Below are 56,115 nucleotides of genomic sequence, written 5' to 3'. Positions count from 1 at the left end.
CGGCGCCCCGTCGGCGGGCCGCAGCCGGAACGTGGCGACGTCGGCGGTCTCCTCGACGCGGTCCACGACCTCCCACTCGCGCCAGGTGTCGTCGCCCGCGGTGACGCCCTGTTCGGCGTAGAGCCGGGCCTCGATGGCGATGAGGGCGTTGGCCATGAGCCAGTAGACGTCGTCCCAGGCGGCGGCGACCTCGGGCGTGACCGCGTCGCCGAGCACCTCGGCGATGGCGGCGAAGAGGTGCCGATGCACCGTCCCGTACTGGTCGGGGGCCACGCCGAGCGAGGCGTGCTTGTGCGCGATGCGGTTCAGCATGACGTCGGGCCGCTCGTCGGGGTGCTCGACCAGGTGGACCGCGAAGGCGGCGATGGAGCCGGCCAGGGCCTGCCGCTGGGTGCCCGCGGCCTGGTTGCCGCGGTTGAAGAGGTCACGGAGCAGCTCCGGATGGGCTGCGAAGAGCCGTGTGTAGAACCGCTCGGTGATCTCACCGATGGCGGCTCCGACGACGGGAAGCGTGGCACGGACGGTCGCGGCCGACTGTTCTGACAGCAACGTGGGCTCCTCACGCCGATGGACGCCGACGGACACCGACGGACACCGATGGACGCCGGTGGGCGTCGATGAGCGCCGATGGGCAGGACGCGGTACGGGAGGATTGCGCCTCCCTTGTCTGTTTCGGGACTCAAATTAACATCTCAGATGCAACTTATAGTCGCCGGGGGCCTGCGCCTGCCGCCGTTACGGCCGCGCGGTGGAGCAGGCACTATGGGCACAGAGCGACAAGCGGCACGCAGCGGCGAAGCGGCCACCGGCGCGGTTCGGACACCGCGGCACGGGGTCCGCAACGCGCGCGAAACCAAGGAGTGGGATGCTCGTGTGCCCGGTGTGCCCCGGGGCGCGCATGCAGGTGGCCTGACCAGCAAGGATGGGTGGAAGCGGAAGATGAACAAGCAGCAGGAATTCGTGCTCCGTACGTTGGAGGAGCGCGACATCCGGTTCGTGCGCCTGTGGTTCACGGACGTCCTCGGCTTCCTGAAGTCGGTGGCAGTGGCCCCGGCCGAGCTGGAACAGGCTTTCGATGAGGGCATCGGCTTCGACGGTTCGGCCATCGAGGGCTTCGCCCGGGTGTACGAGTCGGACATGATCGCCAAGCCGGACCCCTCCACCTTCCAGGTGCTGCCCTGGCGCGCGGAGGCCCCGGGCACGGCCCGCATGTTCTGCGACATCCTGATGCCGGACGGCTCCCCGTCCTTCGCGGACCCCCGCTACGTACTGAAGAGGGCCCTCGCCAAGACCTCCGACCTGGGCTTCACCTTCTACACCCACCCGGAGATCGAGTTCTTCCTCCTGAAGGACAAGCCGCTGGACGGCTCGCGGCCCACCCCCGCCGACAACTCCGGCTACTTCGACCACACCCCGCAGAACGTGGGCATGGACTTCCGCCGCCAGGCCATCACCATGCTCGAATCCATGGGCATCTCGGTGGAGTTCAGCCACCACGAGGGCGCCCCCGGCCAGCAGGAGATCGACCTCCGCTACGCCGACGCGCTCTCCACGGCCGACAACATCATGACGTTCCGCCTGGTCATGAAGCAGGTCGCGCTCGAACAGGGCGTCCAGGCCACCTTTATGCCGAAACCGTTCTCCGAACACCCGGGCTCGGGCATGCACACGCACCTCTCCCTCTTCGAGGGCGACCGCAACGCGTTCTACGAGTCGGGTGCCGAGTACCAGCTCTCCAAGGTCGGCCGCTCCTTCATCGCGGGCCTGCTGCGGCACGCCGCGGAGATCTCGGCCGTCACCAACCAGTGGGTGAACTCCTACAAGCGCATCTGGGGCGGCTCCGAGCGCACCGCGGGCGCGGGCGGCGAGGCCCCCTCGTACATCTGCTGGGGCCACAACAACCGCTCGGCCCTGATCCGCGTCCCGATGTACAAGCCGGGCAAGACCGGCTCGGCCCGGGTCGAGGTCCGCTCGATCGACTCCGGCGCCAACCCCTACCTCACCTACGCGGTGCTGCTCGCCGCCGGCCTGAAGGGCATCGAGGAGGGCTACGAACTCCCGCCGGGCGCGGACGACGACGTATGGGCACTGCGCGACGCCGAACGCCGCGCCCTGGGCATCGAGCCGCTCCCGCAGAACCTCGGCGAGGCCATCGCGCTCATGGAGAAGTCCGAACTGGTCGCCGAGACGCTCGGCGAGCACGTCTACGACTTCTTCCTGCGCAACAAGAAGCAGGAGTGGGAGGAGTACCGCAGCGAGGTCACGGCCTTCGAGCTCCGCAAGAACCTGCCGGTGCTGTAGCCCCAGCCCACAGCACTCTTCGCTCACTCCACCGAGAGGGCCCACGCTCACCGGCCGTGGGCCCTCTCGGCTGTCTGCCTGGGGCCGGGCCATCCGGCGGACGCGATGGCCGAGGGGTACCTCAATCTGGCACACAGTAGCCCGCAGCCTTTGTCCTCCCGGGGCAACCCGGGAGATGAGATTGTCGGCTTTTACGGGAAGCCGGTCTGATCACCTTGTCCGGCGCGCATGCTCCCGAATCGACAGGATGGCCTTGGCGGACCTGGCAGTAGAGCTGGCGGTGAACCTCGTCGGCGACGACGGCGAGCGCTATACGCCCAGCCCTGAGCCTAGCGACTCGGAGCGCTGAGCTTGGGAATCTATGGCGCATGCCTGCCCCGCATGGCTTCTGACCTGCAGTTTCCTACCCCCTTTTGGCCTTTGGCGCGACTGCCTCTGGGTGCCGGTTCTGACCGCTGTTCGCCGCTCCAAAGGGCACGGCTGGAGCACGTGAAGCCGGTGGCCTCCTGAAGCGGGGCACGCATGGCGGCACGCCGTTGTCCGCGACCACGAGCTGGATGGATCTGTAGGGATGCCTGCACCGGCCCGAGCCGTGACGATCGACGAAGTGGCTGTCGGCCGACCTCACCGCCCAAGCCGCAGATCCGCGCTGCGAGGTTGCTGCCGTGAGCAGGCCCATGCGGGGCCGCCCGGTGCGGCTTGGTGTGCTGCGTGATGCGTCCAGATTCGCTTTTGAGGTCTTGGTGGCGGCGCTCTCAACGTGGACGTAGGTTCCAGCGCATGGGCGAGTATCGATCCGTTGTCAATGGTCTGAGCGGTCACGTCGAGGGTCCCGTCGTGCAGGCGCAGTCGGTCCGAGATGTGTTCATGTCGAATCCGTCGAGCACGGTAAACAACGTGATCAAGGAGGTGCGTTCGCTGAAGGTCGTGGCGACGCTGTATCGGACGCTGGCCTCTCTCGCGGCACTCGCGACCATCGTCGGAGCCCGTCGCTGGGGTACACCGCTCGACGGGATGGCCACCGTCTGCGATGCGCTGGCGGTCCCGTCAAGCTGGACGGAATCCCCCGCGAGCTGGATTGCCGAGCGTGCCGGGCTGGTCGGTGGTGTGGCACAGATCTTGCTGATGGTGGGATTGCTGGTACTGCCAAGGCCGGGGCAGCTCGGCTGGGACCTTGGGCAGACGATGGAGTGGCGTGGTCCGTCGACTGTAGTGCTGTCCTTCGCGCTCTCGGTGCAGAGCGACCAAGTGTGGTCGGCGCTGTTCTTGGTCGGACTCCTTGCTGCTCTCGGCCTCTGGGTGCTGAGCTGGACCCAGCACCGGTACAGCCGATCGGATCGTGTGACGGTGGCCGTGGGCAGCATCTTCCTTGCAGTGATTTACGCCCCGCTCCTCGTGTTCGCTTGGCTTTTCGCCCGGGACGCGGGCAGCAGGCCGTACGCACTCGTCGACTCGTGAGTCAGGCATGGTGAAGTCCGAGAAATACAGACACCGACGAACCCCCAGACGGGCGACCTGAGCCCTCTCGTCTGAGTGGGCGACGGGAATCGAGCCTGCGTTCTGGGCTTGGGAAGCTCCTCCAGCAGTCTAGGTCCTAGAAGTTGATGACTATGGAAGTCCCCCAACTTCTGTGGACGGACTCAATCAGACTGTTCGAGCGGCCGATACGCGTTGCGGATGTCCGTGGGGGCTCGCGGGTGGGACTGTGGTGGGGCAAGTCCGTCCAGCGGACTGCGGAGTCACCTGGTGGGCCCCACCAGACAAAGGCAGGCGCAGTCCAATGGTGATCTACTGAACTGATCGCGTATCTTCGGCGAATGGGTGAACGGCCATATGTGCGGAACGAGTTGAGCGGCCGCGTTGAAGGCCCTGTCGTGTAGGCGGGCGCTGTCCACGGGGACCTCAACTTGAACGTTGCGCCACCCGCCGGGGCGCACGACGCTGACCATGCTGCGTTCCTAGCGCGCCTTCGGGAGCGCACGCAGGACGAATGGGCGGCCGAGGACGCGCAGAGGCGGCGGCGCGAGGTTGCAACTGCTCGGCTCGTCCGTTCGCGGAGGAGGTTCCGGCGTCTTTGCTGGTCTGTTCTCCTCATCGCGATTCCGTCGGGAGTTTTGTGGGCCAGAACCGAAGGCGGGGTCTGGTCAGCCCTTATTCCGGCCTGTCTGGCGGGAATCGGGTTGCTGTCCACCTATGAGCGTTGACTCGTCCCCTGAGGTGGTCGCGTAAGTGATGCCGCCTCGGATCGCGTGCGGCTACCAGGCCGGCTCTCGCGATTCAGGTACGAGGCGCGGCGGGCGCAGGGAGGCGCCACCTGCGCGGGGAGGCGCCACGGTCGCCAGAGGCGCTCGTACATGTTGGGGGCGTGCGACGTACGGTAGCTGTCGGTCTTTGATCGTCGAGCGCCATGGGTGCGGTGGCCGACTCGACTGCTAGTAAGGGGGATGGATGGAAGCAGAGTTGATGGCACTCGCTGCCGCGGGTGCAACGGCATTCGTTCAGCAGATGGCGACTGACTCTTGGGCACAGGCTCGTGATCGGATCGCCTTGTTCTTTGCGCGTCGCGACGGTGGCGAAGGAGTCGTGATCGAAGGCGAGCTGGAGACCTCGCGCGGAGAGCTCACGGCGGCGTTGGAGGCCGGTGACGAGCAGATGGTCTTGGACGTCGAGGCGGAATGGCGCACACGGCTGCGACGTACCTTGATGGCCAATCCGGCTGCTGCTTCTGAACTTCAGTCAGTGCTCGATGAACTTGCTCCCAGGCGAGGCGATCAACAGGTTGCGGAGGTGCACAACACGATCAGTGGGAGTGTGCAGCATGGTCCCGTGGTCCAGGCCGGCAGTGTGGGTTCGCTCAGCTTCGGGGTGCCTCCTGAAAGAGGTTGGGGTAGTACTCAGGCGTGATTTCGTATGGGGCCTTAACATCCCGGCGTGGACTCACCTCGTAGAGAACAGCCGTCCGTTCAGCACGCGACGGTTGCCGTGGCCAACGGGCTCGATAGCTCGACCGTGCACGGACCGGTGGTGCAGGCGCGAGACATCCAGCAACTAAGGATCACAGCCAGCACCTCAGCGCTACTCTCGGAGCGGTACCAGGCTTACGAGGGCTTCTGCACCGTGTGGGAAGACCTCCAAGGGCAGATCCTGCGGGTGGCGACCTCGCTATGGACCGTGAGGAGCTTCGATGAGTACCGGGACATGGTCTATCGCTCGGAGTCCCTGTGTCGCGATCTTGAACTGCGGCATCGTCGGATCTCGCTTCTGGACGGTGGAGATGCCCCGTCGCTCCCAGTGCTGGAAGCCGCCAAGCAGGCTGTCCAGGCGGTCGGACCCCACATGTACGCCTGGGGCCGGGGCAACGACGAAGCGGTGTCCAATGCCGCGGCCCGCAACTTTGCGTCATTGATGAGCCTCAGTGATGCGGAGGCTGCGTTCGAGAGCTTCATGCAACGTGCGAGCGGCAGGCTCGGCGGTGGGAGTGGCAACGTATAGTTCGATGCGGCCGCTTTAGGGGAAGCTACCGGTCCGGCAACGACTGCCGAACGGGTCGACGCGCTCGCCCGTGAGCCGGGCGTGCGGGAAGGTCGTCCGTCCGCATCGCCGCGTACGGTCCTGGCCGAACCAAGGCCAAAGACTCCGCTTCCGTATGCGCCGGAGGAACACGACCCCTATCCGTCCAGGTGGAAGCGGTCGGACATGCGCCGCAACTTCTCTCGCGTGGCTGCCCGTTCGGCGTAGACGATGCTGCGGAGCGTGGAACGGGCGATGGGATGGTTCCGTACGAGCTGGGGCGCGATCCGCTCGGCGGTCTCCAGCTCGCTGAGGGCCTTGTCCCGGTTGCCGTCCCACAGCCACGCGCGCGCGATGTCCATGTGGTGGTGCCCTTGACGGGAGTTGGGCAGGGCACCGACCAGGGCGGGGCTGGTGCGGCGGTTGATCTCCAGGGCCTTGCCCTGCTCGCGCTCCTCCAGGGCGACGCTGATCGCGTGGATCTGAACGTTCCCGGCGGAGAACGTCAGCGAGTGCCGGTCGTACACCGGCGCCCCGGCGCCCGTACGGCCAGCGGCTCGCCGTGCTCGTACGCAAGCTGCACCGCCCCGATCGCCTTGTCCGAGAGCGTCAGCGCGTCCGCCCAGTCGGCCGTGGCTCACATGTCCCGCACCCGCATCCAGTCCGCGACCGCCGGCAGCACGGGATCCCCGGAAAGGCGTGCCGACCAGGCGGCCCGCTCGCAGGCCATCGCCACCAGCTCGGGGTGGCCGAGGGAGTGGGCGGCGGTATGGGCGAACTTGCAGCACACCGCGTAGATGGCGTACGCCTCCTCGCGCTCGTGCCCCTCCGACACCTCGGCCAGCGTCCGCGCCTCGCGGAACAGGTCGGGCAGGACCCGGAGGATGGCCACGTTGGAGGCGGTGTCCCGGAGTCGGTTTTCCCTTCGCAGCGGCCTGCGAGTGGGAGGAAAAGCACTGGCCGGATCACCCATGTGATGCGGGTGCTGGCGTCAGCGATCGATGTCGTGCATGGCTCGGAGTAGTGCTCGTCGCGTGTCGATCCGGCCCTCGTAGTTCCGCTCCCAAGCCTTCGCGGAACGCTCAGGTTGAGCTCCGTATTGATGTTTCGCAGGACGATCGAGAGCTAATCATCGGCCTGGGCTGCTGAGTATGCGCCGAAGGATGTCGTGAGTGTTGGTCGGCCCTTGGGTGACAAGTCTTCCACCCAGCATTCGCACCAGAAGCTGCGGATGCTTTCGTCGCTCAGCATGGCGGCTCTCCTGGTGGTGCCTCCACATCGAACTCGCGCTCTCAGTTTGGGAAGCTGAGGTGTTTTGGGCCTGCTGGGCGCCTGATCTGCTGTCCGCTGTGCGGAACTGCTTCAATATCAGCGGTTCTGTACCCGGAATTCCCCGTGACCAGTCTGCACGGTGAAAGGCCGCGACCCTGGGTGGGATAAGGGTCGGCTGCCTCACCGTTCAGAGCCGTGCCAGATCCGTACCAGGTGGATCGGGGATCTGCGTCGTATCAGAAGTCACTAGGAGAGTGTCAGGTCTGTCGCAATGGTTTCCCAGAGGGCGTCGAACCACTTCTGCGATTGGTCGACGAAAGCCGCGTCCCGCATGCCTGCCCGACGCTCGTAGGAGAAGAGGAGGGACGCAGCGCCGAAGGTGTCGTACATCTCCAGGGTCTGGCTATCCACCTCCTCCTCCCGCTTGGTGATCGTGTAATACGCCATCAAGGCCTCCGTCCCGTTGAGGAGGTACAGCTTCATGGACGGGGTGAAGGGCAGCGCGCGGAAAGTCACACGGACATCGATGCCGTGCGACGAGCGAAGCGCCAGCAGATTGTGACGCAGGACTTGCCCTTGGCCGTTGCGCTGCTCGAGCCAGCGCTGGTGGACCGGATCGCCGTCGAGGATCTTCACAGATGTGTCTCTGGGGCTCTTCACAGAGATCGGGAACGCCAGGTTGATCTGTCGGGAGGGCAGCAGGATCCGCACGTCGATCGACCGGGGGCGGATGTGACCCTGGTGGATCAGCCGCACCGGTTCACCCAGCGCCAGCATCAGCGTCTCCGCGGTCAGGCAGGCCGCGTCCAAGCGGACTTCAGGCGCCGAGAACGCCTGCGCGAGCCTCGGTGGCAGCCCGACCATCGTCGGCTGTGGCTCGTCCGCGAGGCGCAGGGGCGACGGTGTGGCGAACGAGGTACCCGGTGGCGGCGGCGCTTCCCGTCTGGCTGTGCCTGCGCTGTCATCTCCCGCTGGCAGTGTGGCGGGTGTGGGGAGATCGTTCGCGAGTTCAAAGGCGCTGCGGCGCTGATGCCTTCCGGACCGCAAGAATGCGTCGTCGGGCTCAATGCCCTCCACCAGAGGGGTGGCCGCAACCGAGTCCCGGTCGGCCGCGAGCACTCTTTCCGCGTCATCCCTCGAAGACGCACGGCGGGCAGCGGCTCTGGCGCGCTCCAGAGTGTGCCAACGGTCCCTCCAGACCTGGAGTTCGGGGTCACGCCGGTCGGGTGGTTTCACCTCTTCACCGTCGTCATAGGAGAACAGGGCGCGCACCAGCCACAGCAGCCGGTCCAGGGAGGCCGGGCCCCGCCGCCCGGCGAACACCTCGCTCACCGAACCCTTCGACATCGCATGCCGCTCGCCGCACACCTTCTTTCCGCGCACGAGGATGCGGTCGTAGGAGGGGGCTCCACGATCCCGCTTCAGCTCGGTGAACGCCGCAGCCAGCTCCTGCAGCGTCGCCGCGTAACTGCCTCCATTGTTCCCGCCATTGGCTGCCACGTCGCCCCCCCGGAGCGTGCTTGTGGGCAGCAGCGTAAACCCACCCGACCGGAACGGCACTGAACACAGCAAAACGACCCGGAACACGACGGTGATGTGTTCGGTAGCGGGCGGTCCTGATCGGGCTAGGACTCAGCTTGTTCGATTGGTGCAGGTCGGCGGCACGTTTGGGGTGATGCTGCTGGCATGACCCGGATGACACCGCCGCCGGCGCAGCCCGGCCGGAGCGGCTCTGAAACGGAGCCGCCGTTTCTGTCCCTGCACACCACCGTCGTTCTGCTCACCGCGCTCGTGCTCGGCCTGCTCGTCGGCGCCCTCGCCGCGCTGACGGATGTCCCCCTGGCAGGCGCTGTGCTTGCTGGGCTGACCGCGGCCGGCTCCACGGTGCCGGTGCTGCGCTCGCTAATTGGCCAGCCTCGTGAGCGCTCCGGCCCATGAGCCTGCGATGGCGAGGACCAGGGCGCCGACGTCGAGGGTGGCACTGAGACGAGTCACCGCTCCGAGGCCACCGCGTTCGAGCCCCTCAAGCACCTGTAGGTGCTGTAGACGCTGCACGGTGCGGGCTCCCGTTCCCCCTTGAGGGGCCCGCGTTCACCGGCGCATGACCAGAGCGAGGACGGTCACCAGGCTCGCGCCGACGACCAATGCCGCTCCCAGCTCCGCGTTGCGCAGAGCCGCGTAGGTGCCCAGTGCCCCCACCAGCAGCAGGACCAGGGCTCGCAAGCTCATTTCCTCGTGCACCGAGAACCTCCGTGTCGATCGCTTCGTCGTGATGACTTCAGCAGGAACGGGAGGGTTCATGGGGCTTCCTGAACGGCAGCTTCGAAGTTGCGGTGACTTCGCAAGAAACGCCTGTTCACGGGAGGGGTTCACCTTAGAGTGGTGAAGCTTTGAACTCTGAAGGGGAGTGCGGTGCAGGTAATGAAGCGGGGGCAGTTGCCCGACCCGGCCCAGGTGTCGTCGCCGGCCGGACTCGCCGCCGCGGCCAAGGCGCTCGTCGCGGCGCTCGGGCTGAAGCAGAATCAGGTGGCTCAGCGCAGCGAGTTGTCCGAGGGCACGATCTCGGGTCTGTTCAAGGGGCGGTCCTGCCCGCGCGAGGACACCTTCGAGAGGTTCATCACCGAGGGATGCCGTCAGCCGTGGAAGCCGTGGCATGAGGCGTGGGTCCGGGCGTCATCGGAGCGTAGGCGGCCGTCGTCCCATGATCTTGCCGCGGAGGTGGAGGAGCTGCGCGCGCGGGTCGAGGAGCTGGAATCGGTCGTCGACGACCTGAGCGCCACGGTGCGCGCCCACGCACGGACGCCGGCGCAGGCGGAGGGCCTGAACGACTGGGCTCGGCAGTCGCGCCGCCAGCAGGGAGCCCAGTTCCTGGCGACGGTCGGACCTGCCGACTTTCACGTCGTGTCCGGGCTGATCATGACGGTGGTGCGCGTCGCCGAGGTGGACGCGTTCCTCGGGAAGGTCAAGGAGCTGGCTCTGCAGGACATGGCGGAACTGTCCGTCTTCGTACTGACCCATGCGGGATCCTTCTCGCCCGTCCTCGCGGACGAGCACTGGGACACCGGGTACGAGGAGACGACCGTCGACGCATACGTGAGGCGCCTCAGGCACGAGGTCGTCCGTCACCTCGGAGGTCCCGCGTTGGTGGCAGAAGCGCCTTCGCAACGCGACCGCCCTGCGAGGGATCCCTGGGCGGAGGACCGGTCCGCCGCGACGCTGCCGGCCATGGAGAGCCGCAGCGGGTGGGGCAGCAACGACGAACCGCCGTTCTGAGGTACGGACGCGGCGGGATGGTCAGGCCGCCGGCAGGGACGGTCGGGTGCCGGTAGAGCCTCCCGACCCGACCGGCGCACCCGGCTGCGGTCAGGCCTTCGCGACGATCGCGTCCCGCAGCGACGTCGTCGCCCGGACCCGGTACTCCTGGATCGCCCAGCCGTTGCCGTCCGGGTCCTTGAAGTACATGAACGTGCCGCCGTCCTGCGGCGCGTGCTGCACCGGCTCGCTGACGTCCAGGCCGCGGGCCGTCAGCTCGGCGTGCGCGGCCTTCGCGTCGGCGACGCACAGCTGCAGGCCCTGGTAGGAGCCGGCGGCCGGCTTCGGGCCCGCCATCGTCTCCCACAGCGCGTCGCCGGCCAGGGCGATGGAACAGCCCGAGCCCGGCGGGGTCAGCTGGACGATGCGCATGCCCGGCATGACCTCCGCGTCGATGTCGACGTGGAAGCCGAGCTTGTCGCGGTAGAACTCCATGGACCGGTCGATGTCGGTCACCGGCAGCGGGATCACTTCGAGTGTGTATTCCATGGGCCGCAGTACATCAGGGAGTTGGTGCCGTGTCAGCGTTCCGCGAGGGGTGTCGGGCTCACGCGAAACGCCACCGCTCACGCGAAACGTCACCGCTCACGCGAAACGTCACCGCTCACGCGAAACGCCACCGCTCACGCGAAACGCCACCGCGTCTGGCTGAACGGCTCGCCCTTGCCGAAGCCGAAGGCCGTGCGGGGCGCCACCGCGAAGACGTGCGCGTGGCCGGCGCCGTGGTGGAAGCAGCCGTCCCGCACCTCGTAGTGCCAGAAGCTGCCGTACTTCTCCTCCCAGGCCGCCGCCAGGCGCCGCAGCCGGGCCTCGTCGGTGACCCGGACCGCCGTGCCCTCCACGACGAGGTCGTAGCCCTCGTCCCAGGCGTTGGAGCCGGTCGTCAGGACGGTCTCCGGGTTGGCCGCCAGGTTGCGGGCCTTGCGCTCGTCGGGGCCCGTCGCGAAGTGCAGCGCGCCGTCCAGCCACACCGCGGGCAGCGGGGTGACGTGGGGGCGCCCGTCGGGTCGTACCGTCGAGATCCAGAACAGCTCGGCCGCCTTCAGACGGGGCTCGGCCGACGGCCACGGCGTCGCCTCCGCGCCCGCGCTGCTGTATCTGCTGTCCAGTTCTGTACGGGGCTCCAGTTCTGTACGAGGCTCTCGTTCTGCACGGGGCTCTTCGCTCGGCATGGTCCTTACCTCCCGGCGCGCCGTCGACACTCCTTCGCAAGGGCAGACTCCGCTCGCGCGCCGAGTTCATCGGTCAGGCCGTAGGCTCGGGCCGAGGAGTGATCGAACGGAGGATCGGCATGACGCTGCCGCAAGGGCGACGAAGCAGTACGTTCACGCGGTTGCTGCGGCACGGCTTCACCGACCCGTCCGCCGCCGAGCGGCTGCTCGACGACCCCGCGCTGAGCGCCGTACGCTCCGACCCGCTGCTCCTGGACGCGCTCGGCGCCACCGCCGACCCCGACCTGGCGCTGCTGGGCCTCGTCCGGCTCGTGGAGGCGCAGGAGAGCGACCTCGGGCGGCGGGAGCTGCTCGACACCCTCGTCACCGCGAAGCCCCTGCGCGACCGCCTCCTCGGCGTGCTCGGCGCCTCCGAGGCCCTCGCCGACCACCTGGCCACCCACTCCAGCGACTGGCGTGCCCTCGTCACGTACGAGTCGGCGGACCTGCACCCCGGCGTGGCGGAGTTCGAGCGGGGGCTCGCCGTCGCCACCGACCCGGTGTCGCTGCGCGTCGCCTACCGCCGCTGCCTGCTCTCCATCGCGGCCCGCGACGTGTGCGGCACGACGGACGTCGCCGAGGCGGCGGCCGAGCTCGCGGACCTCGCGACGGCGACGCTGCGGGCGGCGCTCGCCATGGCCTGCGCGGCGGCGCCCGGCGACGCGGCGCTGTGCAGGCTCGCGGTCATCGCGATGGGCAAGTGCGGCGGCCACGAGCTGAACTACGTGTCCGACGTCGACGTCATCTTCGTGGCGGAACCCGCCCAGGGCACCGAGGGCACCGACGGCGCCGACGAGGGCAAGGCGCTGCGGGCCGCGACCCGGCTCGCCTCGCACATGATGCGGATCTGCTCCGAGACGAACATCGAGGGCACCATCTGGCCCGTCGACGCGAACCTCCGCCCCGAGGGCAGGAACGGCCCGCTGGTGCGTACGCTCTCCAGCCACCTCGCGTACTACCAGCGCTGGGCGAAGACCTGGGAGTTCCAGGCCCTCCTCAAGGCCCGCCCCGTCGCGGGCGACCTCGCGCTCGGCGAGGAGTACGTCGCCACGCTCGCGCCCCTCGTCTGGCACGCCGCCGAGCGCGAGAACTTCGTGCCCGACGTGCAGAAGATGCGCCGCAGGGTCGTCGCGAACATCCCGGCGGGGGAGGTCGACCGGGAGCTGAAGCTCGGCCCTGGCGGGCTCCGCGACGTCGAATTCGCCGTGCAGATGCTCCAGTTGGTGCACGGCCGCAGCGACCCCTCGATCCGCAGCGGGTCGACGCTGGTGGCGCTGCACGCGCTCGGTGAGGGCGGTTACGTGGGGCGGGTGGACGCCGTCCAGCTCGACGACGCGTACCGCTTCCTGCGCTCCCTCGAACACCGCATCCAGCTCTACAAGCTGCGCCGCACCCACCTCGTCCCGGAGGACGACGCGGACCTGCGGCGCATCGGCCGCTCCCTGGGGATGCGCACCGAGCCGATCACCGAACTGAACCGCGCGTGGAAGCGGCACACCTCCGTGGTGCGCCGCCTGCACGAGAAGCTGTTCTACCGCCCGCTGCTCGACGCCGTCGCCCAACTCGCGCCCGGCGAGGCACGGTTGAGCACGGAGGCGGCCCGCGAGCGCCTCGTCGCGCTCGGCTACGCGGACCCCAGCGCCGCGCTCAGGCACCTGGAGGCGCTGGCGTCCGGCGTGTCCCGCAAGGCGGCCATCCAGCGCACCCTGCTGCCGGTCCTGCTGGGCTGGTTCGCGGACTCCGCCGACCCGGACGCGGGCCTCCTCGGCTTCCGCAAGGTGTCCGACGCGCTGGGCAAGACCCCCTGGTACCTGCGGCTGCTGCGGGACGAGGGCACGGCGGCCGAGAACCTCGCCCGCGTCCTGTCCGCGGGCCGCCTCGCCCCCGACCTGCTCCTGCGCGCCCCCGAGGCCGTCGCCCTGCTCGGCGACCAGCGGGGCCTCGAACCGCGCGGCCGCGCCCACCTGGAGCAGGAGGTCCTGGCGGCGGTGCGCCGCGCCGACGGCGCCGAGCAGGCGGTCGCGGTGGCACGCGGCATGCGCCGCCGCGAGCTGTTCCGCACCGCCGCGGGCGACATCATCGGCTCGTACGGCACGGAGGACAGCCCGGCCGAGGCCGATCCCGGCAGGCTCGCTGACCGGGTGGGCGGCGCGGTCTCCGACCTGACGGCCGCCACGATCTCGGGCACGCTGCGCGCGGTCGTCCGCGAGGGCTGGGGCGATACGCTCCCGACCCGCTTCGCCGTCATCGGCATGGGCCGCTTCGGCGGCCACGAGCTGGCCTACGGATCGGACGCGGACGTCCTGTTCGTGCACGAGCCGCGCGAGGGCGCCGACGAGCAGGAGGCGGCGAAGGCGGCGGCCAAGGTCGTCGCCGAGATGCGCAGGCTCCTCCAACTCCCGTCCGCAGACCCGCCGTTGCTCATCGACGCGGATCTGCGCCCGGAGGGCAGGAGCGGCCCGCTGGTGCGCACCCTCGGATCGTACGAGGCGTACTACCGCCGCTGGTCCCTCGTCTGGGAGTCCCAGGCGCTGCTGCGGGCCGAACCGGTCGCGGGCGACGAGGAGTTGGGCCGCGCCTTCATCGACCTCATCGACCCCCTCCGCTACCCGGCGTACGGCCTCGGTGAGGACGCGGTCCGCGAGATCCGCCGCCTCAAGGCCCGCATGGAGGCGGAGCGGATGCCGCGCGGCACGGACCCGACCCTGCACGCGAAGCTGGGCCGCGGCGGCCTCTCCGACGTCGAATGGACCGTCCAGCTCCTTCAGCTGCAGCACGGCGGTACCGTGCCGGGCCTGCGCACGACCCGCACGCGCGCGGCCCTGGCCGCCGCACGGGAGGCGGAGCTGATCCCGGCCGAGGACGCGGCGACCCTCGACGAGGCGTGGGTCCTCGCGACCCGCGTACGCAACGCGGTGATGCTGGTCCGCGGCCGCGCGGGCGACACGTTCCCCTCCGACGGCCGTGAACTGGCCGCCGTGGCCCGCTACTTGGGCTACGACACCGGGCACGTGGGCGACATGCTGGACGACTACCGCCGCACCACGCGCAGGGCGCGGGCAGTGATGGAGGAACGGTTCTACGGCTCCTGAGACGCGCCGGCGCCGTCGGCCCCCGCGCCACCACCCGCCGGCACCCCTCTCGCGCTGCCCCAACAGACACCGAACGCTGCCCTTGCGCACCTGGCCCGGCGGTCACCCCATGACGTATCCAGGAAGGGTCCCAGTCCGTCTCCCTGGAGGCCCCATGCGCGCCCGCGAAACCGCCCGACCCGCCGACGGCGACAGAACCGGCCGCGCCCCGGCGCGTCCCGCCGCGTCGCCGTCGAGCGCGGGCGGCACCATGAGCGCGCAGGAGCTCACGGCGCTGCAGCGCACCGCGGGCAACGCGGCCGTCGTCCGGGCGGTGCAGCGGTCCGCCGTCCACGACGTGCTCCGCGCCGGCGGACGGCCCCTCGACACCGCCACCCGCACCGACATGGAGGCCCGTCTCGGTGCGGACTTCTCCGACGTCCGCATCCACGACGACAGCGCCGCGAAGGCCTCGGCGGCCGAGGTGGGCGCCCGCGCCTACACCTCGGGCAGCCACGTCGTCATCGGCGACGGCGGCGCGGACCGCCACACGCTCGCCCACGAGCTGACGCACGTCATCCAGCAGCGGCAGGGCCCGGTCGCGGGCACCGACCACGGCGACGGGCTCCGCGTGTCGGACCCGTCCGACCGGTTCGAACGCGAGGCGGAGGCGAACGCCCACAAGGTCCTCTCGGGCCCGGCGCCCGCGGCCCACACGGAGGCGGCACCGGTGCAGCGCGCGGCCGCGACCGCGACTGCGGTGCCGGACGTGTCCGCCGTCCAGCGCGCCCCCAGCACCCAGACGGCTCCCCGAGTCGACTGGAACCAGCTCCTGGACATCATCGTCGGTCAGGACCGTACGCTCGCCGGGTTCCAGTTCGGCCCCGAGTGCCGCAACAACGGCGGCAACAACCTCATCTCCCGGCCCGTTGTGGTCACCGTGAGCGACGGCGGTACGACGGCCCAGCTCGCCGTCCACCTCAACGTGATGCTCACCAGCGGCGGCGAGGTGCAGGACCGCAAGACGGGCGCGTCCACGGCGTCGATCAAGGGCTCGCTCTTCCACCTGACGGCCCGCCCGGTGGCCGGCCAGAACCTGATCCACCAGGCCGGCGCGTCCGCCCTCACGGCGTCCGAGTCGATCCACGTGGGCCGCAACAACGCCGCCGGCTGGAACAACCGGCCCGGGAACACCCAGCAGCTCGCCGCCGCCGTCGGCGTCTCGACCGAGGCGCTGATCGGCGCGCTGGAGTCCAGGTACCCCCTGGGCGACGTACAGGACCTGATCGACCGCTTCAAGAAGGACGTCGGCCGCGCGGTGGTCCACGGCCTCGCCCCCGAGGTCGTCCACGTGAAGTGGGACGGCGACGAGTCGTTCAAGTAGCCCGTACGGATTCGGCCAGAGCGGCCGGAGGGGGTCGCCCGGGACGGGTGGGACGCGGCACAATCGCCACACGCCGGACGCGGCGGGACGTGGCCGGGCGCGCGCTGCGCGCAAGGGGGAACGGGGTGACCGGGATGTCGAACGCGCCGCCGACGCCTGCTCCCGCGCCGCCCTCGCCACCGCCGCCGGGACCCGGGCGGCGGTTCGTGGAGGTGGCGGCCTGGATCTCCGCGATCACCGGCCTCATCGGCCTGGTCCTCGGCTTCTTCGGACTGCCGACGGTGGTCAGCTCGCCGACCGCGAGGACCGTGACGGAGACAGCGACGGCCACGGCGACGGTTACGGCGACCGCCACCGTGACCGCCCCCGCCGACTCGCCCAAGGAGTCGGGCCCGGCCAAGAACCCCCGCGCCTCAGGTGTCCTCAAGTCGCCGACCGTCGACATCGCCGCCGACTACGGCATCAGCCTCGCCGACGATCCCATGCGGCCCGTCCACAAGGACACGGCGGACAAGGAGCTCTACTGGGACTCGGGCAACCTCTACGTCGGAGCCGGCGCGCAGATGGTGATTCTCGGCCGCAAGGAGAGCGGCACGTACGAGACGTGCAGCACCGTGAGCCGTTTCAGGGACCTCGTGGTCATCCCGAACATGCGGGTCGGCGAGCGGCTGTGCCTCATCTCGCCGACGGGCCTCGTCGCTCTCGCCGAGTACACCGACGGTGACGTCGACGCCGAGTTCATCCGGCTCAAGTTCACGGTGTGGAAGGGCGATCACTGACCGCCGTACTCACGCGTCGTACGCCGCCAACATCTCCCGCGCATGGGCGAGGAAACCCTTGAGCGCCAGCTCGAAGGCCTGTTCCGCGCGGCCTCGTGGCACTGCGGCGAGGGCCTCGGCCAGACGCGGCGTCGCCGTCTCGTCGGTCAGGACCCACATCGTCTCCGGCGCCGCCAGGTCGAGGGCCGAGCCGAGGACGAGGTTCTCCAGGCCCGTGATCACCGGCATGACGTCGGGCAGGGCGAACCCCGCGGCCAGGAGCAGGGCCACCGCCCGCTCGTACTGGTCGAGGACGCGCGGGGCCCGCACCGGGGACGTCGTCAGGAGCGGGATCGCCTTGGGGTGGGCCGCGAAGGCCGCGCGGTAGGAGCGGGCCCAGGCGGTCAGGGCCGCGTCCCAGGGGCGGCCAGGGGCCAGCGTGCCGGAGTCGATCGACTCGGCCACCCGCTCGCGCAGCAGTTCGACGATGCCGTCCCTGCCGTCCACATGGTGGTACACCGAGCCCGTCTGGACGCCGAGCCGCCGTGCGATCTGCGGCACGCTGAAGTCGCCCTGCTCGTCCACGAGTTCCAGTGCGGTCGTGGTGATGCGCTGCCGGTCGAGGAGTGGTGTGCGCGGCCGTCCCATGGTCCCGATCTTTCTCTGAAGCCTTCCCGAACTGCCCAGGGCGAGGCTACATTGCCGAAACCGAAAGCCTTTAGGTTTACGCCTCGCTTCCTGTACCCGCTCTCTGCTCCCTCCGCCCGCCGCAGAAGGGCCGTCCCTCCATGGCCAGCACGCTCCGCACCGGCACACTCGGCACCGCCGACATCGCCTTCTTCGTGGTCTCCGCCGCGGCCCCGCTCACCGTCATGGCGGGCGTCGCCCCCATGGCCCTCACGCTCGGCGGCATCGGCGCCCCCGTCGGCTACCTCCTCGCCGGCGTCACCCTCACCGTCTTCGCCGTCGGCTTCACCACGATGAGCCGCCACGTGCGCAGCGGCGGCGCCTTCTACGCGTACATCACCCGCGGCCTCGGCCGCCCGGCCGGCATCGCCGCGGCGCTCCTCGCCATGCTCGGCTACAACGGCATGGAGATCGGCGTCTACGGTCTGCTCGGCACCGCCACCCAGGACACCGGGCTTGCTCTCTTCGGCGTCGAGATCCCCTGGCTGCCGGTGTCCCTCGCCGGGCTGCTGCTCATCTGGTACGGCGGATTCCGGTCCATCGACTTCGGCGCGAAGCTGCTCGGCGTGCTCCTCGTCGCCGAGACCGGCATCCTCGTCCTGCTCGCGGGCGGCGTCCTCGTCGAAGGCGGCGCCGACGGGCTCGGGCTGCGGAGCCTCGCACCGGACAACGTCCTCGTACCGGGCACCGCCGCTGTCCTCGCCTTCGCCTTCGCCGCCTTCACCGGGTTCGAATCCACCGTCATCTACCGCCGCGAGGCCCGAGACCCCGACCGCACCGTGCCCCGCGCCACCTACATCGCCGTCGCCTTCCTCGGCCTCTTCTACGCCTTCGTCGTCTGGACCGTCGTCCAGGCCTTCGGCGAGGAGGAGGTCGTGAAGGCCGCGGGAGCCGATCCCGCCGGGCTCTTCTTCTCCGCCATCACCACCTATGTGGGCGGCTGGGCCGCCGACCTCATGCACGTCCTCATCGTCACCAGCGTCCTCGCCTCCCTGCTCGCCTTCCACAACGCCATCAACCGCTACAGCCTCTCCCTCGCCGAGGAGGGCGTCCTGCCCGCGGCGCTCGGCCGTGTCCATCCGCGCCACCGCTCGCCGTACGTCGCGGGCGCCGCGCAGACCGTCCTCGGCGCCGTCGTCGTCCTCACCTTCGCCGCGGCCGGCGCGGACCCCTACCAACAGCTGCTGCTCTGGGTCAACACCCCAGGAATGATCGGCCTGTTGGTACTCCAGCTGCTCGCCGCGATCGCCATACCCTGCTACTTCCGCCGGATCAGCCACCAGGAAGGCGCCCTGCGCACCGTCGTCGCGCCCGTCGCCGCGACCGTGCTCCTCACTGCCGCGCTCGTCCTGGTCGTCACCCACATCGACCTGTTCACCGGGGCCTCGCCGTTCGTGAACGGGGTCCTGATCGCGCTCGTTCCCGCCGTCCTCGTCCTCGGCCTCGCGCTGGCGGCGCGGCTCCGCCGGAGCAGGCCGGACGTCTACGCGGACTTCGCCGCCGAGCCGCCGCAGGAACAGGACCAACCCACCGGACCCCTCACCAGCACCACGAGCCCCACCGCATAGGAGCCACCCACCGTGCCCGCAGCAGCCGACCTCATCCTCACCGGCGCCCACATCCGCACCCTCGACCCCGACCGCCCCCGCGCCACCGCCGTCGCCGTCCGGGACGGCGTGATCGTCGCCGTCGGTGACCACGGTGACGTAAGAGCGGAACGCGGCCCCGGCACCGAGCTCATCGACCTCGCCGGCGCCACCCTCACCCCCGGCCTCGTCGACTCCCACAGCCACCCGGTGTGGGGCCTGGAGATGGCCACCGGCACCGACCTCTCCGCCGTGCGCGACCTGGACGCGCTGCGGGCCGCCCTGCGCGGCGCCGAGCGGACCGAGGGGTGGGTGATCGCCTGGGGGCTCGACCACAACGCCTTCGGCGGGCGGCCCGTCGACCGCGCCCTCGTCGAGGAGGTGCTCGACGGCGCACCCGCCTTCATCCGCCTGTACGACGGGCACTCCGCGCTGGTCAGCGGCGCCGCACTGCGGGCCGCCGGCATCGAGGGGCCGCGCCAGTTCGTCCAGCGGTCCACCGTGGTGTGCGACGCGGACGGGCGCCCCACCGGGCACCTCGTCGAGCACGCCGCCATGGACCTCGTCCAGGCCGTGCTGCCCAGGCCCTCGTACGCCGAGCGCCGCGCCCGCCTGGTCGAGCTGCTCTCCGCGATGGCGGCCACCGGCCTGACCGGCGCCCACGTCATGGACCTCGGCGAGGACGTGCCGCGGCTCCTCGCCTCGGTCGAGGAGGACGGCGACCTGCCGCTGCGGCTGCGGCTCGCCCCCTGGTGCATGCCCGGGGTGGGGCAGGAGGGGATCGAGGAGATCATCGCCCTACAGGCCGAGGCGGGGCGGCTGTGGCGGGTCGGCGGCGCCAAGTTCTTCATGGACGGCACCGTCGAGGGCGGCACCGCGTGGCTGGAGCACGCCGACTGCCACGGCCAGGGCACCGACGCCTTCTGGCCGGACCCCGAGGCGTACACGGACGCCGTGCGGCGGCTGCACGCGGCCGGAGTGCGCACGGCGACCCACGCCATCGGCGACGCGGCCGTGCGGCACGCCCTCGACACCGTGGCGTCGCTGGGGGAGAGCGGCCGCCTCGCGCACCGGATCGAGCACATCGAGACCGTGCCGGACGACACCGTCCCGCGCTTCGCCGAGCTGGGCGTCATCGCCTCGATGCAGCCGCCGCACACCGCGTACACGCGGGCGGACCACGGCGACGAGTGGTCGAAGCGGCTGGGCGACGCCCGGGCCGCCCGGGCCTGGCGCATGCGCGACCTGCGGGACGCCGGGGCCTATGTGGCCCTCGGCTCCGACTGGCCGATCGCGCACTACGACGCGCGCGAGGTCCTCGCCACGGCCCGGGCGCCCCGGGGCGCGGCGGGTCCTGCCCAGGGCCTCACAGGGCTGATGGCGCTGGAGGGGTGCACGTCGCACGCCGCGGTCGCGGGCGGGGAGGCGGACGTGGCGGGCCGGATCGCTCCCGGGTTCCGGGCCGACCTGACGGCCTTCGGGCTCGATCCGGTGGCCGCGCCCGCGGACGAGGTGGCGCAGGCGTCGGTCCGGCTGACGGTGGCGGGCGGGAACGTCACGTACCGCGACGCATGAGCATGCGGAGGGCCGCATCCGACCTGGGCGCGGCCCCCGCCACGTCGCGGGACAGCCGGTACGGCATCGCGCCGTACCAGAGCCGGGCCACCAGGAAGCCGAAGGCCAGGCAGATCATGCCGCCGACCGCGTCCAGCCAGAAGTGGTTCGCGGTGGCCACGATGACGACGAGCGTCGCGACGGGGTAGAGCAGGCCGAGCACCCTGGCCCACGGCACCGACGCCAGGGCGAAGATGGTCAGGCCGCACCACAGGGACCAGCCGATGTGCATCGACGGCATCGCGGCGTACTGGTTCGACATGTTCTTCAGGTCGCCGGAGGCCATCGAGCCCCATGTGTGGTGGACCACCACGGTGTCGATGAACGTGGTGCCGTTCATCAGGCGGGGCGGCGCCAGCGGATACAGGTAGTAGCCGACCAGGGCCACCGCGGTCGTCGCGAAGAGGACGAGGCGCGCGGCCGCGTACCGCCCCGGATGCCAACGGAAGAGCCACACCAGGACACCGAGCGTCACCACGAAATGCAGTGTCGCGTAGTAGTAGTTCATGCCGACGATCAGCCATGTCACCGAGTCCACGGCGTGGTTGACGCTCTTCTCGACGGCGATGCCCAGGCTGTGCTCCACGCGCCAGATCCAGTCGGCGTTGTGCAGGGCCTGGGACTTCTGCTCCGGCACGGCGTTGCGGATCAGCGAGTACGTCCAGTAACTCACCGCGATCAGCAGGATCTCGAACCACAGCCGGGGGCGGCGAGGGGTGCGGAACCGTCGGAGACGACGCAGCGCATTCTGCCCATTGCGGGCGTTCTCCGCGCCCGCGATGGGTGATGCATCGGGCCGCTGCCGGCCCTCGAGTGTCGTCACGGTCGTCTCACCCATAGGGACAGAGTCTGCCAGATTCCCACCCTCCGACCGATCATCCCCTGGTCGGGTTCGGGCCGCATTCTCTACGCCACAGGAACGACGCCGCGACCCCGGAGCGATCCCCGTGTTCCCCTAGGGGCGCCCGGGACCAGAAGCCGTTGAACCGCGAACCACCAGTTCGGGCATGAAGACGAACTCGGTCGGCGGCGCGGGGGTGCCGCCCAGCTCCTCCAAGAGGGTGCGCACCGCCGCCTGGCCCATGGCGGGCACCGGCTTGCGCACGGTCGTCAGCGGCGGATCCGTGAACGCGATCAGCGGCGAGTCGTCGAAGCCGACCACCGAGACGTCGTCCGGCACCTCAAGGCCGCGCTGCCGCGCCGCCCGTATCGCACCGAGCGCCATCATGTCGCTGGCGCACACGACGGCCGTGCAGCCGCGGTCCATCAGCGCGGCGGCCGCGGCCTGGCCGCCCTCAAGGGTGTACAGGGAGTGCTGGACCAGATCTGTCTCGATGTCGCCGGAGGCCGTGCCCACCTGGTCCCGCATCGTGCGTACGAAGCCCTCGATCTTCCGCTGTACGGGCACGAACCGCTTCGGGCCGAGGGCCAGACCGATGCGTGTATGACCCAGGGAGACGAGATGGGTGACCGCGAGGCGCATCGCCGCACGGTCGTCGGGGGAGATGGACGGCGCCTGCACCTTCGGCGAGTGGCCGTCCACGAGGACGAAGGGGACGCCCTGCGCCCGCAGCTGTTCGTAGCGGTGCATGTCGGCGGAGGTGTCCGCGTGCAGACCGGAGACGAAGATGATGCCCGCGACCCCGCGGTCCACCAGCATCTCGGTGAGCTCGTCCTCGGTGGAGCCCCCCGGGGTCTGCGTGGCGAGCACCGGCGTGTACCCCTGCCGGGTCAGGGCCTGCCCGATGACCTGCGCGAGCGCGGGAAATATCGGGTTCTCCAGCTCCGGCGTGATCAGCCCGACGAGGCCCGCGCTGCGCTGCCGCAGCCGCACGGGACGTTCATAGCCCAGCACGTCGAGCGCGGCGAGCACGGACTGACGGGTGCCCGCGGCGACGCCCGGCTTGCCGTTGAGCACGCGGCTTACTGTCGCTTCGCTGACCCCCGCCTGGGCTGCGATGTCGGCTAGCCGTGCGGTCACAGGATTGGACTGTACCGGTCGTATCTCAGGCTGCCCACCAGACCGTTGAATCAGCCGGCAGTACGGTCCATCCCGCGTCCGGCCCGGCCTCCGGCGCCACGTCCGCGCTCGCGAGGAGCGGCGTGCCGGGCGTGGGCACCGTGACGGGGGACGCGGAGACGTTCGTCGTGCACACGAACGAACCGGCGGCGGTGGTGCGGCGGAAGGCGAGCACGCCCTCGGGCGACGGCACCCACGCGACGTCACGGCCCGCGCCGAGCGCCGGATGCGCGCGGCGCACCGCCAGGGCGCGGCGGTAGAACTCCAGCGTCGATGCCGGGTCGCCCGTCTGCGCCGCCACCGACAGGTCCCGCCACGAGTCCGGCTGCGGCAGCCAGCTCGGACCGCCCTCGACCGGCCCGAAGCCGTACGGCGGGCGCTCACCGGACCACGGCAGCGGCACCCGGCAGCCGTCCCGCGTGCCGTCCTGCCCCGAACCGCGGAAGAACGCCGGGTCCTGCCGCACCTCGTCCGGCAGTTCGGTCACCTCCGGCAGTCCGAGCTCCTCGCCCTGGTAGAGGTACGCGGAGCCGGGCAGCGCCAGCATCAACAGCGTGGCGGCCCGTGCCCTGCGCAGCCCGCGGGCCCCGTCGCCGTCGGCGAAGCGCGTCGAGTGACGTACGACGTCGTGGTTGGAGAGCACCCAGGTGGCGGGCGCGTCCACCGCGTTCATCGCGGCGAGGGAGCGGTCGATGACGGCGCGCAGCGCGGCGGCGTCCCAGTCGGTCGTCAGATACTCGAAGTTGAAGGCCTGGTGCAGCTCGCCGCGGCGCAGGTACAGGGCGCTGCGCTCGACCGTCGGGGTCCACGCCTCGGCGACGGCGATCCGCTCGGTGCCGGGGCCGGCCCCGTACTCGTCCAGGATGCGCCGCCAGTCGCGGTAGATCTCGTGCACGCCGTCCTGGTCGAAGTACGGCACGGCCTGCTTGCCGAGGAGCCTGACTTGCTCCGCGTGGCCGATGTCCGGCAGGCCCGGCGCCTTGACGAGGCCGTGGGCGACGTCGATGCGGAAGCCGTCGACGCCGAGGTCGAGCCAGAAGCGCAGGACGGAGCGGAACTCCTCGTGGACGTCCGGGTGCGCCCAGTCGAAGTCGGGCTGCTCGGCCGCGAAGAGGTGGAGGTACCACTCGCCGTCCTCGACCCGGGTCCAGGCGGGGCCGCCGAAGACGGACTCCCAGTCGTTCGGGGGCAGGGACCCGTCGGCGCCCCTGCCGGAGCGGAAGAAGAAGCGCTCGCGCGCCGCCGACCCCGGCCCGTCCCGCAGCGCCTGCCGGAACCACGCGTGCTGGTCCGAACAGTGGTTGGGCACGATGTCGACGATGAAGCGCAGCCCGAGCGCGTGGGTCTCGCGGACGAGGCGGTCGGCGTCGGCGAGGGTCCCGAACATCGGGTCGACGGCGCGGTAGTCCGCCACGTCGTAGCCCGCGTCGGCCTGCGGCGACGCGTAGAAGGGCGAGAGCCAGACGGCGTCCACGCCCAGGTCGCGCAGGTAGGGCAGGCGGGCCGTGATGCCGGGCAGGTCCCCCATGCCGTCGCCGTTCCCGTCGGCGAAGCTGCGCGGGTAGACCTGGTAGATGACCGCGTCGCGCCACCACTCCCGGGCGGACGCGGAGCCGGTGGTGGGTGCGGTGGTGACGTTCTGGGTCATGGAGTCCCTTGCCGGTACGGGGAGTTACGGGGACGGGCGCGGGGGCGCGGGGCGGGGCGGGGCGGTCGGACACTCCGGTAAAACGCCCGGCGGAACACGAAGGTCACGACGGCCTGCGCCACACCGGTGCGTTCCGGCCCGGCGCACCGGGGGGAACACCGCCCGGAGGCGGGCGCAGATCGTATCGTCACAAGCCCAGGCCACGAGGAAAGTTCCTGGATCTTCACCGTTCCCGGTCGTAGCGTCGTCATCATCTCCCGGAGCGTGCGTCGGAGCGCTAACTTGGTCGGGCGGGCCCGAAGGGGGTCTGCCCCACCAGCCCCAAAGGGGCCCCCGAGTGAGCGTCAACGGCAAGGCACGCACCACGATCCTGGTGGTAGACGACGTCGCCGCCAGCCGATACGCACTGAGCGCCGTCCTGCGCAGGGACGGCCACTCCGTCGTGCTCGCGGCCAGCGCGAGCGAGGCGCTCATCGAACTCGACGTGCGCCGACGCACCGGCGACCTGCCGGACGTGGCACTCGTCGACGTCGGCCTGCCCGACATGAGCGGCTTCGAACTCTGCCGCCGCCTCAAGGAGTCACCGCCGTTCGCCGCGCTGCCCGTCGTGCACTTCTCGGCCGCCCGGATAGCCCCCGCCGACCGGTGCCGCGGCCTCGACGCGGGCGGCGAGGCCTATCTGACCGTGCCCGCCGAACCGGAGGAGATCCAGGCCGTCGTGCGGGCCGCCGCCCGCGGCGCCCGCCACCGCACCCACGCCGAGGCCCAGGCCGGACACCTCACCCGGCTCGCCGAGACCATCCTCGACGTGCAGTCGGCCCGCTGCCCGCGCGAGCTCGCCGAGGCCGCGGCGACCGGCGCGGCCCGCCTCACCCACGGCCCCGCCGCCGCGTTCGTCCTCGGTGACGACGGCGAGGTCCACCGGGGCCTGTCGCGGCGCAGAGCCACCGCCTCACTGCCCGACGACGGCGCGCACGAGGCGGTGGCCCTCCTGATCGAGCGCGACATGTCGGGCCGGGTCGGCGTGCGCGACCTCGTCGTGCCCGCACCCCTGTGGCCGGCCGGCTTCTTCCACTCCGACCAGGCCGACGACAGCGGCTTCCCGGGCGGCGCCCGGCTCACCCTGGCCCGCGCCCGCGAAGGGGCCGCGCCGGTCTGCCTCGCCACCCCTGCGTACGCAGGCGGACTCGTGCCCGGCACCGGCCGGTTCGTGGGGCGGCTCGCCCACGCCACCGCGGTCGCCGCCGAGCGACTGCTGATGTACGAGGTGGAGCGCCACATCGCCCTGACCCTCCAGCGCAGCTTCCTGCCCGCGCACGTGCCCCAGACCCCCGGCACGGAAGTCGTCGTCCGCTACGAACCCGCCTCCCGCGACACGGAGATCGGCGGCGACTTCTACGCCTCGCTCAGCACCTCGCAGGGCCTCCTCACCGGCATCGGCGACGTCGTCGGCCACTCCCTGGACGCCGCCACCGTGATGGTCGAGATCCGGCACGCGCTGCGCGCGTACTGCATCGAGGACCCCGACCCCGGCTCCCTCGCCCGGCGCCTCGACAACATGCTGCAGCGCTACCACCCCGAGGTGACCGCCACCCTCTGCCTCGCACTCACCGACCCGGCCACCGGCCACACCCGCGTCGCCAACGCCGGGCACATCCCGCCCCTCATCGTCGGGAACGACGGCACCGCCGACTACCTCAGGGCCAGCGGCCCGCTGCTCGGCCTCGGCCTGAACAGGCCGGCGCCCACCGAGACGGTCCTGCGCCGCACCGACCGGCTCCTCCTGATCACCGACGGGCTCATCGAGACCCGCGGCACCGACCTCGCCGTCTCCATGGAGCAGCTGCGCGCGGTCGCGGCCGAGGCACCCCTCGGCGTCGCGGCCCTCTGCGACACCCTGCTCGCCTGCCTCGGCCACGGCCGCGACGACGACATCGCCCTGCTCGCCATGCGGCTGCGCGCGGACGGGTCCTAACGCACCACGAGCGGCCGCTCCATGAGCAGCACGCCGTACGGTCTTCCGTCGGCGGAGGGCTTGTCCCGGAGCTCCCCGACAGCCGCGTAACCGGCCTCTTCGTAGTACGTGCGCAGGCGCGGGTTGCTCACCATGACGTCCAGGCGGCACAAGGCGCGGCCGGCCGCGGCGATGCGCCGCTCGGCGTCCCGCAGCAGCGCCCGGCCCGTCCCCGCGGGCGCCCCGCGCCGCGTCATCAGCCGGTGCACGTACCCGGCCACCGGCGGCTGGGCGCCCCACGCCTGCTCGTCGGACCACCACAGCTCGTACGCCCCGAGGATCCCCGCCCCGTCCCGCGCGAGCCACACCTCCGCCGAGGGGGACTCGATCAGCCGGCGGAAGTGCCGCTCGTCCTTGGCGCCCGGATTCCACTGGTCGATGCCGTGCTCCAGCATCCAGCGGGCCGCACCTTCGTAGAGGTCGACCAGTGTGGCCGTGTCGTCGATGTCCGCGCTGCGGACGGTCAGTTGCGCCGTCATGTCGATCACCGTAAAGGTGGGGATGACATCGACCGAACAAGGGGTGGCCCATGCCGCAGATCACCGTCGACTACTCCGAGCAGGTCGCGGACGGCTTCGACCGCAGAGGGTTCGCCCTCGCCCTGCACCCGCTGCTCGTCGACGTCGCGGGCGCCTCGTCGGACGCCTGCAAGACCCGGTTCGTCCGGACCGAGGAGTGCGTCGTGGGCGACGGCGCGGGCAGCGACGGCATCGTCCACGTCATGATCGGACTGCTGCCCGGGCGCTCCGAGGAGACCAAGGCGCGGGTCACGGAAGGCGCCCTGGACCTCGTACGGCAGTACGTGAAGCCCGCCGACGGGCTGCGGCTGCACGCCTCAGCCGAGATCCGGGACCTGGACGCCTCCTACCGGAAGTCCGCGGCCTGAGGCGCCAGCGCGAACAGCCGGTCGAGGAGCTGGGCGAACGGGCCGTCGGCCGGCTCCGCGGCGAGGATGCCGCGCAGCAGCGCCGCCATCTCCTCGTCGTACGCGGCGCTCACAGCGGCCAGCGCCGCGAAGTCGTGCACCAACTGCAACTCCAGTTCCCCGCGCGGGATGCGTCGGCCGTCCAGCCAGATCAGCGCCGTCGACTCGGCGAGCGAGATCCATGACCGCACGACGAGTTCGAGCCGGGCGGGCGGGTCGCCGACCCCCAGATGCGCGAGGATCTGGTCGTACGCCGCCTGCCGCACCGAGTCGATCAGCGCGTTCGTCGCGGAGGCCGTCTCCCGCGCGAGCGCCCCGCCCGCCGAGACCGCGGGACCGCCCCGCATCAGCGCGGAGAAGCCGGGGCCGTGCTCGTCGACGAAGGCGAGGAAGCGCCCCATCACCCGCAGCAGACGCGCCCCGAGCGGCCCTTCGCGCGGCTCCACGAACCGCTCGGCCAGATCCTCCGCCGCCCGGCGCAACGCCGCCTCGTACAGGCTGAGTTTGCCGGGGAAGTAGTGGTAGACCAGCGGGCGCGAGATGCCCGCGGCCGCTGCTATCTCGTCGATGGAGACGTCGTCGGGGGAGCGGTGGCTGAACAGTTCGAGCGCGACCCCGATCAACTGCTGCCGCCGCTCCTCGACACCCATCCTGCGGCGCACCCCGGTTGTCATGCGAACACCTTACCGAGCAGAACCGGCCCCTCGGCCGACCGGTGCGCGTCCGCCCGGGGTGCTCGCCTCACATGTCGAGGACGATCCGCTCGCCGCGCGCCCGCGAGACGCAGATGAGCATGGAGCCGGCCCGCTCGCCGTCCGTGAGCAGCTCGTCGCGGTGGTCGATCTCCCCTTCCACGACGCGCTGTTGGCACGTTCCGCAGAAACCCTGCTCGCAGCTGTACGCGGTGTTCGGCAGCGCGGCGCGGACGGCGGCGAGCACCGTGGTGTCCGCGGCGACGGCCACCGTGCGTCCGCTGCGGCGCAGTTCGACCTCGAAGGCGGTATTGCCGTCGGCCGACGTGCGTGGCGCGAAACGTTCGAGGTGCAGCGCACACCCGTCCGGCAGGACGGCGGCGACGGCGTCCATCAGGGCCTCGGGCCCGCACACGTGGACGGCGGTGCCGCGCGGCGTCCCGTCGAGGAAGGCGGCGAGGTCCGGCAGCCCGTCCTCGTCCTCCGCGACGACGGTGACGCGCCCCCGCCCGGCCCCGCCGAGCTTCTCGACCTCTTCGAGGAAGGGCATCGAGGCACGGGAACGCCCCCCGTACAGCAGCCGCCACTGTGCCCCGGACGCCTCGACGGCCCGCAGCATCGGCAGGATCGGCGTGATCCCGATGCCCCCGGCCACGAACACGTACGACGCCGCGTCGGCGAGCGGGAAGCGGTTGCGCGGCCCGCGCACCTCGACCCGATCGCCCTCACGGAGCCCGTGCACCTCGCGGGAGCCGCCCCTGCCGCCCTGCTCGGCCGTGATCAGCCGGGTCGCGACGGTGTACGAGGAGGAGTCCTCGGGGTCGCCGCAGAGCGAGTACTGCCGCACGAGCCCCGACGGCAGCACGACGTCGAGATGGGCACCCGGCTCCCACGACGGCAAGTCGGCGCCTTCCAGGCGCAGTTGTACGACACCGTCGGCGACCGTCTCGTGCCGGGCGACGCGGAGTCGCAGCGCCCGGGAGCGGGGCCGCCCGGAGACCGGCTCCGCAAGGGCGGGCAGCGGCCACAGCGGGGAGGCCTCGATGCGGCGCCGCACGGCCCGTCTGGTGAGCAGGGCGACGCCCGCGGCGAGGGCGACGGTGCGGATGCGGGGCATGTCAGACGGTCCCCTTCTCGGCGGCGAGAGCGGCGCGGGCGGCGGGCGAGGAGGCCAGATAGGCGACGGCCTGCTCCGTGCTGCCTTCCCGCGAAGGGTGGTAACTCCGGCTCAGATAGCGGGGGATGGAGCGGATCATGGCGCCGGTGGACGGAAGCGTCCCGGCGCGCCCGCTCCGGTGGAAGTCCTTGAAGGTCGCCTTGCCGTCGACGAGCGTCGGGTCGTTCTCCATGAAGAACCGCGCCCCGCGCTGCCAGAGGAACACCAGGGCGCCGAACGCGGTCGCCCACGTCCTGGCCCGCCGCCGGTAGCCGCCGTCGACGTGCATGAACACCTCGAAGGCGACGGAGCGGTGCTCGACCTCCTCCGCGCCGTGCCAGCGCAGCAGGTCCAGCATCGTCGGGTCGGCGCCCCTGCGGTCCAGCTCCCCGGCGTTGAGCACCCAGTCGCCGAGGAACGCGGTGTAGTGCTCGATGGCCGCGATCATCGCCACGCGCTCCATCAGCCACCACCGGCTCGCCCTGCCCGGTGGCAGCGTCCGGTCGCCGAGCAGCTTCTCGAAGAGCCAGTCGACCTGCGCGGTGTACGGCGTCGGGTCGAGTCCCTGCTCCTTGAGGTGCGGCAGGACCTCGTCGTGTGCCTGGGAGTGCATGGCCTCCTGGCCGATGAACCCGATGACGTCCGCGCGGAGCCGCTCGTCGCGGATGAGCGGCAGCACCTGCTTGTAGACGTGCACGAACCAGCGCTCACCGGCGGGCAGCAGCAGATGCAGCACGTTGATGGTGTGGGTCGTGAACGGGTCGCCCGGGAGCCAGTGGAGCGGGGTGTTCTCCCAGGAGAAGGAGACGTTGCGTGCCTTGAGCGGTATGTGCTCGGACGCGACGGGCTCCGGCGCCCGGCTCTGCGTATTAGACATGGCGTCAATGTACTGATGGGTAGGCCGGGGGGTACAGGGGTCTGCGCGGGGAACTTCGGCGGGACCCCCCGGCCGGAACTCCGGTCGCCTACCGCAGCGTCTGCACCTTCGTGCCGTCGCCGAGCCTGCCGCTGAGCCGCGCCTGCGCGGTCCGCTCCGTCCTGGTGGCCAGGAGGTTGCCGGCCACGCGCGTGCCACCGGACGCGGAGATGGAGGTGACGTTCTTGCTGCCCGCGCCGAGGAGGTACCAGCTCCCGGCCCGGGACTTCCACAGGACGCCCGCGAGCACGTGCGGGGCGCGGGCGCCGCAGGCGGGGGAGTCCCCGGCCTGCGCGGCGATGGCGCCCGCGGGCCCTTCGGGGGTCCGGAACTCGGCGAGGGTACGGCTGCCGAGGCCCCGCCAGGTCTCGGCGCGGGTGCAGGCCCAGTCCGCGACGCCGTTGCCCTCGGGCAGTGCCTGACGGGCGTACGTCCACGAGTTCACGGACCGGATGCCGTGCGAGCGCACCGACGCGAGGGAGCACGCGGACTTCGACCAGTCCGCGGGCGTGGCCTCGCGCGGGGCCCGCGGGCGGCCGGCCGTCAGATGGGCGGGGACGAGCTCGCCGAGGTCGGTCGACATGCGCACCGCGCCGGAGTGGTCCCGCAGCCGCAGCGCGTTCCACGACGTGCACTGCCCGGCCTGCGCGGGCCCCGCGAAGGGCTCGGTGACACCGTCATCGGAACGGCGCAGCGCGGCGGCCTTCGTGGCGGGCTTCAGCAGATCCTGCACCGCGGCGGACCGCACCCAGGGAGCCGTCAGATAGCGGATGTTCCCGTCGGCGCGGTCGACGACGACGGCGTTCGCCTCGGCGCTGGTCGCGCCGTCCACCCGCGCGAAGTCGAGCGCCGCGCCGCTCGTGCCCTCCTGCGGTTCCGCGTACCGCACGATGCGCAGGCCGTCGTAGAGCAGCACCACGCGCGCGGAGTCGACCTCGCCGGCGAAGAGCAGCTGGGTGGGGCCGGGCGGCGCACCGGCCGCGGTGCCCGGCGTCGCGGAGACCTGCACGGACTCGCCGGGCCGCGCCCAGACGGCGAGGGCGCGGCGGAGCAGCTCCTTGTCGCCGATGAGGTTGCCGCGGGCGGGCCACACGGAGAAGTCGGTACGGGCGGAACGTTTCCACGCCCCCGCGGGAGCCGCCCGCAGCTGCGCCGGATCGAGCGCGGCCTGCCCGGCCGGGTTCTGCGCATAGGGCGGCGCGGCGGCTCCGTCGGGTCCCCAGCCGTCGCCGGGCATGCCGAGCAGGGCCCCGCACACCAGCGCGGCGGCGACCGCGACACCGGCGGCCTTCATGTGCTGCCTGCGCCGCATCAGGTCGGTCGGCCGGGCCTGGAGGGTGCAGGGGTCGAACTCGGGCGACGCGAGAAGTTCGTACCGCTCCTCGACCTCGTCGGCCTCGTCGAGGGCGTCCTCGGGGTCGTCGCAGCCCGCGGCGGTGAGGACGTCATACACGCCGTCGTCGTCGAGGCCCTCCATCCCGCGCAGTACGTAGGCGGCGCGGGCGGCACCCGACAGGTCGGCCAGCCGCTGGTCCAGGTCGAGTTCGTCGGCGCCACCCGAGCGCGGGAAGAGCCGCAGCCCGCGGACCTGCGGCAGCAGCGGCGGCAACTGCGCCCGCTTGGGCCAGGAACGCCACCGCAGGGGCTTGCCGGCGACGAGAGCGCCGCACACCACTTGGAGCCGCACGTACGAGTAGGCCGGATCCCCCTGAGGCCCCCCACTCCCACCGCTCCCGCCGCTCCCGCTGTTCCGCTGGGCCGGGACGGCGACCGCCTCGCCCGTCCTGCGGCTGCGCGGCAGGGCGCGCTGGGTGAGGGCGTGGGCGGTCAGGACCCGGCGGTTGCGGCCCAGGCTCGGCGGCAGCACCAGATAGGCGAGCCGCACGAGCCGTGGGTAGTGCTCGACGAGGGCGGCCTCGGCCTGCTCCACGTCGACGACGGGGGCGGGGCCGCTGGACTTGGGTGACTTCGGGGACTTCGGCGGAGACTGCACATTCGACGACACGTTCAGCAAAACGAGCGAATCCTCGGTTGGTCACCTCATGACTGACCGTCCGCGACGAGCGCCCGGGCGTAATGGGCCATCGACCGCTGATAGCGCGGCAGATGGGGCGCGAGCGCCCCGAGCACGAGGGCGAGCCCCTCGCGCTCACGGCCGAGATCGGCGAGGCACAGCGCGAGACAGGCGCGCACGGCGTCGTCCAACTCGTCGGAACCCGCGTCCAGTTCGCGCCTCAGCAGGGCGACACCTTCCTCGGCCCGACCCACGTTCCGCAACGAACTGGCGAGCTGTACGGCCGTACGCCGCCTGCGATACCCGTCGAGGCCGCGCTCCAGGGCTTCCTGGTAGAGCGGGACGGCGCGGTCGGAGTGGCCGGTGGAATCGAAGGCGGAGGCGCGCTCGAAGAGGCCGACGGGGTGTGCAGGGGGCAACTCGCTTACGAGGTCGTCGATCACCCCCCGAAACACCGCGCCCTCCTCCTCCCCGTAGGAGTCGAACTTCCCCCAAGCCTCGGCAACCCGCTGCTCCCACGCTTCATCCATCCCCCCACGGTGACATCCACCCCACCCCTGGGCCACCCCTTTTCTTGGGCGGAGCGGGTGGGTCCCCCTGCACCGTCCCGCTGGGGCAGGGCCCCAAGCCCGCCGCTCCGCGGCGGATGCTCCCCACCCACCCACCCGTTTGCCCCGCGCCGTCCCGCGGGGGTAGGGGCGGGTGGGTGGGGGTTGCTCTGCGATGTCCCGTGGGAGTAGTGCGGGTGGGTGGGGGTTGCCCTGCGACGCAGCTGCCACGCAGGGGGCAAAGGCGTTGAACCCCCACCGGGGCGCAGCCGCGATGGAGACGGGAGGGGACGTGGGGGTATGTGCGCACGGAGCACTGAGCGCGCTGTGGCGTCTTTGTTCTTGAGGCGTGGCGCGTAGTGATGGCGAGTACGTACATACCCCCGCGGCCCCGCACCCACAGACGGGCAGAAGGCGCGACCCGCACCACGCGCACGCGCCACGCGCCACAGGGCCCGGCGCGCACGGAGCAGCCCCCTACCCTTCCACCCCCCACCCGCTGAACTCCACCGTCCCGCGCTCCCCGTCACCCCCGTTCGTCGCGCTCATGAACAGGCCCACGTCCTGAGCCGGTGCCGCGCCCGGGACCTGCACCGTTGCCACCGTGCGCCACGTCGCGCCGTCGTCCGTCGAGAACGCGCCCGTGAACGACGTGCCCGCGCGGGACAACCGCAGCGTCACCGGCGCCTTGACGCCGGTGACGCGCTGATACGTGTCCAGCGTGCCGTCACCGTTCGTGTCGTAGGAGAGGACGACCCCGTTGGCGGGGGTGACGGCGAGGTTGACGAAGCCGGGGGAGAGCGGCGTGCGCAGGGAGTTGCGGGTGATGAGGCCCGCCCGGGCCCACGGCCCCGTCACCGCCTGCGCGTCCACCCGTACCGTCACCGACACCCCGTCCCGCAGCGCCCCGCCCCGGTACAGCGTCCCGAACTCGGCGGTCCCCTTCCACAGATCGGCGCCGCCCCCGTCGATCGCGTACCGCCCCGCGAGCTCCCCGAACACGGCGGCGTTGTTGCTGTAGGTCAGCCACGCGTCGCTCACCGGACCGGCCTCGAACAGCGTGCCCTCGTACACGGACCGCACCCGGCGCTCGCCCAGCGGCCCGTACCGCACGGCGATCTCGTAGGGGAGCGGCCGCAGCGGGCGGTCCAGCGGGGTTCCCGGTGTGGTGGCCCGCCACGCCACCTTTCCCGTGCCGGCGGGCGCGACCCGTGGCAGCGACACGGGCCCGACCGGCTCCGCCTCGATGCCGGTCAACGTGAAGTCGACGCGCCCGGTGGCGCGCAGCCCGTTGACGTTGCGGAAGGTCGCGGTCAGCAGGGAACGGCCGCCCGGCGGGACGGCGGGCGGGTCCGCCGTGACCTCCAGGGTGCCTTGGTAGGGCGCCCGCGCCAGCACGTCCCGCGCGCGCGAGACCGTCCGGTACGGCGTGCCGATGGGGCGAAGCGGATAGTCCTTCCGCTCCCGCGTCCAGGGCTCCTCGAACGCGAACCAGTCCACCGGCTTCGCCGGCCGCCCGGCGGCCAGCGTGTCCGCCAGCTCGTCGAGCCACTTCTGCCAGCGCGGCACGTAGAAGTCGCCCATGAGGCCGTGCCATTCGCGGTTGCCGTAGTCGTGGAGCCGACCGGCGTCGGAGGTGGCCCGGTCGCCCCACACGGTGATCAGGACCTTCGCGGTGCGCTCGAACTCCGCGCGCTCCGCGTCGTTCGTCCCCATGCGGCGGGCGTCCTCGACCCAGGGGCCGAGCAGGAACGCCGGGTGGGTGCCCGTCACGTCGTCCGACAGCCGCATCAGCCGCAGCCACAGCTTCGACAGGGCGCCGAAGGCCTCCCGGTCCTTCCGCTCGTACGCGGCCCTCAGCTGCGGCAGGAGCTGGCGGCTGCGGTGCGCGAGGGCCTGCCGGGCGACGTCGACCAGGTCGTACCGGTAGGCGGCGCTGTCCCGCAGCGCGCCCGACACCCCGAGGAGCCCGGTGAGCGCGGCGTCGAACCGCCCCGGGTCGTAGGTGAGCGCGCGCGGCGCGTACTCCGCGGCGCGGGCGGCCGCGAGGTCGGGCCGGGCGGCGAAGAGCGAGTCGTGCGGGTCGCTGCGCTCGACGGCGGTGTGCTGGTAAGCGGTGTCGTGCAGCGCGCGCCACGCGGCCCGCGCGTCCCGGTCGCGTCCGCCGTACCGGAAGTCGGCGTACGAGGAGAACCACGCGGCCCGGTCCAGCGGGCTCTTCGTCCAGGCCAGTTCGGAGAAGAGCTCGAAGGCGGCGGGATCCCGGTCGGTGGCCTCCGGCATGAAGGCCGTGCCCACCAGCGCGCTGTTCTTCTTGTCGCGCCAGGCGAAGAACCTCTCGTTCCACAGGTGGGTGCGGGCGCCGATCGTCGTGCGCCCGCCGAAGTTGGGGATGGTCCCGAAGGCGTACGGCGTGCCGCCCCAGTCCTTCTCCCGGTCCGTGACGCTCGCGTACCGGTCCGAGACACCGTCGACGATCAGCATCCGCTTCTTGTCGACGGCGTCGAGCAGCGCGGGCAGCGGATTGGCCTCCCAGCCGAGTATCACCCAGGTCGCGCCGGGCCGCGCCGTCCGCAGGGCCGTCTCCACGCCCCGGGCGGCGGCGGGCACGGGCACGTCGCCCGCGGTGCCGCCCTCGTGCAGGAGGTCCATCTTGAAGAGGTCGGCGGGGCCGAAGAGCTGCTCCTGGTGCCGGTAGAAGGAGGCGGCGACCCGCGCGAAGGCGGAGGTGCGCGGGTCGAGCCAGTCGGGTCTCCGGAACCCGTGCCAGACGCCCTGCGGCACGACTCGCGCGTCGCCGCCGTTGCGCTCGACGAACCCGTCGGGGACGTGGCCGTAGTAGCCGGGCAGCACCGGGGCGATCCCGAGCTCCCGCAGCCGGCCGACGATGCGCCGCCCCAACCCGGCCCGGTCGTCGATGAGTTGCTGTGACAGGGGCCCGCCGTACCCGGACAGGTTCTGCAGCAGCCACCACGGCTGGTGCGAGGGGGCGGGCAGCCACGCCCTGGCCTCCGCGTCGGAGTAGCCGAACTCCTGCAGCACGCGGTGGTACACGGCCTCGGCGCCCGCTATGACCAGGACTTCGTTGCAGCCGTGCAGGGCGAGTACGTCGATCATGCGCTCCCAGTACGCCCAGTCGGCGTACGGCGCGGTGTACCCGTCGTTGGTGTCGTTCAGGGCGAACCGGTGGGGGAGCGAGGTGGACCGCTCCAGCGGCCGGGCCGGCGCGGGCAGTCTGCGCGGCAGGTCCAACTGGCTGCCGTTCCAGGTGATGTGGGCCCCGCACACGTACTTCAGGTACCAGTGGACGCCGGTGAGCAGCACCGCGGGCGTCGTGCCGGACACCTCGATCCGGCCCGTGGTGCCGGTGACTCTGAAGCGGTCCTCGCGACCCTCACCGCCGCGCGCGGGGACGAGTCTGAGCCGGATCTGTTGCGCGTGGTGCGGCAGGAGTCTGTTGAGCGCGGAGCGCGCGGCATCCGTATCCAAGGCGGGAGCCTCGGCGGGTCGTGCGGCCGCGGTGCCGGTCAGGGCCGGCAGGCCGCCGACCGCGGCACCGAGGCCGAGGGCCCCCGCGCTGCCGAGCACGGTACGTCGGGACGGTTCGGACATGTGTACCCCCTGGGGTGAAGGCTGCGCGCACGGTATCCGCGTCGCCCCGCGTGCTCAACGGTCCACGTGGAGCGGACGGGTCGAGATAGCTGAAAGGGAGTGCTGGGACGATGAGGGCAGCGCGAGGCACGCGGAAGGCGCGGACGGTGCGGGCAGCACGGAGCGCCCTTTCGGGCATGGCTGTGGGAGCCCTGCTGGCAGTGGTGGGATGCGGCTCGGGGGGTGACGACACACCGCGCACGGCGAGCGGCAGCCTGGAGCAGCTGGCGGCCGAGGCGGGATGCAGGCCCGACGTCCGGACGGACGCGGCCGAACTGCGCCAGGCCACCTGTGAGAACGGTGCCCGGCGCTATGTCCTCGTAACCTTTACAAACGCCCGTGGCCAGGCCGAATGGCTGGACGAGGCGAACGACTACGGCGGTACGTACCTCGTCGGCGGCAGCAGCTGGGTCGCGGTCGGGGACGCCGACGACATCTCGGCGCTGCGCGACCGGCTCGGCGGAACCGTGGTGGACGCCGCGGGGAGGCACGGCGACCACCACGGCCGGCACGAGGGGTGAGCGGTACCGCGGTCAGGCGCAGCGCTGCCCGGAGTTGACGCACTTCGCGACGCGCCGCATCAGCCGTTCGTCGAAGACGTTGATGAAGTCGCCGTGGTCGGTGACGGGTTTGTGCAGCTGCTCGGGGAACGAGTCGACGGCGAAGCCGGGCCCCGGCGGCACGTCGTACACGACGCGCTGCACCAGCTGGGGAATGGCGCGGAAGCCCCGCGGGCAGGCGCCGGTGCGCCGGTCGGCGAAGGCGACGTGGGTGCGGTGGTTGGCGCTGTCGGTGTTCTGTCCGTCCCAGCAGCTCTGGAAGTTGAAGGTCCTGACGACTTTGCTGCCCTCGGGGCAGATCGGGTATTTGTCCGTCAGCTGCCGGTTCTCGAATCCGGTGCAGCTCCATGACGCGTTGGCGTTGGCGTCGCCATTGGTGAAGGCTTTGGCGTCACCCGTGATGATGCGCAGGAAGCGCGGCATGGCGACGACCTTGCTCACGGGATTTCCGGCGAACTTCAGGGTCACCGACGACGGTGTCTGGATTTCGCCGACGTTCTGGTCCTTTCCGCCGCCGTCGGCCTGGGCGTCGTCCTCGTTCTGCCCGTTCTGGAGCCTCAGGACGGGCCAGTAATACGTCGACTTGTCGCCCTGATTGCGGCAACTGGTCTGCCCGGCGGCGAGATCGGCGTCACTGGAGAAGGCGTCCGTCGCCTGGTTTCCCACGTAGTCGTGCATGTGGTGGGCGCCATTGCTCACACCGGGCGCGACGATGACGTTGTCCGGATTGAATTTGCCGTTCTCGTTCCGTCCGCATTTCGTGGTGAAGGTGCCGCGGGAGGCATTGCGGCCGTCGCGGGGGCGCTTGACGTTCGGCTGAACGGATTCGATCTCGACGAAGTCACCGGCCTCGGGCCCGTTACCGCTCTGCCCTTGATCTTGACCCTGGTCCTGATCCTGCCCCTGCCCCTGGTCGTCGGCGCGCAGCGTGCAAGGCGCCATGCTGTCGATCCCCTCGGGGGGCCGGGCGCCGGCCTGGTCCAGAGCATTCGTGATGCCGCCGAGAGTCTCCCTGCGTTTCTCCGCCAGGGGCGCGAGCAGGGACTCCTTGTCCGGTGTCCGTGCGAATTGCCCGTACGCCTCCGTGATCTGGCCGTCGAGGTCGGCGAGTCGCCGGTCCACTTCGCCCCGCGCGGCATCGGGCACCTCGGGCAGTTGATTGCCCACGTCCGGGCAGCTGATGGTCGACACCTGCTGTCCGGAATCCCCGGAACCCCGCGGAGGGGGCCGGTCCGCGCCTTCTCCGGCATTCGCGTAGACGTTCACGGCGACCAGAGCGCCGCCGCCCATGATGAACGCTGCGGACGTGGCGACGACGCGCCGCGTCAGCCTTGATCGTTTTCGTGAGGTACGTCCCATGGGACTACATACGCATCAGCGGCCCGGCGTGTTCAGCGCCCCTGGTCCAGATACGCGAGGACGGCGAGGACCCGCCGGTTGTCGTCGTCGGAGACCGCCAGGTCCAGTTTCCCGAAGATGTTGGACGTGTGTTTCGCGATGGCCCGCTCGGTGACGACGAGCTGCGCCGCGATGGCCGCGTTCGACCTGCCCTGCGCCATGAGTTCGAGCACCTCGCGCTCGCGCGGGGTGAGCGCGGCGAGCGGCTCCTCGGCGGAGTGCCGCGACAGGAGCTGCTGGATCACCTGCGGGTCCATCGCGGTGCCGCCGGCCGCGACCCTGCGCACGGCGTCGATGAACTGCGCGGCGTCGAACACCCGGTCCTTGAGGAGATAGCCGACGCCGCCGTTCCCGTCGGCGAGGAGCTCGCGCGCGTACAACTGCTCGACGTGCTGGGAGAGGACGAGGACGGGCAGTCCGGGCCTGGCCCGGCGGGCGGCGAGCGCGCACTGCAGGCCCTCGTCGGTGTGGGACGGCGGGAGCCGGACGTCCACGACGGCGACGTCCGGCCGCAACTCCGCGAGCGCCTTGGTCAGTTCGGGCCCGCTCTCCACGGCCGCCGCGATCTCGAAGTCGAACGCCTCCAGCATCCGCACCAGGCCGTCGCGCAGCAGGAAGAGGTCTTCGGCTAGGACAACTCGCAAGGGATCTCCATGGTCACCATGGTCGGACCGCCCGCGGGGCTGCTGACGGCCAGTACGCCGTCGAATGTACCGAGTCGGCGTTCGACACCGCTCAGGCCTGACCCGGAGCCGATCGCGGCGCCGCCCTTGCCGTTGTCCGTGACGGCGATGCGCAGCATGCCGTCCGCGTGGTGCATGTCCACCCAGATGCGGTCGCCCCCCGAGTGCTTGATCGCGTTGGTCAGGGTCTCGCTCACCGCGAAGTACGCGGCGGACTCAACCGGCGCCTCGACCCGCCCCGCCAGCTCCACGTCGACCTCGGTGGCGATCGGGAGGCGCAGCGCGAGGGCCTTCACCGCGTCGCCGAGGCCGCGTTCGGCGAGGACCGGCGGGTGGATGCCGCGCACCAGGTCGCGCAGCTCGGTCAGCGCCTCGCCGGAGTTCTGCCGGGCCTTGGCGAGCAGCTCCTTGGCCTTGGCGGGGTTGGACTCGATCATCGCCTCGATGGTGCCGAGGTCCATGCCCATGGCGACCAGGCGGGCCTGCGCCCCGTCGTGCAGGTCGCGCTCGATGCGGCGCAGCTCGGCGGCGGAGTTGTCGACGGCGTCGTGCCGGGTCTCGGTCAGCCGGTCCACGCGCCGGGCCAGCTCGCGCTCCCGCATGCTCGTGGTGGGGGCCAGGAACGTACGGGCCAGGAGGAAGTGGGCGCGCACGAGGGACGGGTTGACGAGGACGCCGAGGGCGAAGAAGCCCATGCCGAGCAGCGCCGCCTGGTTGGCGGTGGACTGCGAGGTGACGTGGATGAAGGCGAACCACTCGCCGCCGCCCGCGTCGTGGATGGGCTCCCAGACGCCGAGGGCGAGCACCCAGCCGTACACCATGTAGAGCAGCAGCGCGGGGGCGAAGATGACGACGACCGGGGCCGCGGTCATGTTCACCAGGAGCCACTGGAGGTCGCGCCAGGTCGCCGGGTCCTTCAGCATCAGCGTGCAGCGCTCCACCTGACCGGTGACTCCGGGGCGCAGGTCGGCGGGGAAGGGGCGGTAGGCGTCCGGGATCGTCACGCCGGACCACTCGGCGGCCCGGCGGCGGTAGGAGTTCGCGTACGCGCGCACGCCCGCGAGGACGAGCGGGGTGGTGAGGATGCCGACACCCAGCAGGATGAACGCGATCGAGAGGACCGAGAACACGAAGAGGACGATCGAGCCCACCAACGCGAAGATCGTCAGATAGAGGCCCCTCGCCCCCGCGATCAGTGCGTCCTTGAGCCTCGTCATGGTCATCAGTCCCTCTCGTCGTCCCCGTGGGTCCGGCCGCGTTCCCCGCGTCCGGCACGGTCATATCTTCGCCGGTGCCGGGGTGCGGGTCATTGGGCCCGCCACCCGGGCCGGGGGTGTACCTGACGACACCCCCGGCCTCGCCCTGTGCCTCCGCGAGAGGGGGCTTCGGCGGCTGGGGCGCGCGGCCGCCGATTTCTAGCGTGAGTGACGTCTTATCCGACGCATACAGACGCAGATCTGATGGGGGCGAAGCGCCATGAGGCGGAATCTCGCGGCACGACTCGGTGTGTGGAGCGCACACCACCGGAAGGCGGCCATCCTCGGCTGGCTGGTCTTCGTTGTCCTTGCCACGGTCATCGGCGGGGCCTCCGGCACGGTCACCGCGTCCGACGACGAGATGGGGGTCGGCGAATCGGGCCGGGCCGCCGAGATCCTGAAGGACGCGGACATCGACGAGCCCGCGGGCGAGCTCGTCATGGTCAGCGCCTCCGACGGGGCGTCCGCCGGCGGCTGGCGGGACGCGGCGGCCGACCTGTCGAAGGCGCTGACCGCGACCGGTGACGTACGCGACCTCAAGGCGCCGCTGCCCTCCGAGGACGGCAGGGAAGCGCTGATCCGGTTTGAGGTCAAGGGTCCCTCCGATGAGGCCGCCGACCGCGTCGAGGCGGTCCTCGACGCCGTGGCGAAGGCGCAGGAGGACGGCGCGGCACACGGCATCACCGTCCACCAGTTCGGCGACGCCAGCTCCGAGAAGCACCTGTCCGACCTGCTCGCCGACGACTTGAAGAAGGCCGAGTTCACCGCGGTGCCGCTCGCGCTCGGCATTCTCCTGGTCGCCTTCGGTGCCGTGGTCGCGGCGCTCCTCCCGGTGGGGCTCGCGCTCACCGCGTGCGTGGCGGCCTTCGGACTGCTCTCCCTGGCCAGCCATCAGCTGCACCTGTTCGAGACGACGTACTCCGTGATGTTCCTGATGGGCCTCGCGGTCGGCGTCGACTACTGCCTGTTCTACCTGCGCCGCGAGCGGGACGAGCGGGCCGCCGGGCGGGACGCCGAGACGGCGCTGCGGATCGCCGCGGCCACCAGCGGCCGCGCCGTCCTGGTCTCCGGTCTCACGGTCATGGTCGCCATGGCGGGCATGTTCCTGTCCGGGCTGCTCCTCTTCAAGGGCTTCGCCGTCGCCACGATCCTCGTGGTGTGCGTGGCGATGCTCGGCTCGGTCACGGTCCTGCCCGCGCTGCTCGCCGCGCTCGGCGACCGCATCGACGCCGGCCGCATCCCGTTCCTCAACCGCCGTGCCAAGAAGGGTGTGCACGCCAGTGGCGGCACCGCGGCGACAATCCTGAGGCCCGTCCTCGCCCGCCCGAAGTTCTTCGCCGTCGGCGCCGCGGTCCTCCTGCTGGCCCTCGCCGCTCCCGCGCTCGGCATGAAGACCGAACAGCTCGGCCTGGAGAAGCAGTTCGGCTCCGACGCCCCGCTGTCCGTCTCCTACCAGCGGATCACCGATGAGTTCCCCGGCGGCCCCGCTCCGGCCCGGGTGGTCGTCGAGGCCGACGACATCGGCGCGCAGCCGGTGCGGGCCGCGCTCGACTCGCTGACCGAGAAGGCCGGTGACGGCGCCGAACTCACCGTCCACAAGGCGAAGAACGTCGCCGAGATCGAGATTCCGCTGCCCGGTGACGGCACCGACGCCGAGGCGAAGAAGGCCCTGCACGAACTGCGCGACGACACGGTGCCCGCGGCCTTCGAGGGAGTGGACGCGACGGCCCACGTGGGCGGTGACCTGGCATCGTCCGAGGACTTCAGCGACCAGCTCAGCAAGGGCATCGTCCCGGTCTTCGCGTTCATCGCCGCGGTGACCTTCCTCCTGATGCTCTTCAGCTTCCGCTCGGTGGTGATCGCGGTGACGTCGATCGCGCTGAACCTGCTGTCGGTGGGCGCCGCCTACGGCGTCATGACCGCCGTCTTCCAGTACGGCTGGGGCGCGGAGCTGATCGGCTCGGAGCAGGTCGGCGCGATCGAGAACTGGATGCCGCTGTTCGTCCTCGTCGTCCTGTTCGGCCTCTCCATGGACTACCACGTGTTCGTGGTGTCCCGGATCAGCGAGGCCCGCGACCGCGGCATGGACAACCGCTCGGCGATCCGCGAGGGCATCACGCGCACGGCAGGTGCGGTCACCGGCGCGGCCGTGATCATGGTGGCGGTCTTCGCGGTGTTCGGCACGCTGTCCATGCAGGACATGCAGCAGATGGGGGTGGGCCTCGGAGTGGCGGTCCTCCTGGACGCGACGGTCGTCCGCATGATCCTGCTGCCGTCCCTGATGGCCCTGCTGGGCGAGCGCAACTGGCACACGCCCCGGTACCTGCGGTGGCTCCCGCGGGTCTCCCACGGGGAGGAGGCGCCGGCCGCCCCGCCGCGGCCCGGCCCGTACAACACCCCGGTGGCCAGCCGCCGTTGACGAGACACCCCGCACACGTGAACGTGACCCCGGCGCCCACCCGGCGCCGGGGCCACGCCGTGTCACGTCACAGGCCCAGCGCCTTGGCCTCCTTCTCGGGGGCGAGCCCGACGACCGGCCGGTCGGGCCGCTGCGGCGCCGTCCCGCCGATGGACCGCAGCCACTCCCACGTGTCGCGCACCGTCTCGGCGGCGGACCGGGTCCTGAGGCCCGCCGCGACCGCCTTCTCCGACGACGTCCGGTGCATCGTGTCGTGCAGCTCGCCCGGAGCCAGCCAGACCGGCAGCTCCATCCACGGTTCGATGCCCGCGTCGAGCACCGTCTGCGGCTCCGTCCAGCGCAGCTCCGCCGCCGGACCCGCCACCTCCACGCAGGCGTCGAGGAGTTCACCCATCGTGATCCGCCCCATGGGGCTGACCAGGTTGTACGCCCCGTGCAGTCCGGCGGCGGCCGCGTCCAGGACGAACTCGGCGAGGTCCCGCACGTCGACGTACTGGATGTCGAGGTCCCGCGGCCCGGGAGCAAGGACGGGCCCGCCGCGCGCCACCCGGTTCAGCCACCACGGCAGCCGCCCGATGTTCTCGTACGGACCGAGGATCAGCCCGGCCCGAGCGAGCACCGTCCGCTCCGCCCCGAACTCGGCGATCGCCGCGAGCTCGCCGCCCCGCTTGTCCTCCGCGTACGCCGACGCTTCCGCGTCCGGGTCGCCGTCCACCACGGGGAAGCTCTCGTCGGAGCCGGCCTCGCCCGGGTAGCGGTACACGGAGCCGCTCGACACGTACACGTAACGGCCCGCGCGGGACGCGAGCAGCCGGGCCGACTCCCGCACCACCCGGGGCGCCGCCGACCAGGTGTCGACCACGACGTCCCACTCGCCGTCGGCGAGAGCGGCCAGGCCGCCCTCGACGGTGCGGTCGCCGTGCACGGCCCGCGCGCCCTCGGGCGCCGCGTGGTGACCGCGGTGGAAGACGGTCACCTCCCAGCCACGGGCGAGGGCCGCCTCGGTGACCGCACGCCCCACGAATTCGGTACCGCCCAGCATCAGAAGTCTCATGGCAGTGCACTCTGCCCCGGCGACCCGGGTCCTGTGAACCGGATTCTGCTCGGGGCAGAGAGGGGAACCGCAGCTCAGCGGGGGGTCGGCGGCGCGTACTTGTAACCGACGCGGCGCACCGTCTGGATCGTCCTGCGGTGCTCGGCGCCCAGCTTGCGCCGCAGCCGCGCGACATGGACGTCGACGGTGCGGCCGTCGCCCACGTGGCCGTACCCCCACACCGTCGTCACCAACTGGTCGCGGGTGTGCACCCGGTGGGGGTGCGCGACGAGGTGCGCGAGCAGCTCGAACTCAAGGTACGTGAGGTCGAGGGGGCGCCCGTCGACCTCGACGGCGCGCTGCACGGGGTCGACCCTGATGGGGCCGGGGGCGGGGGGCGCCTCGGGCAGGACGGACTCGGCGGCGCTGGCCACGGGTTCCTGCCCGGCCGGCACGAGAACGAGGTAGCCGACCATCGGCGGCTGTCCCGGCAGGGTCGGCAGGGTGTGCTGCGGCGCGGGCAGCCAAGTGGCGCCGGGCGGCAGGAAGTCGGTGATCTGCACCACCTCGTCGGGCGCGACGGCTCGCAGGCGGCCGCGGCCCGGGGCCGGGGGAGGGGTGAGGGTGGTGGGAGCGGAGGCAGTGAAGGAACGGGAGTTCGCCATGGGGGAGTCAGCTCTTTCGCGCGAAGAAGGAGTCGTCGAGAAACGAGACGTACGTCGTGCGCGTCAGGCGAAGGCCGGTTGCGGCGGCATCAGGCCGGGGGCAACGGCTTTACAGGGCCCGCGCGTTCATCGCGCGGCAACACACCCGGTCGAAGTCGTGATGCTGCCGGGAGGGCCAGAAGGGCTCGAGGTCATGACGACCCGTCGCGGTGATCCGGTGGCTGCCCATGGCTCCATTGAATCAGATGACGACGGGGTCGCCCACCGTGACCGGTGGACGACCCCTCGGTGACCGGTGGGATCAGACCTGGCCGGCCTTCTCCAGCGCGGTGCAGCACGTGTCGACGAGCAGACGCGTCACGACGTACGGGTCGACGTTCGCGTTCGGGCGGCGGTCCTCGATGTAGCCCTTCTGCTCCACCTCGACCTGCCACGGGATGCGGACCGAGGCCCCGCGGTCGGAGACGCCGTACTTGTACTCGTCCCAGGGGGCGGTCTCGTGCAGACCCGTCAGCCGGTCGTCGATGCCCGCGCCGTAGTTCTTGACGTGGTCCAGCGGCTTCGAGCCCTCGCCGAGCGCCTCGCAGGCGGTGATGATGGGCGCGTAACCCTCGCGCATGGCCTTCGTCGAGAAGTTCGTGTGCGCGCCGGCGCCGTTCCAGTCGCCCTTGACCGGCTTCGGGTCGAGGGTCGCGGAGACCTTGAAGTCCTCGGCGGTGCGGTACAGCAGCCAGCGGGCGATCCACAGCTGGTCGGAGACCTCCAGCGGAGCCAGCGGGCCGACCTGGAACTCCCACTGTCCCGGCATGACCTCGGCGTTGATGCCGGAGATGCCGAGCCCGGCCTTCAGGCAGTTCTCCAGGTGCGCCTCGACGACGTCACGGCCGAAGATCTCGTCCGAGCCGACGCCGCAGTAGTAGCCGCCCTGCGCGGCGGGGAAGCCGCCGACGGGGAAGCCGAGCGGGCGGTCGCCCTCGAAGAACGTGTACTCCTGCTCGATGCCGAAGATCGGCTCCTGCGCGGCGAAGCGGGCCGCGACCTCGGCCAACTCGGCGCGGGTGTTGGACTCGTGCGGCGTCATGTCCGTGTTGAGGACCTCGCACAGGACGAGTACGTCGGCGCCGCCGCGGATCGGGTCCGGGCAGGTGTAGACCGGCTTGAGGACGCGGTCGGACGCGTGGCCCTCGGCCTGGTTCGTGCTGGACCCGTCGAAGCCCCAGAGCGGCAGCTCGGCGCCCTTCGCGTCGTCCGCCAGGATCTTGGTCTTGGAGCGGAGCTTCGCGGTCGGCGCGGTGCCGTCGATCCAGATGTACTCAGCCTTGAAGGTCACGGGGCCTCATCCTCATAACGCTCGGTACGGCGCAGAACGTGCGGGTGCTGCGGTGCCGTGGTGATGGGCGGCAGCCTGGCAACCCGCGATTTCCCGACCGTTGCTCTTATGTGAACCCCGTGTTACCTGAGGCGGGTGTGTCCGGGCTCACGACACCGCCCGGCTTCACCGCCCCGCCGGCTTCACGGCACCGTCCGTCCTCGCGGTCTCAGCGCGACAGCGCGTCCCGCACCGCCTCCTCCGTGCGGGCCACCACCGCCGTGCCGTCGTCGGCCGTGATGATGGGGCGCTGGATCAGCTTGGGGTGGTCGGCGAGGGCCTTGATCCAGCGGTCGCGGCCCGAGGCGTCGCGGGGCCAGGCCGCACGGTCCTTCAGGTCCAGGTCCTTGGCGGCCTGCTCCTGGGTCCTGGTGATGTCCCACGGTTCGAGGCCGAGGCGGTCGAGGACGGCACGGATCTCGTCCTCGGTCGGCACGTCGTCGAGGTAGCGGCGGACGGTGTAGTCGGCGCCCTCCGCGTCGAGCAGCGTGAGCGCGCTGCGGCACTTCGAACAGGCGGGGTTGATCCAGATCTCCATGCCCCACACGCTACCTCCGGAACACCCGTCCCGGGCCGCGCGGCACCCCCGTATTCGAACAGCCCAAAGCCCCTCTGGCCAGCGGCGATTGTCAGTGCCCCGCAGTAGAATCACAGTAGTGTTCGAGGGCGCCCGACGGGGGGTCCCGACCGCGACAGGAGGATGCCCGTGCCCGCTGCCGCACTCACGTCCAAGCGTGTGTCCAAGACCGTACCGAAGCCCGTCCTGATCGACTTGCCGTACGCACCACTGGAGAAGAAGGCGCTGCCCCCGGGCCGCCCGCGCGAGTGGTACGTCAACCACAACCGCCGCCTCAAGGCCATGCGCCTGGCCATCGCCCTGCTCGACTCGGGCGTCTATCTGCCGAACCAGGCGAAGAACAGCACGATACGGCGCATGGCGGAGGACGTCGGGATCCATCCGCCGTCCGACATCACCTGTCACATGGTGCGGGCGCTCATGCGGTACAGCCGCTGAGTGGACCGCGGGGCCCGTGGAGGGAGCCGTCCTCCGCGGGCCCCGCACAGGTCTGTGCGGTCATGTGTGCGATGGGACATGCTGTGCCCCATGACCCAGCCGGAACCCGTCGGCGTGCCCCAGCCGGAACCCGTCGGCGTGCCCCAGCCGGAACCCGTCGGCATGCCCCAGCCGGAACCCGTCGGCATGCCCCAGCCGGAACCCGTCGGCATGCCCCAGCCGGAACCCGTCGGCGACCTGCCGCTCCTGACGACCGCCGAACTCCCGGACGGCACCCGCCTTCCCGTGCGCGCGCTCCGCGCCCCCGCACCGGAACGCTTCCTTCCGTCCGGCTCAGGCCCGGCACCCTGGCCGCCCCCGGCCCCCGCGGTGCTCATCCTGCCCGCGATGGGCACCCCCGCCCGCTTCTACCGCCGCTTCGCGCGCCAACTGCACGACGAAGGGCTGACGGTGCTCACCGTCGACCTGCGCGGCCAGGGCGAGGCGACCCCGCGCGCCATCGGTCCCGGCGCGCCGGGCCACGGCTACCGCGCGATCGTCGAGGAGGACATCCCCGCGGTCGTCGCGGCGATCCGCGCCGAGCTCGGCACCGAACCGCCCCTGTACGTCCTCGGCCACAGCCTCGGCGGGCAACTCGCTCTCGTATACGCATCGCTGGCCGCCGGCCGGGACGGCTCCGGAGTCGACGGGGTGGCGGTCGTCGCCACGGGATCGGTGTGGTTCCGCGCGTACGGCCCGTGGCGCGGCCCCGGCCTGCTCCTTGCGCAAGCGCTCATCACGGCGACGGCTGCCGTGCTCGGCCGCTGGCCCGGCACCCGGCTCGGCTTCGGCGGCGACCAGCCCAAGGGCGTCATGCGCGACTGGGCCCGGCAGGTGCGTACGGGCCACTACAGCGGCAAGGGCTCCACGCTCGACTACGAAGCGGCGCTCGCCACCCTGGAGCTGCCCGTCCTCGCGGTCTCCGTCGACGGCGACACGCTCGCCCCGGCCGCCGCCCTCGACCACCTGCTCGGCAAGGTCCCGCGGGCCCGCCTCACCCGCCGCCACTACACGGCGCAGGAGGCGGGCGACCGGCTCGACCACTTCGCGTGGACCCGCGCGGGCGGCGCGCTCGCCAAGTGGGTGGCGGCGTGGGCGGCGACACCCGGGACGTAGCCCGGGCCGCTCGGCCGACAGGGAGGACCGGTGACCCGGTTCAGCTGAGCAGCGCGTCCACCAGCCGTCGCCGGTCCTCCGCGTGGTCCCGCAGCCAGGCGCCCAACGCGTGGTCGGCGTCCGGCAGTTCGAGGCGATCGAACCGGGCCCGGGCGGCGAGCGCCTCGCCGACGGCCGACGTGACCTCGGGCGGGATCACCGCGTCGGTGCCGGGCACGACGAGCACCGCGCGCCCGCCGAAGTCCCGGTAGACGTCCAGCGCGGCGGACTCGCGCCACCGGCCCGGCGTACGGATGATCTCGGTGAAGCGGCCGTCGCCGTCGCCGAAGGGCAGCGGCCAGGCCTCCGGCGCGTACACGGCGGGCGCGCACAGGCCGATGCCCGTGACCCGCTCGCCGAAGCGCGCGACCAGGTCCGCCACGGTCTGCCCGCTCATGCTGAACCCGACGAACACCAGGCTGTCGGAGGCGGGCACCCGCCCCTCGACCACGGCCGCCGCCTGCGCGCACCGCCGCCGCAGGCTCAACTCCCGCAGCGCGCCCGTGCTTTCGCCGTGCCCGGAGAAGTCCAGCGCGAGCGCCCGGCAGCCGCGCGCCGCGAACTCGGCCTGCAGAGCGGCCAGCCGCGCCTTGTTGCCGCCGCCCGCGCCGTGCAGCAGGACCACGGTGGTGGCGGGGGCCGGAGCGACCCCGGCACCGGGCCCGACGCCGGGCAGCGCCTCGGCACAGCTCAACGTCTCGCCGTCACAGGCGAAGGAGAAGTCGGACAGGGCAGGTTCGGTCTCCGTGGCGAGGAATTCCTGAGTCATGCTCCCTATCCTGCGCCGTCAGCCGAATCTTGGGCCGCCGACCGAATCCTGCGCCGTCAGCCGATCTGGTCCGGCGTGACCGTCAGCCACCGCTTGTCGGCGGTCACCTTCTGGCCCAGCTCGCGCTGCCGCTCGGCGTTCTTCTTCTTCATCCCGTCGAGCTGCTTCATGTAGGAGTCCTTGCGGTTGACCCAGACGCGTACGCCGCCGTGTTCCACGTCGGCGGAGTGGAACAGCATCGGCCCGTCGCTGACCGGCGTGTCACCGGCCGCGAGGATCGGCTTCTTCCACTCGTCGATGTACGTGTTGATCGCCGCGGGCTTGCCCTCGTACCAGGTCAGCGGCGCCCACAGGTTCGGCGTCAGCTCGCGCTGTGCGAGCTTCTCGCGGTCCTTCTTACCGAAGCGGCCCTCGGCGATCTCCTTGCGTGAGCTGGTCACCTCACCGGTCCTGCGGTCCTTGAGCTGCATGGACACCCCGATGACGTTCTGCGGCTTCACGCCGTAGCCGTACTTCGGGTCGGCGAGGACCATGCGCACCAGGTCCTCGCCGGCCGCGCTGACCACGTACACCTCGATGCCGTGCGAGCGCAGCGTCCTGTACAACTGCTGCATGCCGCGCGAGACCTCCGGCGCCTTCACCTCGGTCTTCGTGAGCTTGCCGTCCTCGTAGTACTCGGCGGGGATCGGCTTCTTGTACCCCAGGAGTTCGTCGACGTACCCCTTGAGCTCCTTCAGCGTGAGGCCGGAGAAGATCTGCGCGGCCCAGGGGTAGCAGACCTGGTCGTCCACCTCGCACAGCCGGTTGTAGTAGCTGTAGAGGCTCTCCTTGTGCCCGGCCTTGTCCTTGAAGGGGATGACTTTCAGGGACGGGTCCATGGTCTTGCGGCTCAGGACGCCCTTCATCTCCAGGAAGGGCAGCAGCGACTCTTCGAGGTCGTTGCGGTACGTCGTGTTGTCCGCGTCGAAGACGGCGTACGCGCCCTTGTGGCCGTTCTCCGCGATGACCTTGCCGAGCTTCTTCGCGACGGGCTTCGGCCAGTGCGACAGCTCACGGGCGGTGGCCACGGAGGTGTCGGCGGCGGTCGCCTCGCTCGTCGGCCACAGTGCGCTGCCCGCGAGGACGGCGGCGGCCAGCGCCCCCGTGGCACCGATGACGGCCAGCTTGCCCTTTGCCCGTACTGCCATGTCTCTACGTCCCTGCCGTTTCCTGAAAGCGATGCGCGGCCCCGTCCGGAGCGGCGCGCCATGCTATGGGCCGGGACGCTCATTTCCCATGATCGAAGTCACCGGGGGCGGGGGGTATGGGGGAGGGGGACGGGGGTAGCGGTAGGGGACTCCGCGACGCGTCCGGGCCACGCCCCGCATACTGGAACGCATGGGCTCCCGTGAGTTCGTCCGGACCGTTCCACGGCTCGGCGGCATGGTCGTCTCCGCGGTCGGCTACCGCACCGCGGGGCAGCGGCCCGCCCTGCACCGGGGCCTCCCGTCCCCGTATCTGACCTTGATCTTCTCGCTGGACGGCCCCATCGCCACCGGCGCCACCCCCGGCCAGGCCACGGGACCGGACGCGGCGCGCACCGACATCGTCGTGGGCGGCCTGCACCAGAGCCCCGCGTACGTCGTACAGCCCGAGCACGAGGCGGGCATCCAGCTCGCCGTGCACCCCCTCGCGGCCCGCCCGCTCCTCGGTCTGCCCGCCGCGGAACTGGCCGGACAGCTCGTCGTCGGCGGCACCGACGTCCTCGGCGACCGCGCCGCCGACCTCCGCGAGCGCCTGTGCGAACTGGACCGCTGGGAGGACCGCTTCGCCCTGCTCTCCGGCTATCTGCGGCGGCGCGCGGCCGAGGACCGCGCCGCCGGGGCCGTGCGCCCGGAGGTCGCCGAGGCATGGGCGTGGCTGGCCAGGCACCGGGGCGCGGGCACCCTCGGCGGCCTGTCACGGCACGTGGCGCTCAGCGAGCGCCGGCTGACCGCGCTGTTCCGCGCCGAGACCGGGCTGAGCCCCAAACAGGCCGCCCGCCTGATGCGTTTCCAGCACGCCAAGGCCGCCGTGGTCCGTGCCGTCGCGGCGGGCGGGCCGCCGGACCTCGCCCGGGTCGCCGCCGACACCGGCTACTACGACCACTCCCACCTCGTCCGCGACTTCCGGCAGTACACGGAGGCGAGCCCCACCCGCTGGCTGGCCGAGGAGTGCCGGAATATCCAAGCCGGGGCGCACGACGGCGGAGAAGAGTGAGAGACATGAACACCACACCTGACACCACACCTGACACCACGCCTGGTGCCCCTGGCGCCCCTGGAACCGCACCCGCCCCCGCCATCTGGCCGGCGCTCCAGGCCGAGGACGCCCTCGCGCTGATCGACTTCCTCGTCGGCACCGTCGGCTTCCTGCGCACCGCCGTCTACGAGGACGGCGGCCGCGTGGCCCACGCCCAGCTCGACTGGCCCGAGGGCGGCGGCATCATGCTCGGCTCGTACGACCCCGAGTCGGCGGCCGCGGCCTGCGGAAAGCCGGGCACGTCCGGTGCCTACGTCGTCACCGACCACGTGGACGCCCTGTACGCCCGCCTCACCGAGGCCGGCGTCAAGATCACCCGAGAGATCGAGGACAAGCCGTACGGCAGCCGCGAGTTCGGCATCGAGGACCCCGAGGGAAACCGCTGGTCCTTCGGTACCTACCGCGGCGAGCCGAGGCCCGCACCGGTCCACGGCCCGGATCGCCCCCGCGAGGGCGCGTGATAACTTGCGCAAGCCAGTCAAACCCACACCTGGGCCAGGGAATCCGGTGCGAATCCGGAACTGACGCGCAGCGGTGAGGGGGACGGGCGGGGCCACGGCCACTGGGCGTTCCAGGACGCCCGGGAAGGCGCCCCGCCCGGTCGATCCCGAGTCCGAAGACCTGCTGGCGCCTCCGCTCGCACACCGGGCGACGGAGGTCGTGACGCAGGCCAGGCTCCGCGTATGAGCCGCGAGACCCAAGGGATCACGTGTCCTCGACAGCCCGTATATCCACTCTGTCCGCCCTGCTCTGTGCCGGCACGCTCACGCTCACCGCGTGCGGCGGCGGCTCCGCGGAGAAGTCGGCGGGCGGGAGCGCCGACGGCTATCCGGTGACGGTCGCCTCCTGTGGCAAGGAGGCGAAGGTCGACGCGCCGCCCCGGCGGGCCGTCTCCCTCGACCAGGGTTCCACGGAGATCCTCCTCTCCCTCGGCCTCGCCGACCGCATGGTCGGCACCGGCACCTGGACCGACCCGGTCCTGAAGAACCTGGAGAAGGACAACGCGAAGGTGGAGCGGCTCGCCGACCGCTACCCGGCGCTGGAGAAGGTCCTCTCCAAGGAGCCCGACTTCGTCAGCGCCTCCTTCCTCTACACGGTCGGCAAGGGCGGCGTCGCCGAGCGCACGAAGTTCACCGAACTCGGCGTCCCCGTCTACGTCTCGCCCACCGACTGCGCGGGCAAGGACAACGACAGCGGCGGCGACGGCAAACGCGTCAAGACCCTCACCATGGACACCGTCTACAAAGAGGTGCGCGACCTGGCGAAGGTCTTCCACGTCGGGAAGCGCGGCGAGAAGCTGGTCGCGGACCTGAAGGGCCGCATCACGAAGGCCACGAAGGACATCGACGAGGCGGCCGCCTCCGACGTGACGCTCCTGTACTGGTTCGCCAACTCCGACGCCCCCTACATGGCGGGCTGCTGCGGCGCGCCCGGCATCATCACCCGCGAACTCGGCGCGAAGAACGTCTTCGACGACACCCGCGAGGAATGGCCCCAGATCAACTGGGAGACCGTCGCCGACCGCGACCCCGACGTCCTCGTCATCGGCGACCTCACACGCAAGTCGCAGTCGGCCGAGAGCGCGGCCGCGAAGATCAAGTTCCTGGAGACCAACCCGGCGACGAAGAACCTGACCGCCGTGAAGAAGAAGCGGTACGTCCTCCTCAGCGGCCAGGCCATGAACCCCACGATCCGCACGGTCGACGGCATCGAACAGGTCGCCGCGGGCCTGCGGAAATTCGGGCTCGTCAAGTGACGGAGGCAGCACCCGGCAGGGACACGGTCCCCGCACCCGTCGTCTTCATACGGCACGGACTGCGGCTCGGCCTCCTCTGGGTGGCCGGGGTCGCCGCGCTCGTCCTGTCCGTCTCCGTGGCCGTCACCATCGGGCCCGCGGACATCTCCGTGCCGGACGTGTGGGCGACCGTCGTCGCGCACCTCGGCTGGGGCGAGAGCCCCCTCACCCCGATCAGGGACGGCATCGTCTGGAACCTGCGGATGCCCCGCACCCTGCTCGCCGCGGTCTGCGGCGCGGGCCTCGCGGTCTGCGGGGCGGTCATGCAGTCGCTGCTCCGCAACCCGCTCGCCGACCCGTTCGTGCTCGGGGTGTCGTCCGGGGCGTCCACGGGAGCGGTCGCGGTCGTCGTCCTCGGCGTCGGCGGGGGAGCGGTCTCGGCCTCGGCGGGCGCCTTCGCGGGCGCGCTCTGCTCCTTCGCGCTGGTCCTGCTCCTGAGCCACACGCTCGGCGACACGACGGACCGGGTCGTGCTGTCCGGCGTGGCGGCCATGCAGCTGTTCTCCGCGCTCACGTCGTTCGTCGTCCTCACGGCGGGCGACGCGGAGACCACCCGCGGCATCCTCTTCTGGCTCCTCGGCTCCCTCAGCGGTACCGGCTGGACGGACGTCTGGCTGTGCGGCGCGGTGCTCGCGGTCACGCTGGTCGTCTGCCTGGGCCACGCCCGCACGCTCGACGCCTTCGCGTTCGGCCCGGAGGCCGCGGCGGCGCTGGGCGTCCGGGTGGCCCGCACCCGGCTCGTCCTGCTCTGCACGACCGCTCTCCTGACCGCGGCCCTCGTCAGCTCGGCGGGCGCCATCGGCTTCGTCGGCCTCGTCCTGCCGCACGCGGCCCGCGCGGTCGTCGGCTCCGGCCACGCCCGGCTGCTCCCGGTCACCGCGCTCGCCGGCGCGGTCTTCCTGGTCTGGGTGGACACGCTGGCCCGCACGGCACTGGAACCCCAGGAGGTCCCGGTCGGCGTGGTGACCTCGCTCATCGGCGTACCGGCGTTCGTGGCCGTGCTGTACCGGACGCGGAGGACGTCATGACGTACGACGTGATGCTCCCGGGCGCCTCGGGTGACGCGGGCGCGCCGGACGGCACGGGCGCCCCGGATGCCCCCGGCCTGCGTGCCGACCGGGTCTCCCGTGAGGCGGGCGGGCGGCTCGTCGTCGACGGCGTCAGCCTCGCGCCGCCCGACGGCGCCATGGTGGGGCTCCTCGGCCCCAACGGATCCGGCAAGTCCACGCTCCTGCGCATCCTCGCGGGCGTCCTCGCCCCGGCCTCCGGAGTGGTCACCCTGGACGGCCGCCCGCTGTCCGACACGGGCCGCCGCGAGGTGGCGCGCCGGGTCGCCGTCGTCGAGCAACACGCCTCGACCCAGGTCGAGTTGACCGTACGAGATGTCGTACGCCTGGGCCGCATCCCGCACCGCCGCGCATGGTCGGGCCCCACGGCCCGCGACGAGCGGGCCGTGCGCGAGGCCCTGGCGCGCACCGGGCTCGCCGAGCGCGCGGGACAGGCCTGGCACACGCTCTCCGGCGGCGAGCGCCAACGCGTCCAGATCGCCCGCGCGCTGGCCCAGGAACCCCGCGAGCTCCTGCTCGACGAGCCCACCAACCACCTGGACATCCAGCACCAGTTGGACCTGCTGACGCTGGTGGCGGAGCTCCCCGTCACCAGCGTGATTGCGCTGCACGACCTCAATTTGGCGGCCATGTTCTGCGACCGGCTGCTGGTCCTCAAGGACGGCACGGCGTACGCGGCGGGCACCCCGGCCGAGGTGATCACCGAGGACCTGATCGCCGAGGTCTATGGGGTGCGGGCGGTGGTGACGCCGGGGGAGGGCGACCCTTCCGAGGGGGCTTTTCCGGAGGGGGGTCTTCCGGAGGGGGGCCGGCCTTCGGTGCGGTTCCTCCGCGGCTGAGGTGGCCCCCGTGGCCCCCGGTTTTCTCGGGGTTCGCCCGTCGGTCCCCGCGTCGCTCACTCCTCCGGCGCCCCGATGGGACGCACGTGCCGCAGCAACGCCATCGTGAGTCCCGCGAGCGCCGCCAGCAGCACGGCGCTGATCAGGGCGACCGTGCCGAGACCCGTGGCGAAGGCGTCGCGGGCGGCGCCGAGCAGCGCCTCGGCCGCAGAACCGTCCGGCAGCCCGCCGGCCGCGCCCCGCACTGCCGCGAGCCCCTCACGCGCCGCGTCGGCCGTCTCGTGCGGGACGGTGTCCAAGGCGTCCGCGTCGGCCAGTTGCCCCCGATAGACGGCCGTGCCGACGCTGCCGAGGACGGCGACACCGAGCGCCGAGCCGAGTTCGGCACCGGTCTCCGACACCGAGGCCGCCGCCCCGGCCCGCTCCGGCGGCGCCGACCCCACGATCATGTTCGTACCGAGCACCATCAGGGGCCCGAAGCCGAGCGTGACCACCGTGCTGCCGATGACGAGCGGGGCGAGCCCCGACGACGCGTCGACGCGCGAGATGAGGGCGAAGCCGACGCTCGCGAGGAGCAGCCCGCCCGCGATGACCCGGGCCGGCCGCACACGGCGAGCGATCCGCGGGGCGAGGCCGAGACCGGCGAACGTCCCTGCGACGAACGGAATCATCCACAGCCCGGCGCGGACCGGCGAGAGCCCCTCGACCAGCTGCAGGTACTGCGTGAAGAACAGGGTCAGGGAGTGCAGGGTGATCATGCCGAGCAGGAAGACGACGAGCGCCCCGCTGAACGCGCGCTCCGCGAAGAGCCGCAGGTCGAGCAGTGGATCGGCGAGCCGCCGCTGACGCAGCACGAAGATCCGGCCGACGACGAGCCCGGCGGCGACGAAGGCGAGCGGAAGCGGCTCGGCGCCGTCCCGCGCCACCTCCTTGAGGCCGTGCACCACCGGCAGGATCGCGGCGAGCGACAGCAGCACGCTGAGCGGATCGAGGCGCCCGGGCGAGGAGTCACGGTGCTCGGGCAGCAGCACGGGCGCGCAGATCAGGAGCAGCGCCATCACGGGCACACCGAGCAGGAAGACGGAGCCCCACCAGAACCGCTCCAGCATCAGGCCGCCCACGACGGGCCCGATGACCGCGCCCACCGAGAAGGCCATCATCCACAGCCCGAAGGCACTGGCCCGCTGTGCGGGCTGCCGGAACATCGTGCTGATCAGTGACATCGTCGAGGGCAGCACCGACGCCCCCGCGACTCCGAGCAACGCCCGCGCGGCGATGAGCAGTTCGGCGCTCGGGGCGAACGCGGCCAGCACGGAGGCCGCGCTGAACGCGGCGGCGCCGACCATCAGCAGGCGGCGCCGCCCGATGCGGTCGCCGAGCGTGCCCATGGTGACGAGGAAGCCCGCCAGCATGAACGGATACATGTCGGCGATCCACAGCGACTGCGTGCTGTCGGCGTGGAGATCGGCGCCGAGGGTGGGCA

General features: G+C 71.6%; 47 protein-coding genes, 3 pseudogenes and 1 riboswitch (2 of these 51 only partly in view). Of the genes and pseudogenes, 23 read left to right on the top strand and 27 right to left on the bottom strand.

The features are described from left to right. Positions 1-549 carry the 5' end (the start) of a globin domain-containing protein gene (locus ACH4D5_RS00505; protein WP_398297063.1) on the bottom strand. It extends 696 nt beyond the left edge of the window, so 549 of the gene's 1,245 nt are visible here — the first part of the coding sequence; the start codon lies at positions 547-549; its stop codon lies beyond the left edge, outside the window. 390 nt (positions 550-939) lie between these two features. On the opposite strand from ACH4D5_RS00505, the gene ACH4D5_RS00500 reads away from it, so the two are divergent. From ACH4D5_RS00500 to ACH4D5_RS00485, 4 genes are all read left to right on the top strand, one after another. Further along, on the top strand, positions 940-2,301 hold the full coding sequence (locus tag ACH4D5_RS00500) for a glutamine synthetase family protein (RefSeq protein WP_055564891.1): 1,362 nt from the start codon (positions 940-942) through the stop codon (positions 2,299-2,301). A gap of 780 nt (positions 2,302-3,081) precedes the next feature. Continuing rightward, positions 3,082-3,759 carry a hypothetical protein gene (locus ACH4D5_RS00495; RefSeq protein ID WP_398297061.1) on the top strand — a complete coding sequence of 226 codons (678 nt, stop codon included), beginning with the start codon at positions 3,082-3,084 and terminating at the stop codon, positions 3,757-3,759. A 990-nt stretch (positions 3,760-4,749) separates the two neighbouring features. Further along, on the top strand, positions 4,750-5,205 hold the full coding sequence (locus ACH4D5_RS00490) for a hypothetical protein (RefSeq protein ID WP_398297059.1): 456 nt from the start codon (positions 4,750-4,752) through the stop codon (positions 5,203-5,205). Positions 5,206-5,232: 27 nt separating this feature from the next. Further along, complete coding sequence (locus ACH4D5_RS00485; RefSeq protein WP_398297057.1) at positions 5,233-5,793, top strand: hypothetical protein; 561 nt, start codon at positions 5,233-5,235, stop codon at positions 5,791-5,793. 176 nt (positions 5,794-5,969) lie between these two features. Here the strand turns inward: ACH4D5_RS00485 and ACH4D5_RS00480 are convergent. Continuing rightward, positions 5,970-6,736 (bottom strand): annotated as a pseudogene (locus ACH4D5_RS00480) (transcriptional regulator); the annotation flags it as partial. Positions 6,737-7,329: 593 nt separating this feature from the next. Then, a pseudogene (locus tag ACH4D5_RS00475) lies at positions 7,330-7,983 on the bottom strand (GntR family transcriptional regulator); the annotation flags it as partial. A 786-nt stretch (positions 7,984-8,769) separates the two neighbouring features. Between ACH4D5_RS00475 and ACH4D5_RS00470 the strand changes: the two are divergent. Next, entirely contained in the window at positions 8,770-9,021 is a 252-nt protein-coding gene (locus ACH4D5_RS00470; RefSeq protein WP_398297055.1) for a hypothetical protein, read from the top strand. A gap of 153 nt (positions 9,022-9,174) precedes the next feature. On the opposite strand, the gene ACH4D5_RS00465 is transcribed toward ACH4D5_RS00470, so the two are convergent. Next, positions 9,175-9,312 (bottom strand): hypothetical protein, encoded by a 138-nt coding sequence (locus tag ACH4D5_RS00465; RefSeq protein ID WP_398297053.1) that lies wholly within the window; start codon positions 9,310-9,312, stop codon positions 9,175-9,177. Positions 9,313-9,504: 192 nt separating this feature from the next. Here ACH4D5_RS00465 and ACH4D5_RS00460 point away from each other — a divergent pair, with 192 nt between their 5' ends. Beyond that, the gene (locus ACH4D5_RS00460) at positions 9,505-10,356 is read left to right on the top strand and encodes a helix-turn-helix domain-containing protein (RefSeq protein WP_398298448.1); all 852 of its coding nucleotides are present in this window, start codon (positions 9,505-9,507) and stop codon (positions 10,354-10,356) included. 90 nt (positions 10,357-10,446) lie between these two features. Here the strand turns inward: ACH4D5_RS00460 and ACH4D5_RS00455 are convergent, their stop codons facing one another. Together ACH4D5_RS00455 and ACH4D5_RS00450 are read right to left on the bottom strand one after the other, a co-directional pair. Next, positions 10,447-10,884, bottom strand: coding sequence for a VOC family protein (locus ACH4D5_RS00455; RefSeq protein WP_398297051.1), 438 nt, complete (start codon positions 10,882-10,884; stop codon positions 10,447-10,449). Positions 10,885-11,018: 134 nt separating this feature from the next. Continuing rightward, the gene (locus ACH4D5_RS00450) at positions 11,019-11,567 is read right to left on the bottom strand and encodes a pyridoxamine 5'-phosphate oxidase family protein (RefSeq protein ID WP_398297049.1); all 549 of its coding nucleotides are present in this window, start codon (positions 11,565-11,567) and stop codon (positions 11,019-11,021) included. Positions 11,568-11,686: 119 nt separating this feature from the next. Between ACH4D5_RS00450 and ACH4D5_RS00445 the strand changes: the two genes are divergently transcribed. From ACH4D5_RS00445 to ACH4D5_RS00435, 3 genes are all read left to right on the top strand, one after another. Continuing rightward, positions 11,687-14,698, top strand: coding sequence for a bifunctional [glutamine synthetase] adenylyltransferase/[glutamine synthetase]-adenylyl-L-tyrosine phosphorylase (locus ACH4D5_RS00445; protein WP_398297047.1), 3,012 nt, complete (start codon positions 11,687-11,689; stop codon positions 14,696-14,698). 154 nt (positions 14,699-14,852) lie between these two features. Further along, entirely contained in the window at positions 14,853-16,061 is a 1,209-nt protein-coding gene (locus ACH4D5_RS00440) for a DUF4157 domain-containing protein (RefSeq protein WP_398297045.1), read from the top strand. Positions 16,062-16,195: 134 nt separating this feature from the next. Then, complete coding sequence (locus ACH4D5_RS00435) at positions 16,196-16,840, top strand: hypothetical protein (protein WP_398297043.1); 645 nt, start codon at positions 16,196-16,198, stop codon at positions 16,838-16,840. Positions 16,841-16,849: 9 nt separating this feature from the next. On the opposite strand, the gene ACH4D5_RS00430 is transcribed toward ACH4D5_RS00435, so the two are convergent. Continuing rightward, positions 16,850-17,467, bottom strand: a complete 618-nt coding sequence (locus ACH4D5_RS00430) for a TetR/AcrR family transcriptional regulator (RefSeq protein ID WP_398297041.1) — start codon at positions 17,465-17,467, stop codon at positions 16,850-16,852. A gap of 140 nt (positions 17,468-17,607) precedes the next feature. Here ACH4D5_RS00430 and ACH4D5_RS00425 point away from each other — a divergent pair, with 140 nt between their 5' ends. Both ACH4D5_RS00425 and ACH4D5_RS00420 read left to right on the top strand, forming a co-directional pair. Beyond that, positions 17,608-19,074: an APC family permease gene (locus ACH4D5_RS00425; protein ID WP_398297039.1), complete on the top strand. Its 1,467-nt coding sequence runs from the start codon at positions 17,608-17,610 to the stop codon at positions 19,072-19,074. 12 nt (positions 19,075-19,086) lie between these two features. Further along, positions 19,087-20,667, top strand: coding sequence for an amidohydrolase (locus ACH4D5_RS00420; RefSeq protein WP_398297037.1), 1,581 nt, complete (start codon positions 19,087-19,089; stop codon positions 20,665-20,667). Here the strand turns inward: ACH4D5_RS00420 and ACH4D5_RS00415 are convergent. The 3 genes from ACH4D5_RS00415 to ACH4D5_RS00405 all read right to left on the bottom strand — a co-directional run bounded on the left by ACH4D5_RS00415 (position 20,648) and on the right by ACH4D5_RS00405 (position 24,374). Beyond that, entirely contained in the window at positions 20,648-21,544 is an 897-nt protein-coding gene (locus ACH4D5_RS00415) for a phosphatase PAP2 family protein (protein WP_398297035.1), read from the bottom strand. The two genes, ACH4D5_RS00420 and ACH4D5_RS00415, sit on opposite strands and share 20 nt — an antisense overlap. Before the next feature lie 117 nt (positions 21,545-21,661). After that, positions 21,662-22,687 (bottom strand): LacI family DNA-binding transcriptional regulator, encoded by a 1,026-nt coding sequence (locus ACH4D5_RS00410; protein WP_398297033.1) that lies wholly within the window; start codon positions 22,685-22,687, stop codon positions 21,662-21,664. 25 nt (positions 22,688-22,712) lie between these two features. Continuing rightward, complete coding sequence (locus ACH4D5_RS00405; protein ID WP_398297031.1) at positions 22,713-24,374, bottom strand: glycoside hydrolase family 13 protein; 1,662 nt, start codon at positions 24,372-24,374, stop codon at positions 22,713-22,715. Positions 24,375-24,711: 337 nt separating this feature from the next. On the opposite strand from ACH4D5_RS00405, the gene ACH4D5_RS00400 reads away from it, so the two are divergent. Continuing rightward, the gene (locus tag ACH4D5_RS00400; RefSeq protein WP_398297029.1) at positions 24,712-26,349 is read left to right on the top strand and encodes a SpoIIE family protein phosphatase; all 1,638 of its coding nucleotides are present in this window, start codon (positions 24,712-24,714) and stop codon (positions 26,347-26,349) included. On the opposite strand, the gene ACH4D5_RS00395 is transcribed toward ACH4D5_RS00400, so the two are convergent. Next, on the bottom strand, positions 26,346-26,867 hold the full coding sequence (locus ACH4D5_RS00395; protein WP_398297027.1) for a GNAT family N-acetyltransferase: 522 nt from the start codon (positions 26,865-26,867) through the stop codon (positions 26,346-26,348). The genes ACH4D5_RS00400 and ACH4D5_RS00395 overlap by 4 nt on opposite strands. A gap of 50 nt (positions 26,868-26,917) precedes the next feature. Between ACH4D5_RS00395 and ACH4D5_RS00390 the strand changes: the two genes are divergently transcribed. Next, positions 26,918-27,274: a 5-carboxymethyl-2-hydroxymuconate Delta-isomerase gene (locus ACH4D5_RS00390; protein ID WP_398297025.1), complete on the top strand. Its 357-nt coding sequence runs from the start codon at positions 26,918-26,920 to the stop codon at positions 27,272-27,274. Here the strand turns inward: ACH4D5_RS00390 and ACH4D5_RS00385 are convergent. From ACH4D5_RS00385 to ACH4D5_RS00360, 6 genes are all read right to left on the bottom strand, one after another. Further along, the gene (locus tag ACH4D5_RS00385) at positions 27,253-27,987 is read right to left on the bottom strand and encodes a TetR/AcrR family transcriptional regulator (protein ID WP_398297023.1); all 735 of its coding nucleotides are present in this window, start codon (positions 27,985-27,987) and stop codon (positions 27,253-27,255) included. The two genes, ACH4D5_RS00390 and ACH4D5_RS00385, sit on opposite strands and share 22 nt — an antisense overlap. A 67-nt stretch (positions 27,988-28,054) precedes the next feature. Then, complete coding sequence (locus ACH4D5_RS00380) at positions 28,055-29,122, bottom strand: PDR/VanB family oxidoreductase (protein WP_398297021.1); 1,068 nt, start codon at positions 29,120-29,122, stop codon at positions 28,055-28,057. Between the two features lies 1 nt (position 29,123). Continuing rightward, positions 29,124-30,038, bottom strand: coding sequence for a metal-dependent hydrolase (locus ACH4D5_RS00375; RefSeq protein WP_398297019.1), 915 nt, complete (start codon positions 30,036-30,038; stop codon positions 29,124-29,126). Positions 30,039-30,126: 88 nt separating this feature from the next. Continuing rightward, on the bottom strand, positions 30,127-32,070 hold the full coding sequence (locus ACH4D5_RS00370) for a hypothetical protein (protein WP_398297017.1): 1,944 nt from the start codon (positions 32,068-32,070) through the stop codon (positions 30,127-30,129). 47 nt (positions 32,071-32,117) lie between these two features. Beyond that, positions 32,118-32,621, bottom strand: a complete 504-nt coding sequence (locus ACH4D5_RS00365) for a tetratricopeptide repeat protein (RefSeq protein WP_398297015.1) — start codon at positions 32,619-32,621, stop codon at positions 32,118-32,120. A gap of 495 nt (positions 32,622-33,116) precedes the next feature. Continuing rightward, entirely contained in the window at positions 33,117-36,251 is a 3,135-nt protein-coding gene (locus ACH4D5_RS00360) for an alpha-N-acetylglucosaminidase (protein ID WP_398297013.1), read from the bottom strand. Between the two features lie 176 nt (positions 36,252-36,427). Between ACH4D5_RS00360 and ACH4D5_RS00355 the strand changes: the two genes are divergently transcribed. Continuing rightward, a complete protein-coding gene (locus tag ACH4D5_RS00355; RefSeq protein WP_398297011.1) occupies positions 36,428-36,811 on the top strand; it encodes a hypothetical protein in 384 nt (127 codons plus the stop codon). Positions 36,812-36,823: 12 nt separating this feature from the next. Here the strand turns inward: ACH4D5_RS00355 and ACH4D5_RS00350 are convergent, their stop codons facing one another. The 3 genes from ACH4D5_RS00350 to ACH4D5_RS00340 are packed head-to-tail and all read right to left on the bottom strand — an operon-like array spanning position 36,824 to position 40,154. Further along, positions 36,824-38,209: a DUF1996 domain-containing protein gene (locus ACH4D5_RS00350; RefSeq protein ID WP_398297009.1), complete on the bottom strand. Its 1,386-nt coding sequence runs from the start codon at positions 38,207-38,209 to the stop codon at positions 36,824-36,826. 32 nt (positions 38,210-38,241) lie between these two features. Further along, the gene (locus tag ACH4D5_RS00345; protein WP_398297007.1) at positions 38,242-38,892 is read right to left on the bottom strand and encodes a LuxR C-terminal-related transcriptional regulator; all 651 of its coding nucleotides are present in this window, start codon (positions 38,890-38,892) and stop codon (positions 38,242-38,244) included. After that, on the bottom strand, positions 38,877-40,154 hold the full coding sequence (locus ACH4D5_RS00340) for a sensor histidine kinase (RefSeq protein ID WP_398297004.1): 1,278 nt from the start codon (positions 40,152-40,154) through the stop codon (positions 38,877-38,879). The genes ACH4D5_RS00345 and ACH4D5_RS00340 overlap by 16 nt, the downstream gene beginning before the upstream one ends. Positions 40,155-40,407: 253 nt before the next feature. Between ACH4D5_RS00340 and ACH4D5_RS00335 the strand changes: the two genes are divergently transcribed. Further along, positions 40,408-42,606 (top strand): MMPL family transporter, encoded by a 2,199-nt coding sequence (locus ACH4D5_RS00335; protein ID WP_398297002.1) that lies wholly within the window; start codon positions 40,408-40,410, stop codon positions 42,604-42,606. A gap of 67 nt (positions 42,607-42,673) precedes the next feature. Here the strand turns inward: ACH4D5_RS00335 and ACH4D5_RS00330 are convergent, their stop codons facing one another. The 4 genes from ACH4D5_RS00330 to ACH4D5_RS00315 all read right to left on the bottom strand — a co-directional run bounded on the left by ACH4D5_RS00330 (position 42,674) and on the right by ACH4D5_RS00315 (position 46,211). After that, positions 42,674-43,660, bottom strand: a complete 987-nt coding sequence (locus ACH4D5_RS00330) for an NAD-dependent epimerase/dehydratase family protein (protein WP_398297000.1) — start codon at positions 43,658-43,660, stop codon at positions 42,674-42,676. Positions 43,661-43,734: 74 nt separating this feature from the next. Further along, positions 43,735-44,304: a winged helix-turn-helix domain-containing protein gene (locus ACH4D5_RS00325; protein ID WP_398296998.1), complete on the bottom strand. Its 570-nt coding sequence runs from the start codon at positions 44,302-44,304 to the stop codon at positions 43,735-43,737. Positions 44,305-44,605: 301 nt separating this feature from the next. Beyond that, a complete protein-coding gene (glnII, locus tag ACH4D5_RS00320) occupies positions 44,606-45,634 on the bottom strand; it encodes a glutamine synthetase (protein ID WP_398296996.1) in 1,029 nt (342 codons plus the stop codon). A gap of 208 nt (positions 45,635-45,842) precedes the next feature. Beyond that, positions 45,843-46,211, bottom strand: coding sequence for an arsenate reductase family protein (locus tag ACH4D5_RS00315; protein WP_398296994.1), 369 nt, complete (start codon positions 46,209-46,211; stop codon positions 45,843-45,845). A gap of 168 nt (positions 46,212-46,379) precedes the next feature. On the opposite strand from ACH4D5_RS00315, the gene ACH4D5_RS00310 reads away from it, so the two are divergent. The 3 genes and pseudogenes from ACH4D5_RS00310 to ACH4D5_RS00300 all read left to right on the top strand — a co-directional run bounded on the left by ACH4D5_RS00310 (position 46,380) and on the right by ACH4D5_RS00300 (position 47,843). Next, positions 46,380-46,688 carry a hypothetical protein gene (locus ACH4D5_RS00310; protein ID WP_362997767.1) on the top strand — a complete coding sequence of 103 codons (309 nt, stop codon included), beginning with the start codon at positions 46,380-46,382 and terminating at the stop codon, positions 46,686-46,688. A 142-nt stretch (positions 46,689-46,830) separates the two neighbouring features. Continuing rightward, positions 46,831-46,938, top strand: a pseudogene (locus ACH4D5_RS00305) (LPXTG cell wall anchor domain-containing protein); the annotation flags it as partial. Next, positions 46,899-47,843, top strand: a complete 945-nt coding sequence (locus ACH4D5_RS00300) for an alpha/beta fold hydrolase (protein WP_398298446.1) — start codon at positions 46,899-46,901, stop codon at positions 47,841-47,843. The pseudogene ACH4D5_RS00305 and the gene ACH4D5_RS00300, both read left to right, overlap by 40 nt. A gap of 40 nt (positions 47,844-47,883) precedes the next feature. On the opposite strand, the gene ACH4D5_RS00295 is transcribed toward ACH4D5_RS00300, so the two are convergent. Further along, positions 47,884-48,651, bottom strand: a complete 768-nt coding sequence (locus tag ACH4D5_RS00295; protein WP_398296992.1) for an alpha/beta hydrolase — start codon at positions 48,649-48,651, stop codon at positions 47,884-47,886. Positions 48,652-48,707: 56 nt separating this feature from the next. Continuing rightward, positions 48,708-49,838: a haloacid dehalogenase-like hydrolase gene (locus ACH4D5_RS00290; protein ID WP_398296990.1), complete on the bottom strand. Its 1,131-nt coding sequence runs from the start codon at positions 49,836-49,838 to the stop codon at positions 48,708-48,710. Between the two features lie 190 nt (positions 49,839-50,028). On the opposite strand from ACH4D5_RS00290, the gene ACH4D5_RS00285 reads away from it, so the two are divergent. The 5 genes from ACH4D5_RS00285 to ACH4D5_RS00265 all read left to right on the top strand — a co-directional run bounded on the left by ACH4D5_RS00285 (position 50,029) and on the right by ACH4D5_RS00265 (position 54,632). Next, a complete protein-coding gene (locus ACH4D5_RS00285) occupies positions 50,029-50,889 on the top strand; it encodes a helix-turn-helix domain-containing protein (RefSeq protein WP_398296988.1) in 861 nt (286 codons plus the stop codon). A gap of 5 nt (positions 50,890-50,894) precedes the next feature. Continuing rightward, positions 50,895-51,392 (top strand): VOC family protein, encoded by a 498-nt coding sequence (locus tag ACH4D5_RS00280; RefSeq protein ID WP_398296986.1) that lies wholly within the window; start codon positions 50,895-50,897, stop codon positions 51,390-51,392. Further along, positions 51,390-51,575: riboswitch (cobalamin riboswitch) on the top strand. Its footprint overlaps the gene before it by 3 nt. Positions 51,576-51,640: 65 nt before the next feature. Further along, a complete protein-coding gene (locus ACH4D5_RS00275) occupies positions 51,641-52,687 on the top strand; it encodes an ABC transporter substrate-binding protein (RefSeq protein ID WP_398296984.1) in 1,047 nt (348 codons plus the stop codon). 47 nt (positions 52,688-52,734) lie between these two features. Next, positions 52,735-53,754, top strand: coding sequence for a FecCD family ABC transporter permease (locus ACH4D5_RS00270; RefSeq protein ID WP_398298444.1), 1,020 nt, complete (start codon positions 52,735-52,737; stop codon positions 53,752-53,754). After that, positions 53,751-54,632 carry an ABC transporter ATP-binding protein gene (locus tag ACH4D5_RS00265; RefSeq protein ID WP_398296982.1) on the top strand — a complete coding sequence of 294 codons (882 nt, stop codon included), beginning with the start codon at positions 53,751-53,753 and terminating at the stop codon, positions 54,630-54,632. The genes ACH4D5_RS00270 and ACH4D5_RS00265 overlap by 4 nt, the downstream gene beginning before the upstream one ends. 56 nt (positions 54,633-54,688) lie before the next feature. Here the strand turns inward: ACH4D5_RS00265 and ACH4D5_RS00260 are convergent, their stop codons facing one another. Then, a protein-coding gene (locus ACH4D5_RS00260; protein ID WP_398296980.1) for an MFS transporter crosses the window boundary here: on the bottom strand, positions 54,689-56,115 show its 3' portion. 148 nt of this gene lie beyond the right edge of the window; only the last 1,427 of its 1,575 coding nucleotides appear in the window; its start codon lies beyond the right edge, outside the window; it ends in the stop codon at positions 54,689-54,691.

This window comes from Streptomyces sp. NPDC018029, assembly GCF_044327655.1.
Taxonomy (GTDB): Bacteria; Actinomycetota; Actinomycetes; order Streptomycetales; family Streptomycetaceae; genus Streptomyces.
The sequence above is the reverse complement of the archived record's forward strand: the minus strand, read 5'-3'. Positions and strand labels throughout refer to the sequence as shown.

What these genes read in the sequence shown, in the direction of transcription:
- ACH4D5_RS00500 (WP_055564891.1), top strand. Translation starts at nt 940, where the DNA reads ATGAACAAGCAGCAGGAATTCGTGCTCCGTACGTTGGAGGAGCGCGAC.
- ACH4D5_RS00495 (WP_398297061.1), top strand. Translation starts at nt 3,082, where the DNA reads ATGGGCGAGTATCGATCCGTTGTCAATGGTCTGAGCGGTCACGTCGAG.
- ACH4D5_RS00490 (WP_398297059.1), top strand. Translation starts at nt 4,750, where the DNA reads ATGGAAGCAGAGTTGATGGCACTCGCTGCCGCGGGTGCAACGGCATTC.
- ACH4D5_RS00470 (WP_398297055.1), top strand. Translation starts at nt 8,770, where the DNA reads ATGACCCGGATGACACCGCCGCCGGCGCAGCCCGGCCGGAGCGGCTCT.
- ACH4D5_RS00465 (WP_398297053.1), bottom strand. Translation starts at nt 9,312, where the DNA reads ATGAGCTTGCGAGCCCTGGTCCTGCTGCTGGTGGGGGCACTGGGCACC.
- ACH4D5_RS00460 (WP_398298448.1), top strand. Translation starts at nt 9,505, where the DNA reads ATGAAGCGGGGGCAGTTGCCCGACCCGGCCCAGGTGTCGTCGCCGGCC.
- ACH4D5_RS00455 (WP_398297051.1), bottom strand. Translation starts at nt 10,884, where the DNA reads ATGGAATACACACTCGAAGTGATCCCGCTGCCGGTGACCGACATCGAC.
- ACH4D5_RS00450 (WP_398297049.1), bottom strand. Translation starts at nt 11,567, where the DNA reads ATGCCGAGCGAAGAGCCCCGTGCAGAACGAGAGCCTCGTACAGAACTG.
- ACH4D5_RS00445 (WP_398297047.1), top strand. Translation starts at nt 11,687, where the DNA reads ATGACGCTGCCGCAAGGGCGACGAAGCAGTACGTTCACGCGGTTGCTG.
- ACH4D5_RS00440 (WP_398297045.1), top strand. Translation starts at nt 14,853, where the DNA reads ATGCGCGCCCGCGAAACCGCCCGACCCGCCGACGGCGACAGAACCGGC.
- ACH4D5_RS00435 (WP_398297043.1), top strand. Translation starts at nt 16,196, where the DNA reads ATGTCGAACGCGCCGCCGACGCCTGCTCCCGCGCCGCCCTCGCCACCG.
- ACH4D5_RS00430 (WP_398297041.1), bottom strand. Translation starts at nt 17,467, where the DNA reads ATGGGACGGCCGCGCACACCACTCCTCGACCGGCAGCGCATCACCACG.
- ACH4D5_RS00425 (WP_398297039.1), top strand. Translation starts at nt 17,608, where the DNA reads ATGGCCAGCACGCTCCGCACCGGCACACTCGGCACCGCCGACATCGCC.
- ACH4D5_RS00415 (WP_398297035.1), bottom strand. Translation starts at nt 21,544, where the DNA reads ATGGGTGAGACGACCGTGACGACACTCGAGGGCCGGCAGCGGCCCGAT.
- ACH4D5_RS00405 (WP_398297031.1), bottom strand. Translation starts at nt 24,374, where the DNA reads ATGACCCAGAACGTCACCACCGCACCCACCACCGGCTCCGCGTCCGCC.
- ACH4D5_RS00395 (WP_398297027.1), bottom strand. Translation starts at nt 26,867, where the DNA reads ATGACGGCGCAACTGACCGTCCGCAGCGCGGACATCGACGACACGGCC.
- ACH4D5_RS00390 (WP_398297025.1), top strand. Translation starts at nt 26,918, where the DNA reads ATGCCGCAGATCACCGTCGACTACTCCGAGCAGGTCGCGGACGGCTTC.
- ACH4D5_RS00385 (WP_398297023.1), bottom strand. Translation starts at nt 27,987, where the DNA reads ATGACAACCGGGGTGCGCCGCAGGATGGGTGTCGAGGAGCGGCGGCAG.
- ACH4D5_RS00380 (WP_398297021.1), bottom strand. Translation starts at nt 29,122, where the DNA reads ATGCCCCGCATCCGCACCGTCGCCCTCGCCGCGGGCGTCGCCCTGCTC.
- ACH4D5_RS00375 (WP_398297019.1), bottom strand. Translation starts at nt 30,038, where the DNA reads ATGTCTAATACGCAGAGCCGGGCGCCGGAGCCCGTCGCGTCCGAGCAC.
- ACH4D5_RS00365 (WP_398297015.1), bottom strand. Translation starts at nt 32,621, where the DNA reads ATGGATGAAGCGTGGGAGCAGCGGGTTGCCGAGGCTTGGGGGAAGTTC.
- ACH4D5_RS00360 (WP_398297013.1), bottom strand. Translation starts at nt 36,251, where the DNA reads ATGTCCGAACCGTCCCGACGTACCGTGCTCGGCAGCGCGGGGGCCCTC.
- ACH4D5_RS00355 (WP_398297011.1), top strand. Translation starts at nt 36,428, where the DNA reads ATGGCTGTGGGAGCCCTGCTGGCAGTGGTGGGATGCGGCTCGGGGGGT.
- ACH4D5_RS00350 (WP_398297009.1), bottom strand. Translation starts at nt 38,209, where the DNA reads ATGGGACGTACCTCACGAAAACGATCAAGGCTGACGCGGCGCGTCGTC.
- ACH4D5_RS00340 (WP_398297004.1), bottom strand. Translation starts at nt 40,154, where the DNA reads ATGACCATGACGAGGCTCAAGGACGCACTGATCGCGGGGGCGAGGGGC.
- ACH4D5_RS00335 (WP_398297002.1), top strand. Translation starts at nt 40,408, where the DNA reads ATGAGGCGGAATCTCGCGGCACGACTCGGTGTGTGGAGCGCACACCAC.
- ACH4D5_RS00330 (WP_398297000.1), bottom strand. Translation starts at nt 43,660, where the DNA reads ATGAGACTTCTGATGCTGGGCGGTACCGAATTCGTGGGGCGTGCGGTC.
- ACH4D5_RS00325 (WP_398296998.1), bottom strand. Translation starts at nt 44,304, where the DNA reads ATGGCGAACTCCCGTTCCTTCACTGCCTCCGCTCCCACCACCCTCACC.
- ACH4D5_RS00315 (WP_398296994.1), bottom strand. Translation starts at nt 46,211, where the DNA reads ATGGAGATCTGGATCAACCCCGCCTGTTCGAAGTGCCGCAGCGCGCTC.
- ACH4D5_RS00300 (WP_398298446.1), top strand. Translation starts at nt 46,899, where the DNA reads ATGCCCCAGCCGGAACCCGTCGGCGACCTGCCGCTCCTGACGACCGCC.
- ACH4D5_RS00295 (WP_398296992.1), bottom strand. Translation starts at nt 48,651, where the DNA reads ATGACTCAGGAATTCCTCGCCACGGAGACCGAACCTGCCCTGTCCGAC.
- ACH4D5_RS00290 (WP_398296990.1), bottom strand. Translation starts at nt 49,838, where the DNA reads ATGGCAGTACGGGCAAAGGGCAAGCTGGCCGTCATCGGTGCCACGGGG.
- ACH4D5_RS00285 (WP_398296988.1), top strand. Translation starts at nt 50,029, where the DNA reads ATGGGCTCCCGTGAGTTCGTCCGGACCGTTCCACGGCTCGGCGGCATG.
- ACH4D5_RS00280 (WP_398296986.1), top strand. Translation starts at nt 50,895, where the DNA reads ATGAACACCACACCTGACACCACACCTGACACCACGCCTGGTGCCCCT.
- ACH4D5_RS00265 (WP_398296982.1), top strand. Translation starts at nt 53,751, where the DNA reads ATGACGTACGACGTGATGCTCCCGGGCGCCTCGGGTGACGCGGGCGCG.